This is a genomic window from Nostoc sp. (assembly GCF_036919895.1).
Lineage (GTDB): Bacteria > Cyanobacteriota > Cyanobacteriia > Cyanobacteriales > Nostocaceae > Nostoc.
On sequence record NZ_JBALBW010000066.1, the window covers coordinates 1 to 47,955 of the forward strand.

Here is a 47,955-nt window from a genome sequence, read left to right on the forward strand (position 1 = left end):
GAGTTGAATGACAGATTTTGGAGACATGAGTTCGGCTACAAAATAAAGTTACCTTTCTCTTATCATAGGATCAATCATTCTTTGGAGTTCTCTTACCAAAAGCACATCAGCAATTGAGCAAACACTTTACCCACATTGAAGCTGGCTATATGATGCTCTAGACTCGACCTTAACGCCCCTTTATCAGATCATGAAGAATGATTAAGAAAAACGAGTAGAGACAAACATGATAAAAATATTAGCTGAAAACTTGATGGGAATTGAGGCAGGGTTACAAACTAATTGGGTTTGGCTAAATATCAGCTTGCAGTTTGTTAGCTGGGGACTTTTTTCACTTTTGCTTGCTGAGGTCTTGAGAGACAGCTACCATGCTTTGTGTCACCAAGTCAATTGGCTTGCTAAATGGCACAACAAGCACCATGCAGCCTATCGCCGCGATTTATCGATAGTTTCCCTGAAAATTTACCAAGAATCCCAACTCTATCACGACATTTTAGAATCGAGTCTACTGCTGGTGATACTGGTAGTCATTGCCTTAATTGTCCAGCAGATGGGGTTATGGCTGGGAGTAGCTTATGGTTCCACCTTCTTGTATGGCGCGTCTGTGCGATATTTCCAGGGAAAAATTGATACAGATTTCAACCACCTCCCCGGCCCTTTAGAGACAATTCCATCCATTTGGTGGGTGAATCGGTCTTACCATTGGCGGCATCATTTTGATGATGTCAACGCTTACTACAGTGGTGTCTTTCCCCTAGTGGATAAAATTCTGGGTACAGGACTATCTCTTAAGGGGAAAACCATCGCTTTAACCGGAGCATCAGGAGCGTTAGGGCAAGCGCTGGCGGCTGAACTTGTCAAGAATAATGCTAAAGTCGTGGCATTAAGCACTAATCCCAAAAAATTAGTAGAGCAAGTTGGGGTGAAAGTGGTTCGCTGGCAGTTGGGTAATGAAGCCGAACTGAGGGATAGTTTAGAAAAAGTAGATATTTTAATTATCAACCACGGAATCAATGTTTACGCTAGCCGTACATCGGAGGCGATAAATTCCTCTTATGAGGTGAACACCTTTTCCGCATTGCGGTTGATGGATATATTTTTGACAACTATAACAGGGCCACAAGCAAAAGCAACGAAGGAAATTTGGGTAAACACTTCTGAAGCTGAGGTTTCTCCAGCCCTGAGTCCGCTTTATGAACTCAGCAAGCGATCGCTAGGAGATATTGTTACCCTCAAGCGTTTGGATGGGGATTGTGTAATTCGCAAGTTAATTCTTGGCCCGTTTAAGAGTCAACTGAATCCTTATGGAGTGATGTCTGCACAGCAAGTTGCTCGTGCTATCTTGTTTTTTGCTCGGCGAGACTTCCGAAATATTATTGTGGCAATAAATCCTCTTACCTATCTGCTGTTTCCCTTAAAAGAAACTAGTGCGTCGCTATACTATCGACTTTTTAGCCGGACAGCGAAAAGCGAACAGGAGTTACGCAAGCAATAGCTGAAACCCTGATTTTCAGGTGGGGGCAGTTTATGAATTGCCCTTGCGTAGGCGTAGCTTGCCACAGGCGATCGCTCTGAGTTAGTGTTGATTATTTAATGTTGAAAAAAGCATACTCTTATGCACTTTTAAAATGTAAAGGCTGTTCTATTCCAGATTTTTAATTATTACCTTAATATAAAACACTGACCGAGTAGGAACGAATTGCCGGGTCTACAGTTAAAATTGTTAATTTATGTTGTAAAGCTTGACAAATTAACATCCTATCAAAGGGATCGCGATGTAACAATGGTAAATTCAAGAGTTGAGCAACACTTTCTTCATCTAGGTTGAGACTACTGATTAAATGCTGCTGACGCTGCTTGGGAAGGTAGATTTCAGGTGATTCTGGTAATGGTAATTTACCTAACTGATATTTAACAGTTGCTTCCCAAACTGAAACACAACTTAAATATATGTCGTTATTTAAATCACGAATACTATTTTGTAAATGAATTGATAATTTTTGATCGCCACTAATAAACCATAAGAAAATATGGGTATCTAATAATAGTTTCATTTTCCTTCAAAACTATTTAAAATCTCTTCAGGTAAGGGACTATCAAAATCATCTGGAACAATGAATTCCCCAGCACATAAGCCATAAGGTCTAATTTGTTGGGAAGTGGGTGAAACTGGTTTAATTTCTGCAATAGGTTTACCTGCTTGCGTGATAATAATACTTTCTCCTGCTGCTACTTGGCGAAGATAGCTACTTATATTTTGTTGGATTTCATCAATTGTTACGGTTAACATGAGATTTGTATATAGGAATATTTTTAGTATATCAAGTTAACAGTTTGAAGTTATGACATTACTAAACAGATGCAAAACCAGTAAATTGCCGGACATAAGGCGATCTAAAACCTAAAACAATATCTGTTGTCAGTACACCTAATTCTACTAGTTGATTAGCTATTCCTTCTTCAGTAAAATCGCGCTGAATCCAAATTTTATCATCCTTGATACTAATATGAATGGGGCATCCATATACTCTTTCTTCATCATGCCATCCCACATATAATAATAAGTAGCGATCGCGTTCTGTATCAAAGACAATTTCAGTATTTTCTAAATCTTCTTTTGGTTGATCTTTTACATATTTATAAATAATTTTTTTCACTAATTCCTGATAATTTAATTTTTCCATAATACTATCTCCTGTTTTTGGACATGAAAAACTAATAACTTGATTTCATATCGTTCTAATACACTTTGAATAAAAGCATCCACAAAAAACTCTTGGTAGATATCTTTAGCTATTGCTAAGTATAATACTCGTTCAGAGTCCTTTTGCTCCAATGCTACTCTGTAGTTCAAAAATTGACCAACAGCTGTATGAAATTCTGAAATTGCTGACATCCCAATAAAACTTTTTACCTCTATTGCTATTTTTTGCTCATCTTTATCAGCCGCAATTAACTTTTGCGCTCCCATGTCTATTTTAATTCTAATTTGTTCAGTGAGTTGAAAGAACAAGGGATCGTGTGTAATTTTCCAGCCATCTTTTTCTAAGGCTACTTTCACAGTATTATGAAAAATATCTTTTGCTGACATATAAAAAATAATAATCTAAGTTCTAATATTACCTAATCTTTTAAGTAAGCTATTGCACTTGCGTCTAAGTAGGGCGGCGTGAATAATTCAAGGTTTGTAGTGAGGACTTTAGTCCTCAAATGAGGGCTGAAGCCCTCACTACGAACTAATCTCAATATTTTTTACACTACTTAATGTACTTTGTATTTATTCTTGCCGACTTACTTACTCTACGGGAATGCTTCAGCGAATGTGCGAACACAAAAAAAGGGATAAGCTCAAAAGCCTATCCCCAAAAAATCAATTAATCAATGTATCAAGTTCCCGATGTCCAAGAATTGATGTACTCAATTTGATCTGCTGTTAAGCTATCAATCGTGATACCAATAGCTTGCAACTTCAAACGAGCAATTTCTTGATCGACTTCAACCGGAATTGAGTGCAAACCAGGTTCCAACTTACCTTTGTTCTTCACCAGGTATTCACAAGCCAAAGCTTGGTTGGCAAAACTCATATCCATTACCGCGCTGGGGTGTCCTTCAGCCGCAGCTAGGTTAATCAAGCGTCCTTGTCCGAGAACGACAACTGATTTACCATTTTTCAACTTATATTCTTCAGTGAAAGGACGAACATCTTTGACTTCCTTAGCTTGTGCAGCCAAATATTTCAAATCAAGTTCTAAGTCAAAGTGACCAGAGTTACAAACGATCGCACCGTCTTTCATCACATCGAAGTGTTCACCGCGAATGACGTGCTTGTTACCAGTCACAGTGATGAAAATATCACCTTCAGATGCAGCTTTAGCCATTGGCAGGACGCGGAAGCCATCCATTACGGCTTCAATTGCCTTGATGGGGTCGATTTCGGTGACGATGACGTTAGCACCCATTCCACGGGCGCGAAGGGCTGTACCTTTACCACACCAGCCATAACCGACGACAACAATGTTTTTACCAGCCAACAAAATATTTGTGGCGCGGATAATGCCATCTAGGGTTGATTGCCCAGTACCATAGCGATTATCAAAGAAGTGCTTGGTATCAGCGTCGTTGACGTTGACTGCGGGGAAGGTGAGAACGCCATCTTTAAACATGGCGCGGAGGCGCACGATACCGGTTGTGGTTTCTTCGGTGCTACCAATCAAATCAGCAATTTGGTGTTGGCGGTGTTGGATTAAAGCCGCAACCACATCGCTACCGTCATCAACAATAATGTTGGGGCGATGATCTAAAGCTATTTGAACGTGGCGGTTATAGGTTTCGTTATCTTCGCCTTTTTGAGCAAAGACGGGAATTTGATGATCGGCGACGAGGCTAGCGGCTACGTCATCTTGAGTTGATAAGGGGTTACTAGCAATTAAAAGCGCGTCTGCACCACCGGCTTTCAGAGCGATCGCCAAGTGTGCTGTTTCTGTTGTAATGTGGGCGCAAGCTACAAGGCGTAAACCAGCGAAGGGCTTTTCGATAGCAAAGCGATCGCGGATTTGCTTCAAAACTGGCATTTCGCGTCCAGCCCATTCAATGCGCTGTCTTCCCAAGGCAGCTAGGCCGAGGTCTTTAACCTCGTGCTTTAATCGGGGAGAAGTTGCGGTCATCAAAAGTTACCTCAAAAAATTAAAAAAGTTACGTAAATTTTACGCACTCTACTAGGTTATTGTACAACTTGCGATTTTTGCTTGAAAGAAAGCAAATCACTAGTCAATAATCCTCAAAACTAGCTTGACGTTTGATTACCCTAATGTCAACTTCATCGCCAGGTTCTTTCTTTTTGTTTTATCTTTGGTAAGAGTAAGACTCTTCTCAGATTGGATTGCTGATTTTAAGTAAATTGTCATCTATCTAAAGATATATCAAAAACAAAACAACATCAAAATTTCATTATCTAAAGAAAAAACCTCAACTTTAGATAAGTACATTTACTCAAAGTAATTGCGGAGGATGGTTATAGAAGTAGTCAATATTCAATTGTTTTCAAGGAGGTGTTTGAGTGCGTTTTCAATTTTTGGCGTTGGCTTTGCCCGCCGTAGGCATCGCCAGTTCAGTAGCCATAGGCGTTGTATCTGTGCCAAAAGCCACAGCCCAGATTCCTTTTTTACCGCAACTGCAAGCTCCCAGCAGTGTGAGCAATTATTCAGATAACAGAGTTGTTTCGGGCTGGATTTATTTAGATGGTCGTCGGTTATTTCAAATAGCGGCATCAAGAACCAACTTTCCTGAACGTTCAGAAGATATTCAAAAGAAGTTAGATAAAATTGGTCAAAATTACTTTCAGTCACCACCAAAAACAGCAGTCAAGGTAGAAGTTCGGAAAGTCAACGAATTACCAGTAATTTATGTCAATGACCAATATCTGATGACCGTTACTTCTGAGGATGCTGGACTGCGACAAGTAGATATATCAACATCGGCAAATCAAGTCGCAGAATCATTACAAGAAGACTTGCAAGAAGCAAAGCAAGAAAGACAAACTCAATCTTTAATCAACCAAGGTAAAATTGCTGCGGGTACTGGAGTAGCAATGGTGATTATGAGTTTGGGGCTATATGGCTGGCAACGACGTTCCCAAAAGGATTCAGATTCAGTCAATCCTGTCGCCTCCCAACTCCCCAGAGGGCTGATAAACTCCCCAATTTCACCAGCAGCAAATCAACCAATTACAACACAACTGAATCAACAGCAAAAGAAGCATCTCCAAGAAGTAAAAAGACGATTATTTCAGCTAAGTCAAGCCGGAATTTGGGGAGGTGGAAGCTTTTTTATTTTGGGTCTATTTCCCTATACACGAGGGTTTCAGGTAGGAATTCTCAATGCTTTCCAATTTCCTTTGCGATTAGGCATCGTATGCCTGGGAATCTATGTAGCCATCCGTTTGACATACGCCCTAATTGACCGCTTCGCCTCCACTCTGATCAGCAGTGGTGCTTTCCTGACCCCAGAAAGTTCTGCACGGCTGCAACTGCGAGTTTCCACATTTTCTGGTGTGACTAAAAGTATCACTACTGCTATCTGGGTAGGAGTAGGTTTTTTGCTAGCGCTGGTATCCTTGGGAATAGATATTGTTCCCTTGCTAGCGGGTGCGAGTTTAGTTGGTGTTGCATTATCTTTGGCCTCGCAAAACTTAATTAAAGATGCAATTAACGGTTTCCTGATTATTCTAGAAGACCAGTATGCTTTAGGCGACGTGATTAGTGTGGGAGACGTGGGAGGTTTAGTAGAAAACCTGAATCTGCGGATGACCCAAGTGCGGGATTCCGAAGGGCGCTTGATCACCATTCCCAATAGTGAAATTAAAGTTGTTGCAAATCTTTCCAGTCGTTGGTCACGAGCCGATTTAACGGTTCCCATCGCCTACCAAGCCGATACAGAAGAAGCTTTGAAGTTGATTGCAACTGTTGCTTTCGAGATGAACCAAGAAATGCAATGGCAGCGTCAAATTTTGGAACCGCCGCAAGTTTTAGGAATAGATCAATTTGGCGATCGCGGTTTGATTATTCGTGTCTGGATTAAAACCCAGCCCCTCAAACAATGGGATGTAGCACGGGAGTTTCGCCGCCGCCTGAAAGTTGCCCTAGACCAAGCCGGAATTTCCATCTCTGTACCTCAACAAGCAATTTGGGTTAATGACGAGCAGTTGTTAAATTTTCAGGGTAATGGCAAATCTCATCAGGAATAGGACTTACGCACTTAAAACCTGAATGAAACCTCGATCCCCCCTTTTTATTTAGGGGGGATTATGCTCCAAACTAGGGAAACAGGGAGAATAACCCATACCCAATATCTAAAACTTTGTGCGATCGCTAACACTAAACCTTAATAAATTCTTATATTAATAACAAGCTACTCCATCCGTGACCAGTATTAAACTTTTCCTGGATTTATGTTTGTCAATACCTTCATAAAACGTCCAGTCTTGACGACGGTCTGTACGTTCATCATTTTGCTGCTGGGAAGCATCTGTATTCCAATCCTTCCCATTTCTCAGCTACCAGACCTCGCTCCGGTGCAAATCACTGTTAGCTCTAACAATACTGGTGCAGATGCTCAAACAACAGAAAATACTGTCACCAACATTATTGAGCGACAAATTAATGGTGTTAAAGATGTATCTTATATATCTTCTAATACGGGTAATGATGGTTCCAGCAATATAACCGTCTCCTTCCCAACTAATGTCAATAGTGATATTGCTCAAGTAAACGTTCAAAATAAACAAGCACTTGCTGAGCCTCAACTGCCAGACACTGTTCAACGAACAGGTGTCACCGTTGAAACGGCATCAAGCAGTCTGCTTCTGGTCTATGGGTTTTACTCAGATAATAATGAGTATGACAACATTTTTATCAGTAACTATGTCGATCTGTATATTTTCGATCAGATCAAACGTCTTCCTGGTGTAGGAAGTGCCAGGATTTTTGGGGAGCGCAAATATGCCATGCGTCTTTGGCTCGATCCCAACAAGCTTGCCCAACATCAACTAACTCCTCAAGATGTGACAGCCGCCCTGCAAGAACAAAATATTCAGGTGGGTGCAGGGGCCATCGGTAAGGAACCAGCACCAGATAATCAAAGCTTTGAATTTGCTTTACGGGCAACCAGTCGATTTAAAGATGCGGCTGAATTTGAAGATATGGTGCTGAAGGTGAGTCAAGGTGGCACTAATAACACCACTAATAGCACTCTAGTTAAGCTTAGAGATATCGGTAGAGTTGAACTAGGTGCAGAGAGCTATCTCGCTGATGCCAAATTCACCATCCCCGGAAATGCTCCCAAGGCAGCCGTGGGTTTGGGGATATATCAACTTCCCGGTAGTAATGCTCTAGACGTTGCCCATTCTGTTGAAGAGCAGATCAAAATACTAGAGAAGAGTTTTCCACCTGGACTAAAAGCACAGTTAGCATTTGATACCACTCCATTTGTAGAAATTTCTTTAGAAGAAGTTTTACATACCCTGGTTGAGGCGATTATCCTGGTGGTCTTGGTAATTTTCGTCTTTTTGCAAGACTGGCGGACTACGATCATTCCCACTGTTGCGATCCCAGTCTCTTTGGTTGGGACATGTGCGGCTCTTTTCGTTTTAGGATTTCAGATTAATACACTGACCTTATTTGGTTTCGTTCTGGCGATCGGTATTGTCGTTGATGATGCCATTATTGTAGTGGAGGCAGTTGCAGTCAAACTAGAGCAGGGCATGAGGCCCTTTGATGCTGCTGTCGAAGCCATGAAAGAGTTGACTGGGGCAATTATTGCCACTTCACTTGTACTCATGGCGGTATTTATTCCAGTTGCATTTATTCCAGGCACTACTGGGATTGTCTACAAACAATTTGCATTAACCGTTGCTTGCTCCATTGCCATTTCGACCTTCAATGCTTTAACATTCTCCCCAAGTATGGCAGCCATCCTCATGCGCCCGGCTCAGACTCCACGGGGCCCTTTGGGGTGGTTTTTTACGCAGTTTAATCGGGGATTTAGCTGGTTCACACGCCGATATGTCGGGTTTGTTAGCTACCTCACCCATATCAAACCGATTGTAATTGGGGTTTTTATTACTGGTTTAGTCGCAACGGTTTTGATGTACAGAGCAGTACCTACCGGATTTATTCCAGAGGAAGATCAAGGTTACTTCTTTGTCGTTGTCCAGGGGCCTGATGGGGTTTCTTTGAAATATACCGAATCTGTAATGAACAAGGTTGTCAAAGAAGTAACATCGGCTCCCGAAGTTAGAGCTAGTTTTATGATCAGTGGCTTTGGTTTCGATGGCAATGCTTCTAATTTAGGCATTGCCTTTGCAAACCTGAAACCCTGGAAAGAGAGAACTAAAGAATCTGAGTCTGTCTATGGAATACTTCAGAGGTTGAACCAAAAGCTCTCTACAATTACAGAAGCCAGAGCGATCGCTGTGAATGCTCCTCCGGTTAGAGGGTTAAGTAGTACGGGTGGTTTTGAGTTTATCATTCAAGACAAAACCGGCAGTGCGCCGATTCAAACCCTGGTTGATACTGCTAACAAATTCATTGGGGCGGCAAATAAAAAGCCTGTTCTACAAAGAGTCTTCACTCAGTTCACCGCCGACACTCCTCAGTTTGACATTCAAGTGAACCGTAACCAAGCTAAAGCTCTCAATGTCGAACTCAGCGACATCTTTGGGACATTGCAAAGTTACTTGGGGTCGCGATATGTGAATGACTTTGTGCAGGGACAGCGACAGTATCGGGTATATGTGCAAGCGGATGGAGTTTTCCGTTCTAATCCAGATGATATTGGCAAGCTGTATGTTCGCTCTGCAAGTGGGGCAATGATTCCATTAAGCAATTTGGTGACAGTTACTCCCTTTGTGGGGCCGAAAACCATTTCCCATTACAACTTGTATCGGTCAATCAAAGTCCAGGGCGCTCCCGCTCCCGGTTCGAGTTCGGGGGAAGCGATTAAAGCGATGGAGGAAGTAGCAGCAGAGGTCTTACCTCAAGGGTTTGGTTACGAGTGGACAGGGACTTATCTCCAGGAAAAGACATCAGGGGGATCTACGGGCTTGATTTTTGCCTTAGCGATCGTTATTGTCTTTCTGGTGCTATCGGCTCAGTATGAAAGCTACGTTGACCCGATCATTATTTTGCTGACAGTTCCCCTAGCCGTTTTGGGAGCGATGACCGCGATTTGGATACGTTCCAATATTTTCATGGCAGATAGCCTATTCCCCAAAGTGGTAGATGATATCTATTGCCAAGTAGGTTTAGTAACTTTGATTGGTTTAGCCGCAAAGAACGCGATTTTAGTCGTGGAATTTGCCAATCAATTGCATGAGCAGGGTATGAGCTACACGCGAGCGGCGGTAAAAGCCGGGGAAGAACGTCTGCGACCCATCTTAATGACTTCCTTTGCAGCGTTGTTAGGATTTTTGCCCTTGGTGATCTCTGAGGGGGCTGGAGCCAGCAGCCGTTGGTCTTTGGGAACAGCGCTTTTTGGGGGCCTGCTCCTTGCGACATTCTTGAGTTTGTTCCTAGTGCCAATTTTGTATATTTTGGTTAAGAGCTTGGCTCAAGCTATATTTTCTCGGAAGCGATCGGGTGGCTCAAAACCTCCAGATTCTTCAGATGGAACTTCGGCATCTGAACATAGGGCTTTACCTACTGGCTCAAGTCTGCCAGAGACACAACTCAGGTCTCAGCAAGATGGGATAACCTGAATTTTATCATTCACTCTTTCCCCGAAACCCACTAGAAAATGGCTTTGACAAAGAGTACTGGCTATAATCCAAGCGGATTGCATGATGGGTGAAGCCTTAATAAGACTTACGCAAACAATAGCCAAAAAGAAAAATTTTCTTCTTAGGGCAATTCATGAATTGCCCCTAGTGCGTTAATTTTTGCGTAAGTCCTACTTAAGTAGTGAGAGCGTGATGTTCATAACATCCTCCAACTTTGATACCATTTTCTGTAATTTCCTGCTTGCTAAAAAAGCTAGTCGAATAGAAATTAAGTACTTAGATAAGGAAAAGTGAAATGGGACTTAGCGAAGGATTTTCAAACCCGACCAAAAAGGCTATGGTCATAGATGAATGTTGCAACATGATAGAAGTACAGCTGGCATCCAAGTCAGGTATGAGCGGTATTGCTTTGAAAACTGCCTTCGCCGCCCTGAAGGGAGTCAAGCCTGGGTATATCCCCTACGTAGTTGAGCAGATCCTGCCGCAGTGCTTCACGGCACTCGACCCCATTTGGAGTGAAGGCGTAGAGAAAGGCGATCCGATTGGACACCTGAGTAAAAATCGCTCTCATACGGCAGATGCGCTACTGAGTGTCACTGATGCTAGAGTCAAGAACGCCAAACGCCAAATTGTGCGAGGAACCTATGAAAAATTTCGCGGTTCAGCTAAAAAGCACGTGGAAGAAGCAGTGCCAGATTTAGCCAAAGTAATCGACAATTACACTAAGGTTTAAGGCAGAAGGCAGGAGTAATATAACTTATAAAATTCGACACTTCGGCAAGTTCAGTGACCGCCCCTCCTGAAGTAAGAAGGAAGCTGACGCAACATTGGGAGTCTTTAACCCTTGTTCTCTAGCGATTGATAAACGTATGCTGCCATTCGGTGCGCCGATGGCTAGCATACGGGGCAAATATTGTACTTGTAGTACCAAGGTGTTTGGTGAGGATCTCGATTTTAAAGATGCTATATCTGCTAAACGTCCTGATATTTTCCGAGTCAGCTTGAAACAGCAAATAATCAGAAACTATCTGAATTATTGTTTTAATAAGCTTGCCATTTATGAAAAAAATTACTGTTTATCGATACCGCACTTATGGATTAATTGGGTTAATATCCTTAACCATCGGATTAAATACAACTACATCTGCCCTAACACAGTTAGCAAGTGATTCTCCAATACAGCATACTCCTATCCCTGCTTCTAATCTGATCTGGCCAACCCAAGGGTTTATTTCTCAAGGCTTTCGCAAATATCAACATGAAGGAATTGATATTGCAGGGGTATCTGGAACTCCGATTATTGCTGCTGCATCGGGTAGGGTTGTAAAAGCAGGTTGGGATAATTGGGGATTAGGCAATGCCATAACTATTAAACATCTTGATGGCAGTATTACTATTTATGGTCACAATCGCCGTTTGTTGGTGAGTAAGGGTCAGCAGGTCATTCAAGGTCAAATTATTGCTGAGATGGGATCTACGGGCAATAGTACAGCACCTCATCTCCACTTTGAAGTTCATCCAAATGGTCAAATAGCAGTTGATCCCCTTCGTCTGTTAACACCCTTAACTGCGAGTGTTTTTCCTGCTTCTAAAGTTCAACAAGTTGATAACCCTAACCACCCAGTCTCGACACCCCCAGTAGCAAAGCAAGTTTCACCTTCACAGCTAATTCCAATAGCTGTTGCACCTATTAATAATATTCAGTGTAATGGAGTTATCATCATTGAGGGTGAGACTGCAAATATTCGTGTAAAAGTCTGTGAAGAAAATGGTCAGTTCTTTTATATTGGGCAGTTGAAGCAAGACCCAAGCAAGCCGATAAAAATTGCAGCTTTAAATATTGGTCAAGGCAAATATCGAGCAGATAATGGTAGTTTCTATTATTTAGTCAGCCCTGAAAAAGTGGAAGTTTGGCGAAATGGCACTCAGATGCGTTCTGACAGATTTTATACTTTAACAAAATCGCCATAAAGTTATAGCGGTTCTCAGTTGAGTGAGGTACAAGAACCCCACCCCCAACCCCCTCCCCGCAAGCGATGAGGGGGCTATGATGTACCTGATGTGATTAGGAAACGCTATAGCATCTAATATTACTTGTTATTGTTTGTAGTAGTTTCAATCCCTAATAGGGATTTTAGTTGATTGCGATCGCTGGCATCTGAAAGCCTTCTGTTATTTTGTTTTCAAGGTTCAATAGCGCGAGTAGGAAAATCATAACATGAGGAGTGGCAATTGTGCCAGACGAAAATAGCTGAAAGCCAGTCCATATAAGGTGCGCGGATGGCTTTAAGATTCTACAGCCGTCAAGTTCTTACATCCACGGCAATTCAGCCATTTTTATAGTAACCTCTTCACCAACACCTACCCATTCGCGCACTTCACAAAAAAACTAGTCTGATTGCAAAGCGGTTTACGAGCTATTAGCTTACTACAGACTTTCTTTTATTTCTAGCGAAAACAATTGCCACCTCTCGAAATTCTGCATTTCACTTTGTAATTCTCAATTTGCTATAAAACTTAAAAATTTTCCTTAGCAGCTAACATTTGTAAAATCTTTTCTACATGATCCAACTCTCCAACGATTCGCCGAATTGGGTGAGGCCAAACCTTGACAAGGGTAGGCGTTGCAGAAACTTGATTGAGTTCTGCTTGTTCTGGATGACTTAAAACATCAATCACTTTCAAAGTATAAGGATGTCCCAGCGATCGCTCCAACAATTCGTGTAAATTTTGCAGAATACGTTCGGTTGTACTGCTATGTCCGGCTACAAACAAGCGGAGAACATAGCCTTGTGTAATTACTTCCTTTTTTTGTACTATTACTGGCTGGTGGTATTTTGGTACAGGTTCAGAAAGGTCAAGACGAACAATTAAATCGTGATCTTCCCAAAGCTGCGGGAATGAGGAACGATAAGTTGTTAACACCATGCGATCGCACAACCCATCTTGCCAAGGGGCAGCTTGCCATGCTAACTCCCCTGTACCAAAAATGGCATTAAGCAAAGCTTGATGTCTAACTACAGCCGGATAAGCTTCAGCAAAAGTTCGCACTTGTTGAGTGCGCGGATCTAACCAGTGGTCAATAGTCGCAGTATAACAAGGCACTAAAAAGTGCGGTGGCTCTGGTAAATCTAGGATTTCTTGCAAAGCTGAACATAAATGCAAGTGCCATCGACCTTGCTTGCTAGGATCGATGCAGTAAATTAAATCTCCTCCAGGTGTAAATAGGGCAATGCCTTTAAACAACTGGGGTGTAGATAGTTTGTTTGTTGTCAAGTTATTCACAAAGGCTAGCTAAAAGTAAAAACTCTCTCTTTTACCTTTTACCTTAGCTATAACTGCAACCAGGATCGGAAAGATATTTGGAATTGGGGACTGGGGACTAGGCAATATTTAGTAGCCAGTAATTATTCTCCCCTAATCCCTAATTCCTAATCCCCAGTACCCACTTAAACTCGACCTCGGAGAAACTGGGCCATTTCATTAGGAGTTGGCGACATTTCTAGAGCAGTTTCTTCAGTGATCCGACCGTCTTGATAGAGATTAAGCAATGACTGATTCATGGTAATCATCCCGTCAAAGCTAGCTTGTTTCATCAACTCGCCAATTTCATCATATTTACCGTCTTTAATCCATTCTTTAATTGCTTCAGTATTGATCAGCACATCGTGGAAAGCAGCCCGCTTGCCGTCAGTTGTGCGACACAAACCTTGAGCAATTACTGACACTAAAGACTCAGAAATTGCCACCCGCATTGCATCCTGTTCGTCACCAGAGTAGAGGTTAAGAATCCGCTCAATGGTTTTGACAGCGCTATTGGTGTGCAGGGTTCCCATAACTAAGTGACCTGTCTGAGCGGCTTTAAGGGCGGTGTTAACTGTTTCTTTGTCCCGCATTTCCCCTACCAGAATCAAATCTGGATCTTCCCGCAAAGCTGCTTTCAAAGCGTTGTCAAATTTCCGGGTATGCATTCCCACTTCTCGCTGTTTGACTAAAGACTTGCGGCTTTGATGGATAAATTCTATCGGGTCTTCAATGGTGATGATATGCTTGGCCATCTCCTTATTGATGTAGTCAACCATCGCGGCCATTGTGGTGGACTTACCAGAACCAGTAGGCCCAGTCACCAAAATCAAACCTTTGTGGTGATGACAAATATCCCGAAAAATTGGGGGTAAATTCAACTGTTCCATAGTTAAGATTTTCAGTGGAATCAACCGCAAGACCATTGCAGGCCCTCTAAGGGTGCCAAAAACATTAATCCGCACGCGAGCAAAGTCATATTGAGTTGCTCCATCAAATTCTAAGTGTTCTTCAAAGCGCTGAATTTCTGCCTCACTCATCACCTCCCGCAACCAACTCATGAAACCTTCTTTATCTGTTTCTGGATAATCCGTTGATTGAATTTCTCCTCGGCTGCGGAAGCGGGGTACTTCACCTACTCCCAAGTGAAGGTCAGAATATCCCTGATCGTAAGCTAGCCTGATCAACTTCTCTAAAGTGGGCCCCGCATTGCTGTTTTTAGGGGAAACTGAACTAGGTATTGGCGGAGGAGCAACCGGACGATGACCTGCAACAGGAGCGTTAGTACTCCTCTCCATTGACATATCCAATGTTTGTGTCATCTGCCTCTGTGTACTAAAGGCTGGCGGAGGTGGCGGCATTGGAGGCAGGTTACGTTCGGTAACAGAGTTAGAATTTGATGGAGACTGTGATTCTGTCATATATCTTCACATTTGGCGGTTAAAAAGTTGAATTAGCGAGAAGTCAAGTCACTTACTTTGATGACTTTTGGAGAATACTGGCGTGCAAGCTCTCATGGTGATGGGAGGCGATTGAAATTCTAGAACCACGGTCAATCCATTTCATCCACCTCGACTTGTATCTTTTTTTCCAGAAATTTTGCTAATCAGAAAATTTAGATAAATTATTTAACCTATCTAACCTGGTTTAACACACCCAAGGACTCAAAAGACCTCAGTTATAATACATAGGCGGATTTGTATTTTATAGAACATCTGACTAAACATAAATATTTTCAGTCCTTAGATGAGAAATTTATCCCAGACATGGACGCTAATTACCAGCAATTAACAACACAAATATTGATTGTTCATTTATTCAGCCCATTTAAAAATTATGAGAATAGCTATTGATTTTTATAAGAAATGTTAAGTTGAGTAGGAGCAATATCTGGGGATCAAAGTTAAAAGCTCATACCTTTGAGGTTATACATCTGAAGATAGATGCAGAAAACAAGTTCTTTTAATAGATGTAAGCTTGACCTTACATCCACAATTACAAAAAACTAACTGTAAACTTTAGTAAATAAATGCTCATTTTTCCGATTAGTTTTTATATACTGGATTTCACTGAGAAAGAAAATCAGTTGACTCGCGAAAAGCGAAATCTAACTGAAATTAAAAATTGTTGTGTATTTTTGGGAGGAAAAGTCAATGGTTTCTGCTGAAAGCTCTAATCTAGGAAAGACCTACTCCTTGTTGATGATTAAAAGCTTTTTAATATGGACTTTTACATTAGCAGTATGCTTGTTAGTTGTGGGTTTTCCACTAGTTGTCTTGATGGCTACGGTCGGATGTCTGTTGTCAATCGTTTTGCAATCTGTGATGCCTGTTAGTGCTGTTTTGCTTGTAGCAGGCGCTTTAATCATGTTTAATGTCATGGCAGTTGTATTGGCTGCGGGTGTGCTAACCCTTAAAGGAGTTCATCCTAATGAAGTCAAATGGTTAAGCTGGCTGCATGGAGAGGCAGACCAAATGCAGACTACTGTTTACGCTGCTTGCCCTTTAACTTGTGAGATTAAAATTTAGTCATTACAGGTAAATACGACAAACAGTGTGTCTGCCCGGTTAAGCCGGGTTTTTTCATGCTTTTTAGTTATGCGATCGCATTTTAATTCGATAAACAGTGCATCTACCCGATTAAGCCGGGTTTTTTCATGCTTTTTATATGATTTATCCTTTTATATTTATGATTTGTGTGATGATTGACTGCCAACTCTTGACTATTTAGCATAGACCATTGACTATAACCATTGGCAAACGACAGATGACTAATGACTAATGACTAATCAAAAACGGGTTTGCATTATCTTGGGTACTCGTCCCGAAGCGATTAAACTCGCTCCAGTGATTCAGGTTTTCCAGAAGTCTTCAGCTTTTGAGTCGCAAGTAATTTTAACTGGACAGCATCGGGAGATGGTTGAGCAAGTTATGCAACTGTTCAACATCAAGGCAGATAATGATTTGGAAATTATGCAGGTTCAGCAATCTCTAAATGATATTACCTGCCGCAGTTTACAAGGGTTAGAAGCGTTATTTAAAGAGAAAAAGCCAGATTTAGTAGTGGTGCAGGGAGACACTACAACGGCTTTTGCGGCAGCTTTGGCAGCATTTTATCAAAAAATTCCTATCGGTCATGTGGAAGCAGGTTTAAGAACTGATGATATCTTCAATCCTTATCCAGAAGAAGCTAATCGGCGGTTGATTTCTCAAATTACTCAGTTGCACTTTGCGCCAACTCCTTGGGCTGTGGAAAATTTGCACCGTTCTGGTGTTTTGGGTGAAATTCACATGACGGGTAACACGGTAATTGATGCGCTGTTGAATGTCGCTGCAACCCAATCTGTTTGTAATGTACCAGGCTTAGACTGGGATTCATATCGCGTTCTCTTAGCAACAGTTCATCGACGGGAGAATTGGGGAGAACCCCTCTTAGCGATCGCTCAAGGCTTTTTACAAATCTTAGACAAGTTTCCTGATACAGCAATGCTTTTACCATTACACCGCAATCCGACAGTACGAGTCCCATTACAAGAGCTTTTAGGAAATCATCCCCGAATTTTCTTGACAGAACCTCTCGATTATGGCGAACTGGTGGGAGCAATTGGGCGATCGCATCTTTTGCTCACTGACTCTGGTGGCTTGCAAGAAGAAGCCCCCAGTTTGGGAAAACCAGTATTGGTTTTGAGAGATACCACCGAAAGACCAGAGGCTGTTGCAGCCGGTACAGCTAAACTTGTAGGGACTACGAGTGAGAATATTTTTGCAACCGCTGCTGAGTTACTGAGCAATTCAGATGCTTATGAAGCAATGGCAAATGCAATTAATCCCTTTGGAGATGGTCATGCAGCAGAGCGCATTTTACAGATTGTCCAAAATTACTTGGGTCTTTCATCAGAAATATCAACTTAGGAACTTAGATTAAACCTCCTGCCAAATTTCTGTTTTTTAGGGTGCTTGAAGAAGAATTCAGGAGTCAGAATATTTGTTACTCTCTCAGAAGCCACTTTGCATCTACAAGACACGACACGCTGATTAAATCCCCTAAATTTATTTATGGGGATTATGTTTTTACTTATTAAAAACAGCATAGAAAAAGTAATTAGCTACAAAGCCACAAAACAAGGCGTATTTTTGTGTATGCTTTGTGGCCAAGTGCCTTAGCGATACCTTTCTGGGAGTAAATATGGAACGCGCCATCTCTGCATTGGGAATTTTAGTTTTTATCGGTATATCCTACGCCTTTTCGGTTAATCGTCAAGCGGTGCGTTGGCGGATAGTGGGGTGGGGTTTGGGATTAGAATTTGCATTGGCACTAGTGATTCTTAAAACTCCTTGGGGTTTGAATGTATTTAAATTTCTGGGAGATTTTGTCGGCAAATTTTTAGCATTTTCTGATGTTGGTGCCAAATTTGTCTTTGGAGAAAATTTTAAGGATCATTTCTTTGCCTTCCAAGTGCTACCAACAATTATCTTTTTCTCTGCCTTCATCAGCGTCTTGTATTACTACGGCATTTTACAGCGAGTGGTAAATGTGATGGCGTGGGTAATGATGAAAACAATGAAAACATCGGGTTCTGAATCTTTATCCTGTGCAGGTAACATCTTTTTAGGGCCAACAGAATCGGCGCTGATGGTTAAACCATACATAGCGAAGATGACGCAATCAGAACTTCATGCTGTGATGACGGGTGGTTTTGCCACAATTGCGGCTGGAGTACTAGGGGCATACCTTTCCTTTGGGATACCAGCAGAACACTTAATTGCTGCTTTTTTTATGACTGCTCCTACATCGTTGGTGGTATCAAAATTACTCTATCCAGAAACAGAAGTCTCAGAAACCGTTGGAAAAGCAAAAGCAAATGTAGAAACCAATTATGTAAATGTAATTGATGCTGCTACTACCGGAGCAATTGACGGCGTGAAGCTAGCAGTTAATGTTGGGGTGATGATTATCGCTTTTTTGGGATTATTGGCTGCTTTAAATGCACTGCTGGGATGGTTGGGGGCATTTGTAGGTTTACAACAACTGTCCTTACAGTGGATTTTATCTTTTGTTATGGCTCCAGTGGCATGGCTGATGGGCGTACCTTGGGCTGATTGTCGGCAAGTGGGGGCGTTATTGGGTACAAAGACAATTCTCAATGAGTTTATTGCTTTTCTGGATTTGAAGGCATTAATTGAAAGTGGTAAAATTTCTCAACGGGCAGTAATTATTGCGACTTACGCCTTATGTAACTTTGCAAATATAGGTTCAATTGGCATTACAATTGGCGGCATTACTGGGATAGCACCTAACCGCCAGCATGATTTAGCTCGGATGGGTGTAAGAGCAATGATTGGCGGATTGTTAGCGGGTTTTATCACCGCTTGTATTGCTGGGATATTGATTTGAAAAAGATCAAAATCTATAAAAATCAAAGTTGATGATTTTTATTTGATGAGAGTAATAAAAAGGGATAGACTGCCCACTTATCAAGAAATAAACCAGCGATCGCAGTAGCACCGGAAGTCTTCAGTCATAATACCCACTAGCTAGTAATATTTAGGCTAAAATTGACAGAAATTGCCCTAAAATCTATGTAAACACGATCTGCTAAATCCTACGTTAAATTTAAATTTATTTAACTTTATAGAATGCCAGACGCGGAAAAGTCCCAAAGTCAGATGGCTAATGAGAAGCTGCTGCACCGGCAAGTTAGTAACAAAGCAGATTATTCGCTGCAAGCCAGGAAAGAAGAGGGAATGATGCTTCTGTTGGCTGATGGCACTATTCAGGCTTGCAATACAGATGGTAATCGCATTCTGGGACTAACCGCAGAACAGCTTGTCGGGCAAAATTTGCTCAATCTCAAGTGGCAATTTATTCATGAAAATGGCTCTCCAATGCTGAGTGAGACTCACCCGGCGATCGCTGCTCAGAAAACAGGTAAACCTTGCTTGAATGTCGGATGTGGCTTTTATAAGCCCAATGGTGAGCTAATCTGGCTATTGTTGTCTTCACAACCTCTATTCCAAAGCGGAGGAACCACTCCCTACGCGATCGTCACAACTTTTTCGGATATTACAGGATCTCAGCCCGCACAATTTGAGGAAAACTGTAACTGTACTGAAGATACTCAACAAGTTGATGGGAATGAATTTCCGGCACTGTGGGATAGTCAACGTTTGTTTAAAGAAATTGCTGCCACTCTTCCAGGGATACTTTATATATATGACCTAATTGAGCAGCGAAATGCTTACGTTAATTACGAAATTACTCAAGGTTGGGGCTACACACCAGCAGAAATCCAGGTAATGGGAAAGGAGTTATTTACCCAACTTCTCCATCCTGAAGATTTGGCCCGACTCCCTAGCTATTTTGAGAAATTTAATTCTAATTGTCAGGGCGAAGTCTTCAGTTTTGAATATCGGATTCGACATGCTAATGGAGATTGGCGTTGGTTTTGTAGCTATGACACTGTGTATAGCAGAACTGCTGAAGGATTCCCACAATATCTTTTGGGAATCGCTTTTGATATTACAGAGCGACTACACACAGAAATTTCCCTGCGCCAAAGTAATGAAAGGTTTGAGCTAGCGGCGGCGGCGGTTAATTGCCTAATCTATGACTGGGAGATGCAAAGAAATACTGTGGAAAGAACTCAGGGTCTAACTGAGGTTTTTGGCTACCAGCAACAAGAAGCTAAACCAACCTTTGAATGGTGGCAAAAACTCATCCACCCTGATGACCAAGAAAGAGTTAACGACCAGTTTACGGCTAGTATGGCCAATGGCAACCGTTATAGCATCGAGTATCGAGTCCGTCACAGAGATGGCCGCTATTTGTGGGTGAAAGACCAGGGGTTTGCTGTCCGGGATGGAAATGGTCAGGTAGTCCGGGTAGTTGGTGCTAGTACTGATATTACCGAACAGCAAGCTGCGCTACGCGAACGCCAACAAATTGAAACAAACCTGCGCGAAAGTGAAGAACGGATTCGGTTAGCGACTACCGCCGCAGAAATGGGTATGTGGTTTTGGAATATCACTAGCAACGAGTTAATTTGGACAGAGAAATGTAAGCAGCTGTTTGGACTAAACCCAGAAGTCGAAATGGACTATGAGCTTTTCCTCAACTGTGTACACCCAGAAGACCATCAACGCATCAATCAAGCGATCGCTCGCTGTTTTAAAGAAAAGGTTGAGTATGACATTGAATACCGCAGCCTTTGGTCTGATGGTAGCATTCATTGGATTGCTGCTAAAGGTCGGATTTTTTGTGATGCTGAGGGTGAGCCAGTCAAAATGATGGGTACTGCTCAGGATATTACCCAGCGCAAACAGGTAGAAAATGATTTGCGCCAGCGGGAAACTCAGTTAAGGCGCTTAGTTGATTCCAATATTATTGGCATTATGTTCGCCAATCTTGACCACATTACTGAGGCGAACGAGGCTTTTTTGGAAATGGTGGGTTATACGCGAGAGGAACTATTAGCAGGTAAGGTACGCAGACAACAAATTACTCCACCGGAATATCACGCTCTCGATCGGCAAGGGCTAGAGCAACTTTTAACGGTTGGAGTATGCAATCCTTTTGAAAAAGAATACATCCGCAAAGATGGCTCGCGCATTCCGATCCTAATTGGTGGTGCTTTGGTGGAAGAAGATCCGGTATCTTGGATCTGTTTTATTCTTGACTTAACCCCAAGGAAGCAATTAGAAAAGGCACTTAGACAACAAGCAGAGGAACTCAAACAGGCAAATCGGAATAAAGATGAGTTTCTCGCTATTCTCTCCCACGAATTGCGATCGCCCCTCAACCCCATTCTTGGCTGGTCATCCCTCCTCAAAAGCCGCAAGTTTGATGAAGTTACCACAAATCGGGCTTTGGAAACCATCGAAAGAAATGCTCAATTGCAGATTCAATTAATTGATGAATTGCTGGATGTCTCCCGAATTATTCGCGGTAAATTGAACCTAACTTTTGCCACTGTTAATCTGGCATCTGTAATTAATTCTGCATTAGAAACAGTCCGGTTAATAGCAGAAAGCAAATCTATTCAGATAAAAATCCAGCTTGACTCCAATGTTGGTAAAGTATCAGGCGATCATTATCGCTTGCAGCAAGTTGTGGGGAATTTACTCTCCAATGCTGTCAAGTTCACTCCCCCCAATGGTTCAGTGGAAATCAACCTATCATTGAGTCGGGAATTGACTTCCCATTCAGCGCTGATTCAAGTTAAAGACACAGGTCAAGGTATTTCCCCCGAATTCCTACCCCACGTATTTGAACATTTTCGTCAAGCCGATAGCAGCACAACCAAAAAAGTTGGTGGGCTGGGACTGGGATTGGCAATAGTTCGCCACCTGGTAGAGTTGCATGGTGGTATTGTCACCGCAGATAGTCCAGGAATTGGACAGGGAGCAATTTTTACTGTTAAACTGCCCGTGATGCCAGAAAGTAGGGTGACAGAGCAAGCAGAGGAAACAGAGAAGAAATTTAACTCGTCAGCGATCGCCGGAATACGGATATTGATTGTCGATGATGATGCTGACACACGGGAGTTTTTGCATTTCTTGCTACAACAAAATGGGGCGCTGACAAAAGTAGCAGCATCGGCAAATGAGGCGATAGCTGTCATCGTCAAGACCGCACCTGATTTATTAATCAGCGATCTCGGAATGCCGGAGATAGATGGCTACAACCTAATTAAGCTACTTAGGGCTATGCCCAAGGAAAAAGGAGGGAAAATCCCGGCGATCGCTCTTACCGCTTACGCTGGAGAAAGCGATCGCGAACGAGTCTTAGCAGCTGGTTTCCAGAAACACATTGCTAAACCAGTAAAACCAACTGAATTACTAACCTTAATTGCAGATTTGCTAGAGCAAAGATAAGTAAAGCTTCTGACTTGCTCAAAACACGAAGAGACGTTGCACTTCTATGAAATTCAAAAATCCTAGTTTATCCTTGGGTTGATTTTTATAAAACTGGCTTTTGCAAAAGAATAATTCTTAGCCAAAAATCCCGGCGCAATCATGCCCCTAATTTCTGATTGCGATCGCTAATTTCCAGTTTATTATTTGAAATTCTACCATCAAGGACAACTATCTAAAGAGTGAAAGTTTTTCCTCAAAACCCAGCCATTAGTTAGTTGTATAATATTAATTAATGATTAATAATACAGCATATCGCCAAGATACATTTTATTTCTTAAATCCTGCTAAAGATCGTGGTACATTATACTTGACGGTACTAACCATCCTCGGCAATTATAAAGATCCGGCGATTAAAAGCCAATGACCTTACTGCTTGACTGCGATTTTATCAGTAATAAAATCGCCTACCTGCACTAGTTGTCTTTATTGTTGCAACACACTATTTTCCCACAGGAACGCTGCTTATCGTTATTAATGTGACCTGCGGTTCTTTAAAAATCAAATAGGAATCCTAATACTATGTGTGGTGAATATTTGGATAAATGTGGTGAGATGTCATAGCAGCTACTCATAATGTCCAACATTTAAATTTTCCAGAGTTAAGGGTTGTATTTGTGGTTCCCATATCAAGGTAAACCAAGCAACCATCTGGATACTTAATATTCACTTAACCTTACATCCAGTATTTTCCAACAGTCAATCCAAGAATTTCAAAAGAGGGTATTTCCATGTTTAGTTTTTTTCGTTGGCCATCAGCAAGGGTTGCTTTACTAGTTCTGGGAATGACAGCTGCTACAATAACTCCTATCGTAATTTCTACCCCAGCTTCATCTCAAAGTACTGTTCCATCGACTACTTCAACAGTTAACTTGTCTGATGTCTCCTCAGATTATTGGGCGCATCCCTTCATTCAAGCCCTAGCTGACAATAATGTGATTGCTGGCTTTCCTGATGGTAGCTTCAGACCAAATCAAGCTGTGACTCGTGCTGAATTTGCTGCCCTGATTCAAAAAGCTTTCCCTAACCAAAACCGAGTTCGACAACTAACCGCAGGCGGATTTAGTGATGTTCCTGCTGGCTATTGGGCGGTTTCTGCAATTCAGTTCGCCTACGAAACTGGATTTTTGGCAGGCTATCCTGGGAACGTATTTTCACCAAATCAACAAATACCCAAGGTACAGGCGATCGTTGCTTTGACAAGTGGTTTGGGTTTGACTGCTAGCAGCACTGGAAACAGTACTGACCTCAGCACTTACTACACTGATGCCTCAAGTATCCCGAACTATGCTGTTGCAAGTGTTACTGCTGCCACACAATCCAATATTGTTGTTAATTATCCAGATGTTAAACAACTCAATCCGCAACAGTCCCTGACTCGTGCTGAAGCTGCGGCACTCTTATATCAAGCTTTGGCTAAACAGGGACGGGTGCAACCCATTGCTAGCAATCTTCCAGCTAGTCAGTATATTGTCGCTGGAACTGAAACCGGTAGCGATATTGTGGCTCTTGCTTCATCCAGTAGTTCTCTTACAACTCTGACTTCTTTATTAAAGACAGCTGGTTTAACAGATATTCTTCAACAGGCAGGCCCTTATACAGTCTTCGCTCCCACCGATCAAGCATTTGCCGCTTTACCTGCTGCGACATTACAGCAGTTACAGCAACCAGAGAACAAACAGGCATTGATTAAGATTTTGACATACCACGTCGTTTCTGGTGCAGTAACTTCTAGTCAACTCACGCCTGGGGAACTGAATACTGCTGAAGAAAAACCGATAAATATTCAAATCGATCGCGCTAGCAATCAAATCTCGGTGAATAATGCCAGAGTTATCCAAGCAGACGTTAAAGCAAGCAATGGTGTTATCCACGCAATTAACCAAGTCCTTGTTCCGCCTGATGTTAACATCAGTCAATTAAATCAACCACCAACAGGAAATGCAGATGGCACAACGCCTAGTGTTAGACCAGGTAGAACTACTCTTGGTGGTCCTAGCTATATAGGGGTTGGTGGTAACATTGGTTTGAGCGGTAACGATTCAGCTTTAAGCGATAGTAACTTTGCAGTATTCAGCAAAGTTGGTCTGACACGCAATATCTCAGTGCGGCCATCAGTCATCTTTGGGGATGATACATTGTTTATGGTTCCCTTGACTTTGGATTTTACTCCTCGCGCAAGTGCCGAGGTGGGTCAACGAAGCTTTTTTATATCTCCTTATATCGGCGCTGGCGTAGCCATTGAAGTTAATAACAATACCGATATTGGATTACTCCTAACTGGTGGTGTAGACATTCCTCTCGGTTCTCGATTTACGTTAAATGGGGCTGTAAATGCTGCTTTTTTGGATGATACTGATGTCGGGCTACAATTAGGGCTTGGCTACAACTTCTAACTGAAGATACAACTAGGGGCAATTCATGAATTGCCCCTATGTGGAAATAATGGTTTTGGCTATTGTTTTGCTAAGTAATTTGGAATCAAGCTATATTAAGGTCGCTTGATAGCTAAAGTCAGCCCATCGGCGATCGGGACAAGGGAGATTGTAACCCGTTCATCATAATGTAACTTTTCGTTAAGCGCCCGAATAGCTTGGGTGCTTTCATCTTGGTTTTGCGGGTCAGCAACTTGTCCTGACCATAAAACATTATCAATAGCGATCAATCCGCCTGGACGAACTAATTGCAGCGATCGCTCATAATATCCATCATAATTTTCTTTATCAGCATCAATAAAGGCAAAATCAAATGTCTCGGCTTCGCCAGTTGCCAACAGTCGATCTAAAGTTTCCAAACCTGGTGCTAGTCGCAGATCGATTTTATCAGCAACTCCGGCTTGCTGCCAATATCGCCTAGCGATCGCAGTAAATTCTTCACTCACATCAGCAGCGATAATCTTGCCATCTTCAGGAAGTGCTAAGGCTACTGAGAGGGAACTATAACCTGTAAATACGCCAACTTCCAAGGTTTTCTTGGCTCCAATCAGCTGCACCAGTAGTCTCATAAATTGTCCTTGTTCTGGTGAAATCTGCATTGTGCTTCTGGGATGGCTAGCGGTTTCTTGGCGCAACTTCAAAAGAATCTCCGGTTCCCGCAGCGAAACCGATAAAAGGTAATTATAGAGTTGGTTATCAAGACCTAGAGACTGTTTTGGCATGATAGATAAGAGAATTTAAAGAATCTACAGTTATACTATCGCCTAAGAGCAGTTTAATAATATACTAACTAAATTTTAGAATTTATCTGCTAAACACACGTTCCTTAGAACAATTAATAAAGTTTTGTAATACTCATATTTGAGGCTTGGACAACAGCTAGTGTTACCGCTCCTGGTTGCCCTTTTAGCTGGAAAATTTGTTTAGGAACTAAGAATCTCACTCCCAATGCTTCTGTGCTGGTAAAAGGGGAAGCAGTTGGATTAGCTGCAAGAATAGCAGCCGCCTCTGCTACGCTAGGTGTACCTACTTTATGGTCAGTAATTGTCGCAGGGTTGGGGACACAGACAGAGCAAAGGTTTTCCGCAGAAAAGGTTTTTAGCGGTAGATTGCGTAGCTGGCAAAGTTCTACTAAGCCAACTTCTGAGGCTTTAGTGTCAATGGTAGCAATCCCTGCGATCGCACTTTGACAAAGTTGATTTTCTCGAAAGACTTCCTCAATTGCCCAATCAATCAACTGCCATGAGGTTCCCCGTTTACAACCGATTCCTACCCATAAAACCTGTTGCACTTAGTATATTTCCCTATTTTACAAGTTTTCCGGTAGGCGTAAAGCTCAGTCACTTCAGTGCTAAGATATAAGCGACTAGTGCGGTAATAAAGTGCATAGAATCTTTTTGCGATAAAATAGTGTTAGTGGAAAGGTAATCAACCACTTTAAAAACCTAGCCGTCGAAAGACAAAGCGCTGAACCTTGACAATTAAATCTATGCGGTTCTACTGCATTGTTCTAGCTTCCTCCTAGCAGTAGGTAAAAGATTTATAGGATCTAGACGACTCAGAATTTTGAAACAAATTGTTTCAATTAAACAGGACTTGCAGCAATGCAACTACCGAGGGGCACTCGGAAAGTTAACGCTTGGGGAGAATCCCACCTCTGATCTAGATAACGCAAGGACTCTAGGTTAAGTGGTTTCGTTGAGCCAAGAATCTCAGTGGCTTTAACCCTGAGAGTGTCAATCCAACAGCCAACCAAATAAATCTCCTACTGTCAGCCTCAACTCACTGGCAAAATCTGGCACAGGAATTAAAGCTTCTAATTCATCCAACATGATTGGCTGTTGATTGCGGATGTACACAAATACCGTTTGTTCTTCTGGATCGATCAGCCAACCCATTTGTGTTTCATAATTCAGGCAATGGAGAATATTTTTTGTAACTTTCGTTTGTCTTTGGTCAGGCGATAGAATCTCAATAGTCCAATCGGGAGATGCTGAAAATAAATTTGCTACCCTACCATTTTCTTTTCTAGGTATTCTGTCCCAAGTAAAAACCGCTACATCTGGGATAATTGATCTGCCACCAAATGTACACCGCAGTTCTGGATATGCTCGTGCAACTCTTTGGGGCTTTAATACACCATTAATAAAAATAATCAGTTCACCTTGAATAGTGCTGTGTTCTCCCTGTGCCATAGGTTTTTGAATAATTTGTCCATCGATGTATTCACTAGCTGGCTTCGTTTCTGGTAAAATCAGAAACTCTGCCAAAGTTATGTTTTTAGATGTTGTCCGTACCATAAGCGATCGCCTCCAGTTCAAAAATTATGATTAACGAACCACAAAGGACACAAAGAGAAAATTAGCTTAACTCTTACTCTGCATACCTTTGCGTTAAAAAAATATATTACATCCTCTCCAATACCTGAATTCCCAACAAAGATAATCCCAACTTCAAAGTTCTAGCAGTCAAATCACATAAAACCAACCTAGATGTCCGTTGTGGTTCTTCTGCCTCCAAAACCTGAACTCCCTGATTGCGATCGTAAAACTGATTAAACTTCTTACTCAGTTCGTACAAATACTCACATAAACGATTAGGCATCAAATCTTGCTCTACACTACTAATTACTTCATCCAGTTGAAGTAAATATTTTGCCAGCGCTAATTCTGTTTCATGCTGCAACAGAACGGCATTATTTCCTAACTCCTCAAAGTTAATCTCACCCTTGCGACTAATCCCCTGAATCCGCGCATAAGCATATAGCATATAAGGTGCAGTATTACCTTTAAAATCCAGCATTTTGTCATAGCTGAAAATGTAATTGCTGGTGCGGTTTTGGCTTAAATCTGCATACTTAACTGCACTGATTCCAACTACCCTAGCAACTTCATTAATAAATTCTTCAGTTTCTTGGCGTTCTTCTTCTTGTAATCTAGTTTTTAAGTCAGCATGGGCACGAGAAACAGCTTCATCTAATAAATCCCGCAGCCGCACACTGTCCCCAGAACGAGTTTTGATTCTTTTACCATCTTCTCCTAACACTAACCCAAAGGGAACATGCACTAATTCCACATCATCAGGAATCCAGCCAGCTTTGCGTGCTACCTGAAAAAATTGGGTAAAGTGGTTTGCTTGTCCAGCGTCAGTTACATAAATTATCCGCTTTGCTTCATCCTGCTGAATTCGGTAGCGGAGGGATGCTAAATCAGTTGTGGCGTAGTTATAACCACCATCTGATTTTTGCACAATTAAGGGTAAAGGTTCACCTTCTCTATTTGTAAACCCTTCCAGAAAAACGCATTTTGCGCCCTGATTTTCTACCAGTAAGCCAGATTTTTCTAAATCTTCCACAACGCCAGATAGTAGAGGGTTATAGAAAGATTCCCCACGTTCAATTAATTTGATATCCAGCAAATCATAAATTATTTGAAACTCCCGCCGCGACTGTTCACATAGCAATTTCCAAGCATGGAGTGTATCTTCTGCACCTGCTTGTAATCTGACAACTTCTTGCCTTGCTGTTTCTTGAAAAGCTGCATCTGCATCAAACCGCAATTTGGCTTTGCGGTAAAAAGAGACTAAATCACCAATATCTAAAGCATTAGCGGTGGTAAGCGCATCTGGGTAAACTTCCCGCAGATAGGCGATTAACATCCCAAACTGCGTACCCCAGTCACCTACATGATTTAACCGCAGCACATCATGTCCAAGAAATTCTAAAATTCGGGCGATGGAATCACCAATGATTGTAGAACGCAAGTGTCCGACATGCATTTCTTTGGCAATATTCGGACTGGAAAAATCCACAATTTCCCGCTTCGGCATTTTCGCGGCTGGAACTCCCAACCGGGGATCGGCTTGAATGTCGTTCAATTGTGCTTCTAAATATACCGTTTTTAATTTCAGATTGATAAATCCTGGCCCAGCGATTTCCGGTGGTTCGCAGATTTCCGATACATCTAGTTTATCAACGATCGCAGCTGCGATCGCTCTTGGTTGTTTTCCTAACTTTTTACTCAGCGATAAAGCCACATTCGCCTGATAATCACCAAATTTAGGATTACTAGCAGAAACCAATATTGGATCTACTCCAGCAAAGTCAGCGCCAAAAGCCGCGATTAAAGCCTGTTCAAGCTGAACTCTTAATTTTTCTTGTGTAGCGTTCATATATAAATTTTATCTGTGAGAGAGGGAATGTAGCTCTGGAAAAGCTTGATTCTTCCCTTTAGAAATCTGGAGATTCTAAAGAGAGATAAAAATCAACACGCTGTTTGCAAAAGTATCTTTTTTAACAAAATTGCGTCTAGCTGACCATATTTTGCACTTTCAAGTCTTCATGCGCTACGAGATCGCTAAACATAAATAACAACCTTGCTGTTTTTACAGTAAAGTGTTGACGAAATAGCGACTTACCTTGAAGCGTTTTCGAGCCAATTTCTCTCTAAATTATCACAGGCATTGCTAAAAACTCAACTTGACTTTTGACTTCTCAATAAGACACTCTATCTGTAATATAAATTTCACCTATACAGATAAGCGTTAGCATGAAAGTACGCGAAGTTATCAAACGACTAGAAACTGATGGTTGGTATCTTGCTAGAACTAAAGGTAGTCATCGACAGTTCAAACATCCAGATAAACCTAGTACTGTAACAGTGTCTGGTAAACCTAATGTGGATGTGCCAATTGGTACTCTTAAAAATATCTGGAGACAAGCTAAATTGGAGGAATACTAATGCGTTATACAGTTGTGATTGAAAAGGGAGAAACTAGCTACGGCGCTTATGTCCCTGATTTACCAGGTTGTGTAGCTGTGGGTGAAACTTTAGAAGAAGTCAAGCAGATGATAGCAGAAGCTATTGAATTTCATATAGAAGGAATGCTAGAAGATGGTTTAGCTATTCCTAAGCCTACAAGCATTGCTCATGAGGTTGAAGTTGCAAAAGAATTATTTTCCAGCAATACAAATATTGTTAATAATTTTACATAGTTCATTCACTGTGCAACTGCAAGCCACACAGTGAAGAAATTATAGGGAAGATGAAAGAATCAAGTTGTGTTGAAGCTTCCCTCCTGCCGCCCAAGCAAGGCACAACTCACGAAAGCGATCGCCCCGCACCTCAAAATTGGGGTACTGATCGAAACTCGCACAAGCCGGAGATAGTAAAACGACAGGCGCTTGATACTCCTTAGCTAATTCCGCTGCTCTCGGAACTGCCTTTTCCATAGTTTCCACAATGTGGTATGAATAATACCCCACTTCTTGGAGGCGTTGAGCAAATGCGGGTGCAGCAGAGCCAATCAATAATACAGCAGCCGCTTTGGTTTGAATTTGTGCTAGCCAGCCAGTATCATCACCTGCTTTAGCTTCGCCACCAGCAATTAAAATCGCTGGACTTTTCACAGATGCTAAACCAACTTCGGCAGCATCATAGTTAGTGGCTTTGCTGTCGTTGATGAAATCAATACCTTCCCAAGTGCAGATATGCTCCAAACGATGGGCAACACCGGGGAATTCACTAATTGCAAGTGCGATCGCATCACGATTAATTCCTGCTAATCTTGCCGTGGCTACTGCCATCAAAAGATTTTGCTGGTTATGTTCTCCCACCATTCGCAAAGTAGATACTTTCACAATCGGTTCTGGTGCAGAGGTTGCAGTCAATTTTTCCACAACCCAGCCATCCTCGATGTAAAAGCCCTTTTCGCTAATCAGGAAATCTTTTCCTTTGACACTCGTCCAATAGGCATTAGGCCAAACACTTAAACCTTGTTGCCTCAAGTAAGCATCATCGCCATTGAACACTTGCAACTCAGACTGATGCAATAACTTGGCTTTGATGTTGTAATAGTTCTCTAAAGTCTTATGGCGACTCAGATGATCTGGTGTAAAAGTCGTCCAAACTCCGATACGAGGTGCAAGAGAACTGGAAGATTCTATTTGATAGCTGCTAAGTTCCGCAATCACCCAATCGAGTGAAGAGACGCAATTAATCGTGTCTGTACAAGAATTATCAAATGTTTCTCCTACTCCCCCTGTCCCCTGTCCCCTGCAAGACAGGGCAACTTCACAAGCTGCGTAGCCAATGTTACCGCAAGCGGGCGCATCTAATTTTGCTGCTTGAAAAATGGCAGCAATTAAAGCTGTGGTAGTAGTTTTACCGTTTGTACCTGTAATTCCTACCCAAGGTAGAGATTGCAAATTTCGCCAAGCGAGTTCCATTTCGCCAATGGTTTCAATACCTAATTGGCGTGCCTTGATTAATATGGGAATATCCCAAGGCACGCCAGGACTAACAACTATTAATTGGGGTAAATTATCACCATTCAATTCTAGGGATTGGCCTAGTTTAACGGTTATTTGCTCGGCAGCGAGTTCTTGTTGTTGTTGGAGGAGGGTTTCGGAGGTGTTGCTATCACTTAGCTCTACCTCCCAACCTTCCCGTTTCAACAATCTCGCCGCAGCAACACCGGACTTTCCCAATCCAATAACAGTAGCTTTGGACATAGATTGCAGCAGAGTGTCCCTGGTTAAGCACTCCCTATCGTAGCGTTTCTTGGCAAAAATTACACAACTTTTTGTTAACCTACGCTACAGATTTTTGACGATCGCACCAAAGTCAGCTAAAACACGAGCATGATTCCGAACCAATCCCAGTAAGTGCAATCGATTCCGCTTAATTTCGGGATCGGAGTCCATAACTAAAACGCTGTCTGGGCCATCAAAGAAGTTACTAACTGTCGGTGCAATTTTTGCTAGTGCTGCTACTAACAGTTGATAATTCCGTGTCTGCTGTGCTGTTTGAGTTTGCGGTACTGATTCGATTAAAGCATTATACAAAGCTGTCTCAGAGGGCTTTTGGAATAGTTCTGGACGAACTACAGTTGTCGGTTCTAGCTGTTTTGTATCCAAATCACCTTGGGCGGCTAATCGTGTGGAACGGTTAACGGTTTCGTAGATGTTATCTAAGGTACTATCATTACGGATTTGTTGTAAGTATAAGGCGCGATCGCGGACATCCAATAAATCCTTTAATGTCCGTTCTGTATATTCTGGGTCATTCTCTCCCAAAACTGCATTTACCAAATCGTAATCAATCTGTTTTTCTTCCTGCAATAAGGTGCGGATGCGTTGTAAGAAAAACTCTTGTAATGCTGTGGTTAATGATGTCCGATCTTTTTGATATTTCTCCGCAAAATCTGTTGCTATTTGTGCCAATAAACTATCTAGATTTATCGCTAAATTGTAAAACCAAGTAATTTTAACTACAGCATTGGCAGCCCGACGCAAAGCGAAGGGATCGGAGGAACCAGAGGGAATTAAACCTAAACCAAAAATACTGACTAAGGTATCTAATCTATCTGCCAAACCGACAATTTGACCTGTGAGTGTTTCGGGTAAATTGTCACCGGCTCCCGTTGGCAAATAATGTTGATAAATTGCCTTTGCTACTTCGGCATCTTCACCACTTGCTAGGGCATATTTTTCTCCCATAATGCCTTGCAATTCAGGGAATTCATACACCATTTGAGTTACCAAATCTGCTTTACATAATAAAGCAGCACGTTGGATTTTTTGGCTTTGATTTTCAGATAATTCTAATTGGGTAGAAATTCGCTCGGCAATCTTAACTACTCTATCTATCTTGGTACGCACCGAACCCAATTCTTCTTGAAAAGTGACTTTTTCTAACTGGGGTAAAAAGCTCTCTAAAGGCTTAGTTAAATCAGCTTCGTAGAAAAATCTGCCATCAGCTAATCTAGCACGAATTACCCTTTCATTCCCGACGGCAACAATATCTGATTTCTTCGGATCTCCGTTAGAAATGGTAATGAAATTGGGTAATAATTCTTGCTCGGAACTACCTGGTTTGAATACAGGAAAATAACGTTGATGAGTTACCATAACTTCAGTAATTACCTCAGTTGGTAACTCTAAAAATTCTGGTTCAAATTTCCCAACAACTATAGAAGGATATTCTACAAGATTGGTTACTTCCGCTAATAAATCGGGGTAAACGACTGTATAACCGCTTAAACTCTCTGCTACTGCCTTTACTTGCTCTTTAATCAGATTTTCCCGTTCTTTTGGGTCAACGGTGACATAAGCAGACTTGAGGGCGGTAACATAATCAGTAGCTTGGGCAATTGTCACAGGTTCAGGATGTAAGACGCGATGACCTTGAGAAATGCGATCGCTCTGAATCGTTTTAGAACCATTCACCAATTCTAACGGTAGCACTGTCTTATCTAACAAAGCTACCAGCCAGCGAATTGGTCGAGAAAATCTCCCATCCCCATCTCCCCAACGCATCAACCGCTTACCTTCTAAACCCCAAATCCATTGGAAAACAAGTTCTGTCAAAATTTCCGCCACGGAACGCCCAGGAATTCTTTTCTGCACAAAGACAAATTCCCCTTTGTCAGTAGGGCGAAGGAACAGTGCATCTAGTTCCACACCTTGCTTTTTGGCAAAACCTAGTGCTGCTGCTGTCGGTTGACCATCTTTAAAAGCGGCTTGGGCGGGGGGCCCTTTAATTTCTTCTTCTCGGTCTGCTTGCTGTGATGGTAGACCAGTAATCAATACCGCTAAACGCCGAGGAGTACCGTACACCTGGACACTTTCACTCTGAAGGCTGTTTGCTTCCAAACTTTGGGGAATGCGTTCTCGCCACTGTATTAAGGCATCACTGAGAAAGCTTGCAGGTAATTCTTCTGTACCAACTTCTAATAGAAACGCTAAATTTCCTGATATATCAACACTCTTAACCTTTGCCATCATAATACTACACAAAAGATATACGATATTAGACTAGTTAAATGTGTAGCGCTACTCATTAAGTATAATAGAATACTTAATTGCGACACAAGTTTTTGTACCACCAAAATTATATATCTGTTGGATATTGAAAGTTTGTTGGCTATATATATTAATCTCGGACTTGAATTATTACACTTAAGTCCGTAGTTTTATGCATTATTTACTTATACGTATTGATAGCTACTCAAGACTTAGTGTTGAGTAGTTAGTGTCTTTGAACTACTGAAAAACTTAGATGCTCATCAATCAACGCAATACCGATGACTTAGTTAAAAATACTTCATGTGCCAGTTGAAAAGGCGGAATATCGGTTCTATACATGAAATTAAATATAATGCTACAATCCCCTAAGTGTAAAATTAACGATTAGATTCACTTTAAAACAAGTGAATAGTTATCACATAATATATGGTGAGAAACTTAAATCAGTAAAGAACCAACATTTATCAGCGATCGCTGATAAATGGAAACCTATGTAGAGAAATCTTACTCAAGTAACAAAACTAATACCTTGATTAAATTGATTTCAGTTGTGATTTACAAAATCATAATCTAATTACAACCAAAATTTAAATAATCCAAATATTCAGATCCTACTGAAATCAGCAATAAATTTGCCGATCTCAGGTTGTGTTCACCAAATTCACAAATAGCTCATGCACATTCTGATCTATTCCTACAACTATTATCCAGAGCCAATTGGAATTGCTCCGTTAATGACTGAATTGGCAGAAGGACTAGTAAAGCGAGGTCATGAAGTGCGAGTGATTACCGGAATGCCTAACTATCCTCAGCGCGAAATTTACGATGGATATCGGGATCAATGGTACGTTACTGAACACAAAAACGGCGTGACCATTCAGCGAAGCTACCTGAGAATTAAGTCTAAACCTAACCTTGTAGATCGGCTGTTACTGGAGTTGAGCTTTATTTTCACAAGCTTACCCCAAGCTTTTAAAGGTAAACGTCCAGATGTGATTATCTTAACCGTTCCACCTTTATTAGGTATTTTGCCAGCAACAATATTAAGTTGGTTCTATAACTGTCCACTAGTTCTGAATGTGCAAGATATTTTACCAGAAGCTGCTGTGCGGATTGGGCTACTGAAAAATAAGTGGATGATCCGAACTCTTGCAGTTTTAGAAAAATTTGCATATCGGACTGCACACACTATTAGCGTCATCGCCGATGGGTTTCGTGAGAATTTAGTCAAGAAGGGAGTACCTGTTAATAAAATTGTTTGTATTCCTAATTGGGTGAATGTAAATTTCATCCGCCCTTTACCAAAACAGAACAACTCTTGGATATCTAGTCATCAACTAGATGGGAAATTTATAGTCCTTTATTCGGGCAATATTGCTCTAACCCAAGGTTTAGAAACAGTAATAGAAGCAGCCGTTTGCTTACGTCATATCAGAGATATTGTCTTTGTCATTGTTGGTGAATCAAAAGCATTGCAAAGGTTACAGGAATATTGTCTATTACATAGAGCAGATAATGTTTTGCTGCTACCGTTGCAATCACGAGAAAAACTACCAGAAATGCTAGCAGCATCTGATGTGGGATTAATTGTGCAAAAGCGCAATGTGATTTCGTTCAATATGCCCTCAAAAATACCACTGCTTCTAGCAAGTGGTCGTCCGATTGTAGGTTCAGTTCCCATTAATGGTACTGCTGCTAGAGCGATCGAACTTAGTGGTGGTGGAATAATTGTGGAGCCAGAATCGCCTGATGCAATGGCTGCTGCGGTGCATGATTTATATACCGATCCGATTGTAGGTGCGAGGCTAGGTCATGCAGGAAGACAGTTTGCTGAAGAAAACTATTCTTTAGAACAAGCACTCGATCGGTATGAGTGGCTCTTTTCTCATATTGTTGCTAATCGAAAATCAACTATTGGTATTTTGCCAAAATTCAATTCCAAGGAATCAGTTGTTGATGGGTGAACTACCTACACCGATCTGTCGGTACAGTAGCTTCTATCATCACGGGTGAGTGTTACAACTGGGCTTTCGGCTATATATACAAAACCCTGATTAGGATAATTTAAATCACCCGATCGGGTGATTTAAAAATCATCCGATCGGGCGACCTAAGTGTAGGAAGATGAGACTGCTCAAAAATAGGATTCTAGAGGACATTAATTGATTGTACGTTGTTCTTTGTGAGGATAACTTGATGCAACTCCAAACCTTGCTTAATAAAGCTAAATTAATCAGCGTAGCCCGCATTGCGCGTAGCATCTCATAGAGAAGACATCACTCCATACCTTTTTCTGGGCTAAGTTTACTATTCAATCCGACTCAAGAGGGATAAACTCATCTATAATTTATACCGATATTGTCTGCTATGTAGTTATAATGCAAGCAAGTACTTACATTTGCAAGCAAGTGCTTGCAAACGCTCATGGAAAACTTAGCATCAAGGAGGGCGCAAACTCGCGCCCGCTTGATAAAGGCAGCAACTAAAGTGTTTGCAACGGCGGGTTTAACTGGAGCGACAACGCGAGAAATTGCTCGTGTTGCTGCGGTTAATGAGGTAACATTATTTCGTCATTTCCAGAACAAAGAGCAATTACTAGCTGCTGTAATTACCGAAGCGATCGCTTTACAGTCCCAAGCCTTGGCTCATGATGACAACTGGACTCAAAACCTACATGTTGACCTCAATAATTATGCAAGGCTTTGCAACCAGATGATAGAGGAGCATGAAGACCTAATTCGGACATTTATTGGGGAAGCAAAACGACATCCCCAAGCCGCCCGTCTGATCTTATATGAAACTGACAAATCGCTGCGCCAACAGCTGGTTGTGTACTTGCAGAAAAGTCAAGATCGGGGCGCAGTATCTTCAGATATAGATTTAAAAGCATCTGTGGATAGTTTCATGGGGATGTTGCTTCACGGTATCCTGCGTTTTAGCGATATTCCTACCACACTAGACTACAGTCGCCAATGCTACATGGAAACTTGCGTCAATTTATTTGTTCGCGGTATTAGTACTTTGCCATTGCAACAGATAGGAAGTTTTGTTAATTCACCGACAACATGAACTGTGTTTTCTCTCTAACTTAAAGACTGAGCTTTTACTGACTAAGACAGTTTTATAAATTACACTTTCAAAAAACCATCGGAGTTAAGCAATATACAAATTAACCAGAATACGCTGAATCATATTTATGCATTTTAGGTGCTAGACATCGTGAGCGATCGCCCAAAGACCCAAACCTATATTTGTCACCAACATCAAGAAAAAAGGGCTAAAAAACTATTCAAAATAATGCTTTTTTAGCGAAGAGTAGATTGCCCAAGTCTAAATCCACAAGCCGAGTAACCGAAGATGTCCCATTCTGAGTTCCCTGATTCTCCCCGTCCAATTGAAATAGAACAGCCTACTGTTACTGATTCTAGTCAAGAGTTGCAACCATTAACAGAGCGATCGCCTAAGCCACCTCAAAAGCGGCGTTGGCCTCTAATTTTGGGAATTATCCTCTTAATTGGAGGCATTGGTTTTGGTTGGCGCTGGTGGCAAACTAGTCATGCTAGCAATTCACCACCAGGAGGGGCAGCGGCGGGTCAACCGATGGCAATTCCTGTCCAGCTAGCAACGGTGGAAACTGAAACTGTGCAGGATAGTTCGGGGTTTATTGGCTCCTTAGAGGCTCCACAGTCTGTACCAATCAAACCACAGATTGGAGGGCGAATTAGCCAGATTTTCATCAAAGAGGGCAATCGCGTTCAACAAGGGCAAGTAATTATTAGCCTAGAAATTGATGATGCCCAAGCCGTGCTAAGAGAAAAACAAGCAGCACTTCAACAAGCACAGGCAAATCTTGCCGAACTCAAAGCCGGGACTCGAACAGAAGTAGTTTCCCAAGCCAAAGCCCAGCTAGATCAGGCCCAAGCAAAATATCAAGATGCTGTATCTGGATCGCTACCACAGCAAGTTCAGCAGGCTGAAGCTCAAGTTAATTCTGCCAAATCCGATCTAGTACTAGCGCAAGCACGAGCAACGCGATACGCACAATTAACAAAAGAAGGGGCGACTTCTCAAGATAGCCTAGATGAATACATCAAAAACAAAGATAGCGCCCAAGCAGCGCTAGTTGCAGCCCAGAAAAACCTAGAGCAACTCCGCAAAAGCAGAACTGCTAGTATCCAGCAACTAGGTGCTGCATTAGAACAACAGAAACAATTCTATAGGCAACAGGTGAACGGCAACCGCCCAGAAGATATTGCCCAAGGGCGATCGCAAGTAAGCCAAGCAGCCGCTCAAGTCCAGTCGGCTCAAGTCCAACTGCAATACACAAAAGTCTTAGCTCCTTTCACAGGTATTGTTGGTGATATCCCAGTCAAGGTAGGACAATATGTTGCACAAGGGGATCAACTCACCACATTGACCAAAAATGACTCTTTAGAACTGAATATATCCATTCCGCTAAATCAAGCCAGAAAGTTGCGTTTGGGATTACCTGTGCAAATGCTAGATGCCCAAGGCAAACCCACAACAACGGGTAAAATCAGTTTTATCTCCCCAAATGCCAGTTCCGATTCGCAGACAGTTTTAGTAAAAGCCAACTTTGGCAATTTGAGAAATCGATTGCTTAATCTTCAGTCAGTGCAAACTAAAGTGATCTGGGATGAACATCCAGGAATCTTAATTCCAGTTACAGCTGTATCTCGCCTGGGTGGAGAGACTTTTGTGTTTGTGGCTGAAGCGCCAGCAGCAGAGAACTCTAAACCTGGAGCGCCAGCAGCAGAGAACTCTAAACCTGGAGCGCCAGCAGCAGAAAACTCTAAACCTGGAGCGCCATCTTTAGTGGCTAAACAAAAGCCTGTGAAATTGGGAGTTATTGAGGGGAATAATTATCAAGTTCTCGAAGGACTAAAAGCTGGAGAGAAAATTGTTGTTTCCGGCATTCTCAACATCAGGAATGGCGCTCCCATTACTCCTGCACCAGCAGAAGCGGGTACTCCAAAGCCTTAATTGAAGAGGAGAGACGAGGGGGACAAAACAAAGAAAATAACCAATACCCAATTTCCCTGTCTCCTAATAAACATCGTAGTATGAGGAGATAGGGAAGACTAATTTTAAGGGGGAATGCATGAAAATCGCTATTGGCAGTGATGAACGCACCAACCTTACCGATCGCATACTAGAAGAACTTCTGCAACGTGGGCATGAAGTTATACCCTTCGGTTCCTTAGCCGAGAATGATTTAGAAGTTGATTGGCCCCTCAGTTGTAGTAAAGTTGCTTTGGCAGTAGCAACCCAAAAAGCAGATGAGGGAATTGTCTTTTGTTGGACTGGTACTGGTGCATCTATTGCCGCCAATAAAGTTTCAGGGATACGTGCAGCTTTGTGCCATGATGCTGAAACTGCACGCGGGGCGCGGATTTGGAATCATGCAAATGTCCTTGTATTGAGTTTACGTGCGACTACAGAAGCGATCGCCAAAGAAATATTAGATGCCTGGTTCACCACACCCTATTCTGAAGATGAGTGGAACATCCTGCAAATGGAACGGATTAGACAGTTAGAGAAGAATGCTTTATTTCAGCAATCTTAGACCACTGAGGGTAACTAATACTGTAGAGCCTTCATGGCCAATCACACCAATGGGTAAGTTAATACTTCCGAGAAAGTTGCCCACCAAAAGCAACATAATGAAACCCAACGCTACGACTATATTCTGTTTGACTATGGATTGCGATCGCCTTCCCAAATGCATCGCTACGGCAATTTTTTCTAACTTGTCTGCCATCAGCACTATATCTGCGGTTTCCAATGCTACATCACTACCAGATATCCCCATCGCTATACCTATAGATGCTTGGGCTAAGGCTGGTGCATCATTAATTCCATCGCCCACCATTGCCACAGTTTGATACTTTTGCTGTAAAAGGCGAATAACATCTAGCTTATCTTCTGGCAGAAGTTGAGCATATACCCGCTCAATTCCTACTGCTTTGGCGACACTTTGAGCAGTTTCTTCATTATCCCCAGTTAACATGACAATTTGTTCAACTCCCAGTTTCTTTAACCGGGTAATAGTTGCGGCTGCTTGCGATCTTACTTCATCTGCGATCGCAATTACACCCATTACCTCTGCTCCCCTCCTCGCTTGCGGGGAGGGGTTGGGGGTGGGGTTCTTCGCTACCCAAACCACAGTTTTACCTTCTTGCTCCAAAGATTGAGCCATTTCTCGCAATTCTTCAGGTAAATTTGTGACATACTGCTGCACAAAAATGGCATTCCCTACAATTATCTCTTGTTCTTGAGCAATTCCGACAATTCCCTGTCCAGGTATGGCTTGTACTTGAATTGCACCAACCAAATCTAAATCACAAGCCGCTTGAACTATTGCCTTACCGATGGGATGTTCTGAATAGGATTCCACACTAGCGGCGGCTTTTAGTACATCTGCTTGAGTGTATTCACTAACTGAAATTACTTGGAATACCTGCAACTGTCCTGTTGTTAGAGTACCAGTTTTATCAAATGCGATCGCTCGGACTTGGCCAATCTTCTCCAACTGCGCCCCATTTTTAAACAAAATCCCCTGTCTAGCACCATTGGCGATTCCCGAAAGCAGGGTGGGCATAATTGCAGCCATCAGCGCACAGGGAGAAGCCACCACAAGGAAAGTAAGAGCGCGATAAATTGTTGTTTCCCAATCCCAACCCCAAAGAAATGGCGGTAAAGTTGCCAGCAATATCCCAGCTAATACAATGACTTTGGCATATCCCTTCTCAAAGCGATCGATAAACTCTTGCGAAGGTGGTGCTTCTGTTTGCGCCTGTTCTACCAAGCGAATCACACGCTGAATCAAGCTGCTTTGGGCTGGTTTGTGTACCTTAATCTGCAATGCACCATAGCCATTAAGTGTACCAGCAAATACTTCTTCGCCCACTGTTTTCTCTACAGGTAAAGACTCACCTGTAATTGCAGCTTGATTGAGGGTGCTGTAACCAGATAAAATTATCCCATCAGTGGGAATTAGCTCCCCAGGTTTGACGACAATCTCATCACCCACCTTTAACTGACTGATAGGAATTTCCTCTTCTCTTCCCTGAAGCAAAACTCTGGCTGTATCTGGTGTTAGGCTCATCAAACTCCTGATACTCCGCTCAGTTCGCTGCATGGCATAGCCTTCTAATGCGCCACTGATGGCAAAGATCAGAATTAAAATTGCCCCATCAATAATGAGATGATATTCTCGTCGCCATAAGCCGAGGCTAGCAGCACCAATCGCCGCCACAATCATCAGCAAATCTACATCGAGTTCTTTTTCTTTGAAAAGGGTAGTCAATCCTTCCCGCGCACTTTCGTAACCACCAATTACATAAGCAGCAGGTAGCAGCAGGAACGCTAATCCCAACCAGCCGAGATGTAAGGCGAACCATCCGAGAAATAGCAGTAAGCCACACAAAAGGGCTGCTAATGTATCTGCGTGTTCTCTGGTGAATTGGCTGAAACGTTGGGGGTAGAGCATGAGAGGTGAATTAATAGGGATTCTCTTAGGCTAAACCTTGACATTAATGTTAATGTCAAGGTTTATAATGATTTTGAAACGCAGAGGGGCGCTTCGCCTTCCCGCAGGGTAGATACGCAGAGTTAAATCTTTAGTAAGCAAATTATGCCTACAATCGGTTATTGGATTAAAAGCCTTGATGACGATCAATTTTTGGCACCGCAAGAGGTTACGGGAAAACTGACACCAGATATTGCCGAACAGGTGGTTGCTTACCTTCGCCAAGGAAAGCTATACACGCAATATCGTGGACTATCGTGGTGTAGATTTAGGCATAGATGTGCTGAAGCATTTATGGGAAGTTCAGAATTCACTGATGGTTACTGGATATGGCCTGAAGGCTTGGTTCACTATGTGGAAGTGCATAGAGTTGCGCTTCCTGAAGAGTTTTTAGCAGATGCTTTAAACAAGTTAGTAACAAGAAATAAAAGTATTGAGCTAGATCCAGATATTGGTTTTTGGGTCAATTGGTGTTCACAAAACCAAGATCCAGTTTTTAGAAAACAGCTTATTGGTGCACGTCAGACTCCTAGGCAAGAAGCACAAGATACTTTAATAGCAGAGATTAACGCTTTACAGCTTAAATATGGTTTCTCTGAACAGCTTTGTCTCTCTGAAGGATGCAGGGAAAGAGCCTTACAAAGCCAGGTAGTCTGTGTCAAACACTTTCTAGGTGATGAGCGTTGGGAAAGAGGTTGGAGATCGGTTTTTGACTCACTTTTGTACGACTTTGGACAAGAAATACCGCAAAAAACTTAATGAGAATTGAAAATGCACCGCCATCCCTTCAGGCTGCTTGTGAAGAATTACAAAGACTTTTACCGTTATTAGATAAATTATGAATGCTAGTAGCTTAACTATTAAAGAACTCACAGATGCAGTAGGTGGCGGGTTAACTCCGCGCATGGTACGGCACTACCATCAATTGGGACTGTTACCGCAACCAGTGCGATCGCGCAGCAATTACCGTCTCTACACCAAAACAGATGTTCTGCGGTTGCAAAGGATTGTCGCACTCAAGCAGCAAGGGTTTCAGCTAAACCACATCCGCAATATTTTGGAGGTGGAACCAGAAGCTGACACAACTGTTAACCTCATGGGACAGCTTCAGCAGCAATATCGGGCGGTGATGCAACAAATTTCGCAACTGCGACAAACTGCATCAGCATTAGAAGGATTATTGGGGCGCGATCGCCATTGTCAAATTATCCAGGCGGAAGTTTTGGCACAACTCAAGTTACTGGATGTCGAAACTCAAGCCGGATTGGGAGGATTGGAAAATCTCTGGAGTGGTTTGGATGCCGAAATTCATACCCACTCGGAAGCTTTTTCAGAATCGTTACAACGCCTACTACCAGATTTGTCTCAGCGTTCGGAAATTGAACAACACTTAATTTCTCAATTGGTTTTGGCTTGTGGCGATGTCAGTTTAGTATCTTTTGTGAAATTGAGCCGAGATGCGATCGCAGCTAGTCGAAAAGCTTTATCTTCAAGTTGTCAAATTGTTGTCGATACCCAAACTGTTGCTGCTGCTTTGGATCAAACCCGATTACTTCACTTGGGATGCTGCACTGAAACCTTAATTGATAATCCCCATATTACCACCGCCACAGAAGCAGAAGTTGCTTTTTGGCAACATCGACAATGGCGAGAAAAATTGCTGCAAGTAGATCGGGGTTGCGTGTTGGTAATTGGTTATGCTCCCTCAGTCCTTGTAGAAGTTTGTGAAGCGATCGTCAACCAAAAAATTCAGCCAGCATTAGTAATTGGAATGCCCATTGGCTTTAGCCATGCTCCCGCAGCCAAGCGACAACTGATGCAACAAGGGATACCTTTTATTACAGTTGAAGGAACTTTAGGAGGTGGCGCTTTAGCTGCTACTGCTTTAAATGCTTTGGTGGAGTCACTGATTGATAAGCCCGATTGCCATTGTTATCTCAAAAATATAGTAGATTCCTCTGAGTGCTGAACAATTACCCCTTCGCAACGCCCTGGCTTCTCTGTGCCTCTGCGGGTTTAAAAGTAATTTATATAACCGCAGAGGCGCAGAGAACACAGAGCCAAGAGTTTAAAGAGGAATTTCTTGTCCAAAATTTTTATCGACCTTAAAAAATTAAGTACTCGGTTAAGATATTAGGATACTCAGTACCTAGCACTACTGAAAATAATATTGTTAAATAATATTGAATTTGCTAGATTTTACCAGTTTTAGTAATTCAATAATTCATAATTGTGGCCATAAGCTAGCAAACTTGGTATAAGTTGCAATATAAATTAGAACATTTTATAGTAAACAGACTCTGGCAATTAGAGTATAAATTATCATGTTATCCAATCTCAGACAAAGTATAAATCAATACAAATGCGCTGAAGGAACTTAGAAGTAAAGATAACTCAGATGTATAATTAGCGCGTCTCCTCCATAATCCCTAACAAGATTGTGATTTAAGACTGGTAGGCTTTCTATTTTTTACTTTAATTAAGGGGCTTATGTGGCAACAAGAAAAAAAAGATACTTCGATAATCAGGCTGGTACTATGGATTTCCTTAGTTACCACTCCAATGGCAGCAAGTTTACTGGTATTACAACCCATACTGGCGCAATCTAAACCTGATTCTCCTGCTTTTACACTGCCGCAAACAGTGCAGAATGGGACAACAGTTCGGATTGATGGTTCAAGTAGCTTGGCTGCAATCAACCAAAGCCTGAAAGATAATTTTGAAAAACAGTTTTCGGGTACTAAGGTCGAAGTTGCTGCTAATGGCACTGATACGGCACTGAAAGAGTTACTAAATGGCAAAATCGACATAGTAGCAATGGGGCGTGGGTTGACACCAGCAGAAAAAACCCAAGGACTAGAGCAAGTCCGCTTGCGCCGTGAGAAAATTGCGATCGTGGTTGGTGCTGATAATCCTTTCAAAGGCCGCTTGACTAGTAGGCAATTCGCCCGGATTTTCCGGGGACAAATTACAAATTGGTCACAACTGGGTGGGACTCCAGGGAAGATTCGCTTAATCGATCGCCCGAATACAAGCGAGACTCGCAATACTTTTCGCACTTATCCAGCCTTTAAGACTGCTGAATTTGCTACAGGGTCTAATGCTACCCAGCTAACAGAGGATAATACCGCAGAAATCATCAAACAACTGGGCAAAGACGGCATCAGCTATGTGTTAGCTAATCAGGTGTCAAAATTGAAAGATGTGCGAGTTCTGCAATTAGATAAAGCCTCCCCTGATGATGCAAAATATCCCTTCTCGCAACCTTTAGTTTACGTTTACAAAAAAAATCCCGGCTTAAGCATAGTAGATTTTCTCGGCTTTACCCTTGCAGCGCCAGGACAGCAGGCTATAGAACAAGGTATAACGGCAGAAGCAGTTGCGATCGCAGCCAATGAATCGCAACCTGCTGTCACCCCTTCCCCCATTGTCCAGACAACACCTGCTGCTACAGCTTCCCCTAGTGCTACTGCTTCTGCATTTGGCGATCAGCCTTTTGTCACTCCTGAACCTGCACAAAACAGTCCAATTGTAAATAAGGAAACACCATATTGGTTGCTCCTACCTTTATTTTTTATAACTGTAGGTGGATCTTTACTATGGTGGATTCTGGGAAAACGCTCATCGCCCTCCGATGGAACAGACAACTTACCAGAATCAAATCCTCATCCACCGAAGACAGAGGATGAAGAAATGGCGGTACTCAACGCCAGCACTGTTTCTTCTCTTAACGGAGCGATGCTTGAGGAACAGCCAATAGCACACTTCCAAGATCAAGAAACCCCCGATCGCACTCCCTTCAATATCTATGCTCAAACACAATCTGACCTGAATGAGAATAGTCCTCAAGGGACATCAAATTTAGTCCAAGAGGCAACTAATGGCACCTCTAACTATGAAGGTACAGCTAATGGATCGGGAGCCGCAGCTTTAACCGGTGGTGCAGCTATAGCAACGGGCATCGGGGCAACTACCTGGTCTACCTTTGCTAACAAAGAAACAGAAACAGACGCAATTGATGAGACAGTTGAGCTAAATAATTATACGGAGACAAATACCCCTGATTCTGATGAGTTTGCATGGGACATAGAAGCCCCAGCAGCTGTAGTAAATACTTCCTATCCTCACCTGGGTAATATTCCAGAAGAAATATCTGATGTAGAACTACCTTATTCTGAGGTGACAGCCTCACTGCCAGAATTACCAGATGTGCCAGAAGTCACATCTGATTTGGAATATTGGGACACAGGAATTAGTGAAGATGAGATAGATGACGAACTTCAGGCAGAATTGAATTGGCTAGAGAGTATAACCTCAACTGAAGATACAGCCCCAGTAGATGAATTGCCCTTTCCAGAGTCTGGTGAAGCAGAACCATCACCGTTACCAACATCTTCACAGGTCGATTTACCAGAATTATCAGAAGAAGATGTATTCAATGTGGTAGCGGATGCAGCAGAACCTCCAATCGATGTGGTAGACGAAAAATCTCAACCAGAGCCAACCGTTGGAGAAGGTGTTGCTGAAAATGACTCCATAGATTTTGCAGACGTTGCGGCTTTAGCAGCAGGCGCAGGGATTGGAGCCTGGGCTACCAATCTTGCATCAGATACCCAAGGAGAAACTAATACTCCGGCTGACAATGTACCGATCGCAGCCGAAACAGCTATTGACGATGATGAGAGCAGTATTTTGCTCACAGCGCATACCTTTACATTGGCTCATGTCTCTTGGGAAATTTCCGAAACCAAGAAAGCAGCACTGCGTCAACAGGGCGGCTCTCAATTGGTAGTGCGGCTCTATGATACAACTGGCATTGACTTGAGTTATCAAACTCCTCAGCTTGTAAAGCAGTATGAATCTGAAGAGACAGCACACGATCGCTTGCTAGAGATTCCCCTCAGCGATCGCGATTACATCGCTGAAATTGGTTATATCGCTGATGGCGAGCGCTGGTTATTTATTGCCCGTTCAGGAATTGTTCGTTTCTTCAGTCCTGTGCATCCAGATCCAATCGGCGATCGTCTAACGACTACGGATGAAACAGATATTCACTTGGAAGAAGAGAGCAGTATTGCGCTCACACCTTATACTGATACATCGGCTCATGTCTCTTGGGAAATCTCTGAAACCAAGAAGGCAGCACTGCGTCAACAGGGCGGCTCTCAATTCCAATTGATAGTACAGCTGTATGATGTCACAGGTATTGACTTGAGCTATCAAAGTCCCCAGCTTGTCAAGCAGTATGAATCTGAGGAGACAGCAGACGACGGACTCGTAGATATTCCCCTCAGCGATCGCGATTATATCGCTGAAATTGGCTATCTCGTTGATGGCGATCGCTGGTTATTCATCGCCCGTTCAGCAGTTGTTCGTTTCTTCAGTCCAGTGCATCCAGATCCCATAGTTGATGTGGCGATTGCGGATGAAACAGATATTGACTTGGTAGAGCTAGAAGAACACAGCAGTATTATTCTTACACCTCGCACTTCTCAATGGGCTGATGTCTCCTGGGAGATATCCGAAACCAAGAAAGCAGCACTGCGTCAACAGGGCGGCTATCAATTGGTAGTGCGGCTGTATGATACAACTGGCATTGACTTGAGTTATCAAAGTCCTCAGCTTGTCCAGCAGTATGAATGTGACGAGACAGCACACGATCGCTTCGTGGAAATTCCCATCAGCGATCGCGATTACATAGCTGAAATTGGCTATGTCGCTGATGGCGAACGCTGGTTATTTATTGCCCATTCTGCGATCGCTCGTGTCTTCAGTCCCGTTCATACAGATTCACCCGTTGAAGATGTAGCGATCGCAAGCGAACCAGCAATTGGCTTCGTAAATGTAGAAGAAGAAACCACTGAAGAAGAGAGCAAAATACTGCTCACACCCCGCACTCCCAAATGGGCTTATGTTTCTTGGCACATTTCCCCGACTCAGAATGAAGCACTGCATCAACAAGGTGGTTCTCAATTAGTAGTGCGGCTTTACGATGTGACTGGGATTGACTTGAGTTATCAAAGTCCTCAACTTATCCAGCAGTATGAATGTGAAGAAGTAGCCCGCGATCGCTTTGTGGCCATTCCCGTGAGCGATCGCGACTATATGGTTGAAATTGGTTATGTTGCTGATAGCGATCGTTGGTTACTCATCGCCCGTTCACCTAACATCCGCGTTTTCAATCGTTCCCATGAAGATTTTTGGTTTGTAGCAGATGCTGAGTTAATTATTCACGGAGCAACCCAACCAAATACAAACGTCAACATTAGTGGACATCCCGTCAAAGTCAAACCCGATGGTACTTTCCACCTCCGTCTCCCCTTTTCAGATGGTTTAATGGACTATCTCATCACAGTCGCGGCTGATGGAGAATCCACTAAAACCATCCATAAAAAGTTCTCTCAGGAAACTTCAGAGAACTAGTAATTACGCTAAATTATCCCTTTTAACCCTATTCTCCCTTTTTAGGGGGAAATAGGGAAAGGGTTAATTTGCTCAAAGTCTTGCATGATAGAAATTATTCGTCCTGGCTTTTGCTTGCGGAAAACACCAAAATGAGAAAGCAAACTAGGGTTTGAATAAGTCAAAGGTCATTTTACTTGCGGAAAACACCAAAATGAGAAAGCAAACTGGGGTTTGAGTAAGTCAAAGGTCATTTTACTTGCGGAAAACAC

At 42.3% G+C, this 47,955-nt stretch carries 33 protein-coding genes; 19 read left to right on the plus strand and 14 right to left on the minus strand.

Annotation, left to right across the window (positions count from 1 at the left end; genetic code table 11):
• Positions 1 to 226: 226 nt before the first annotated feature.
• Positions 227 to 1,495, plus strand: coding sequence for a bifunctional sterol desaturase/short chain dehydrogenase (locus V7K55_RS12035; RefSeq protein ID WP_334831476.1), 1,269 nt, complete (start codon positions 227 to 229; stop codon positions 1,493 to 1,495).
• Positions 1,496 to 1,667: 172 nt separating this feature from the next.
• On the opposite strand, the gene V7K55_RS12040 is transcribed toward V7K55_RS12035, so the two are convergent.
• The 5 genes from V7K55_RS12040 to ahcY form a co-directional block, all read right to left on the minus strand.
• Entirely contained in the window at positions 1,668 to 2,054 is a 387-nt protein-coding gene (locus V7K55_RS12040; protein ID WP_334831478.1) for a type II toxin-antitoxin system VapC family toxin, read from the minus strand.
• Entirely contained in the window at positions 2,051 to 2,290 is a 240-nt protein-coding gene (locus V7K55_RS12045) for a type II toxin-antitoxin system Phd/YefM family antitoxin (RefSeq protein WP_334831480.1), read from the minus strand. The genes V7K55_RS12040 and V7K55_RS12045 overlap by 4 nt, the downstream gene beginning before the upstream one ends.
• Before the next feature lie 61 nt (positions 2,291 to 2,351).
• On the minus strand, positions 2,352 to 2,684 hold the full coding sequence (locus V7K55_RS12050) for a XisI protein (protein ID WP_334831482.1): 333 nt from the start codon (positions 2,682 to 2,684) through the stop codon (positions 2,352 to 2,354).
• The gene (locus V7K55_RS12055; RefSeq protein ID WP_334831484.1) at positions 2,672 to 3,091 is read right to left on the minus strand and encodes a XisH family protein; all 420 of its coding nucleotides are present in this window, start codon (positions 3,089 to 3,091) and stop codon (positions 2,672 to 2,674) included. The genes V7K55_RS12050 and V7K55_RS12055 overlap by 13 nt, the downstream gene beginning before the upstream one ends.
• Before the next feature lie 295 nt (positions 3,092 to 3,386).
• Positions 3,387 to 4,664 (minus strand): adenosylhomocysteinase, encoded by a 1,278-nt coding sequence (gene ahcY, locus V7K55_RS12060; RefSeq protein WP_334831486.1) that lies wholly within the window; start codon positions 4,662 to 4,664, stop codon positions 3,387 to 3,389.
• Positions 4,665 to 5,056: 392 nt separating this feature from the next.
• Here ahcY and V7K55_RS12065 point away from each other — a divergent pair, with 392 nt between their 5' ends.
• The 4 genes from V7K55_RS12065 (at position 5,057) to V7K55_RS12080 (ending at position 12,244) form a co-directional block, all read left to right on the plus strand.
• Positions 5,057 to 6,742: a mechanosensitive ion channel family protein gene (locus tag V7K55_RS12065; protein WP_334831488.1), complete on the plus strand. Its 1,686-nt coding sequence runs from the start codon at positions 5,057 to 5,059 to the stop codon at positions 6,740 to 6,742.
• Positions 6,743 to 6,946: 204 nt separating this feature from the next.
• Positions 6,947 to 10,252, plus strand: coding sequence for an efflux RND transporter permease subunit (locus V7K55_RS12070; protein ID WP_334831490.1), 3,306 nt, complete (start codon positions 6,947 to 6,949; stop codon positions 10,250 to 10,252).
• A gap of 316 nt (positions 10,253 to 10,568) precedes the next feature.
• Positions 10,569 to 11,006 (plus strand): DUF6918 family protein, encoded by a 438-nt coding sequence (locus V7K55_RS12075; protein WP_334831492.1) that lies wholly within the window; start codon positions 10,569 to 10,571, stop codon positions 11,004 to 11,006.
• Positions 11,007 to 11,332: 326 nt separating this feature from the next.
• On the plus strand, positions 11,333 to 12,244 hold the full coding sequence (locus V7K55_RS12080) for a M23 family metallopeptidase (RefSeq protein WP_334831494.1): 912 nt from the start codon (positions 11,333 to 11,335) through the stop codon (positions 12,242 to 12,244).
• Positions 12,245 to 12,790: 546 nt separating this feature from the next.
• Here the strand turns inward: V7K55_RS12080 and V7K55_RS12085 are convergent.
• Positions 12,791 to 13,558, minus strand: coding sequence for a circadian clock KaiB family protein (locus V7K55_RS12085; protein WP_334831496.1), 768 nt, complete (start codon positions 13,556 to 13,558; stop codon positions 12,791 to 12,793).
• Between the two features lie 164 nt (positions 13,559 to 13,722).
• Positions 13,723 to 14,997 carry a type IV pilus twitching motility protein PilT gene (locus V7K55_RS12090; protein ID WP_334831498.1) on the minus strand — a complete coding sequence of 425 codons (1,275 nt, stop codon included), beginning with the start codon at positions 14,995 to 14,997 and terminating at the stop codon, positions 13,723 to 13,725.
• A gap of 732 nt (positions 14,998 to 15,729) precedes the next feature.
• Between V7K55_RS12090 and V7K55_RS12095 the strand changes: the two genes are divergently transcribed.
• From V7K55_RS12095 to V7K55_RS12115, 5 genes are all read left to right on the plus strand, one after another.
• Positions 15,730 to 16,104, plus strand: coding sequence for a hypothetical protein (locus V7K55_RS12095; protein ID WP_334831500.1), 375 nt, complete (start codon positions 15,730 to 15,732; stop codon positions 16,102 to 16,104).
• Positions 16,105 to 16,356: 252 nt separating this feature from the next.
• Positions 16,357 to 17,487 (plus strand): non-hydrolyzing UDP-N-acetylglucosamine 2-epimerase, encoded by a 1,131-nt coding sequence (gene wecB, locus V7K55_RS12100; RefSeq protein WP_334831502.1) that lies wholly within the window; start codon positions 16,357 to 16,359, stop codon positions 17,485 to 17,487.
• Between the two features lie 274 nt (positions 17,488 to 17,761).
• Positions 17,762 to 18,970, plus strand: coding sequence for a NupC/NupG family nucleoside CNT transporter (locus tag V7K55_RS12105; RefSeq protein WP_334831541.1), 1,209 nt, complete (start codon positions 17,762 to 17,764; stop codon positions 18,968 to 18,970).
• 242 nt (positions 18,971 to 19,212) lie between these two features.
• Positions 19,213 to 22,449 carry a PAS domain-containing protein gene (locus V7K55_RS12110; protein WP_334831504.1) on the plus strand — a complete coding sequence of 1,079 codons (3,237 nt, stop codon included), beginning with the start codon at positions 19,213 to 19,215 and terminating at the stop codon, positions 22,447 to 22,449.
• 770 nt (positions 22,450 to 23,219) lie between these two features.
• On the plus strand, positions 23,220 to 24,884 hold the full coding sequence (locus tag V7K55_RS12115) for a fasciclin domain-containing protein (RefSeq protein WP_334831507.1): 1,665 nt from the start codon (positions 23,220 to 23,222) through the stop codon (positions 24,882 to 24,884).
• A 95-nt stretch (positions 24,885 to 24,979) separates the two neighbouring features.
• Here V7K55_RS12115 and V7K55_RS12120 read toward each other — a convergent pair whose 3' ends face one another.
• The 4 genes from V7K55_RS12120 to argS all read right to left on the minus strand — a co-directional run bounded on the left by V7K55_RS12120 (position 24,980) and on the right by argS (position 29,093).
• Positions 24,980 to 25,645, minus strand: a complete 666-nt coding sequence (locus tag V7K55_RS12120) for a class I SAM-dependent methyltransferase (RefSeq protein WP_334831509.1) — start codon at positions 25,643 to 25,645, stop codon at positions 24,980 to 24,982.
• 113 nt (positions 25,646 to 25,758) lie between these two features.
• On the minus strand, positions 25,759 to 26,214 hold the full coding sequence (locus tag V7K55_RS12125) for a cobalamin biosynthesis protein (protein ID WP_334831511.1): 456 nt from the start codon (positions 26,212 to 26,214) through the stop codon (positions 25,759 to 25,761).
• Between the two features lie 445 nt (positions 26,215 to 26,659).
• Positions 26,660 to 27,223 (minus strand): Uma2 family endonuclease, encoded by a 564-nt coding sequence (locus V7K55_RS12130; protein ID WP_334831513.1) that lies wholly within the window; start codon positions 27,221 to 27,223, stop codon positions 26,660 to 26,662.
• Positions 27,224 to 27,329: 106 nt separating this feature from the next.
• Positions 27,330 to 29,093, minus strand: a complete 1,764-nt coding sequence (gene argS / locus V7K55_RS12135; RefSeq protein WP_334831515.1) for an arginine--tRNA ligase — start codon at positions 29,091 to 29,093, stop codon at positions 27,330 to 27,332.
• Positions 29,094 to 29,470: 377 nt separating this feature from the next.
• Here argS and V7K55_RS12140 point away from each other — a divergent pair, with 377 nt between their 5' ends.
• Both V7K55_RS12140 and V7K55_RS12145 read left to right on the plus strand, forming a co-directional pair.
• Positions 29,471 to 29,662, plus strand: a complete 192-nt coding sequence (locus V7K55_RS12140; RefSeq protein ID WP_334831517.1) for a type II toxin-antitoxin system HicA family toxin — start codon at positions 29,471 to 29,473, stop codon at positions 29,660 to 29,662.
• Entirely contained in the window at positions 29,662 to 29,916 is a 255-nt protein-coding gene (locus V7K55_RS12145; RefSeq protein ID WP_334831519.1) for a type II toxin-antitoxin system HicB family antitoxin, read from the plus strand. The genes V7K55_RS12140 and V7K55_RS12145 overlap by 1 nt, the downstream gene beginning before the upstream one ends.
• 39 nt (positions 29,917 to 29,955) lie before the next feature.
• Here V7K55_RS12145 and murD read toward each other — a convergent pair whose 3' ends face one another.
• Both murD and glyS read right to left on the minus strand, forming a co-directional pair.
• Positions 29,956 to 31,434, minus strand: coding sequence for a UDP-N-acetylmuramoyl-L-alanine--D-glutamate ligase (gene murD, locus V7K55_RS12150; protein WP_334831522.1), 1,479 nt, complete (start codon positions 31,432 to 31,434; stop codon positions 29,956 to 29,958).
• 84 nt (positions 31,435 to 31,518) lie between these two features.
• Entirely contained in the window at positions 31,519 to 33,708 is a 2,190-nt protein-coding gene (gene glyS / locus V7K55_RS12155) for a glycine--tRNA ligase subunit beta (RefSeq protein ID WP_334831523.1), read from the minus strand.
• Between the two features lie 695 nt (positions 33,709 to 34,403).
• Here glyS and V7K55_RS12160 point away from each other — a divergent pair.
• From V7K55_RS12160 to V7K55_RS12175, 4 genes are all read left to right on the plus strand, one after another.
• Complete coding sequence (locus tag V7K55_RS12160) at positions 34,404 to 35,693, plus strand: glycosyltransferase family 4 protein (RefSeq protein ID WP_334831525.1); 1,290 nt, start codon at positions 34,404 to 34,406, stop codon at positions 35,691 to 35,693.
• A gap of 460 nt (positions 35,694 to 36,153) precedes the next feature.
• Positions 36,154 to 36,798 carry a TetR/AcrR family transcriptional regulator gene (locus V7K55_RS12165; RefSeq protein WP_334831527.1) on the plus strand — a complete coding sequence of 215 codons (645 nt, stop codon included), beginning with the start codon at positions 36,154 to 36,156 and terminating at the stop codon, positions 36,796 to 36,798.
• Positions 36,799 to 37,086: 288 nt separating this feature from the next.
• Positions 37,087 to 38,733, plus strand: coding sequence for an efflux RND transporter periplasmic adaptor subunit (locus V7K55_RS12170; protein ID WP_334831529.1), 1,647 nt, complete (start codon positions 37,087 to 37,089; stop codon positions 38,731 to 38,733).
• A 118-nt stretch (positions 38,734 to 38,851) separates the two neighbouring features.
• Complete coding sequence (locus V7K55_RS12175; protein WP_334831531.1) at positions 38,852 to 39,316, plus strand: RpiB/LacA/LacB family sugar-phosphate isomerase; 465 nt, start codon at positions 38,852 to 38,854, stop codon at positions 39,314 to 39,316.
• Here V7K55_RS12175 and V7K55_RS12180 read toward each other — a convergent pair.
• A complete protein-coding gene (locus tag V7K55_RS12180; RefSeq protein ID WP_334831533.1) occupies positions 39,299 to 41,242 on the minus strand; it encodes a heavy metal translocating P-type ATPase in 1,944 nt (647 codons plus the stop codon). The two genes, V7K55_RS12175 and V7K55_RS12180, sit on opposite strands and share 18 nt — an antisense overlap.
• Before the next feature lie 144 nt (positions 41,243 to 41,386).
• On the opposite strand from V7K55_RS12180, the gene V7K55_RS12185 reads away from it, so the two are divergent.
• The 3 genes from V7K55_RS12185 (at position 41,387) to V7K55_RS12195 (ending at position 47,704) form a co-directional block, all read left to right on the plus strand.
• Positions 41,387 to 42,040 carry a hypothetical protein gene (locus V7K55_RS12185; protein WP_334831535.1) on the plus strand — a complete coding sequence of 218 codons (654 nt, stop codon included), beginning with the start codon at positions 41,387 to 41,389 and terminating at the stop codon, positions 42,038 to 42,040.
• Positions 42,041 to 42,119: 79 nt separating this feature from the next.
• Positions 42,120 to 43,250, plus strand: coding sequence for a precorrin-8X methylmutase (locus V7K55_RS12190; RefSeq protein ID WP_334831537.1), 1,131 nt, complete (start codon positions 42,120 to 42,122; stop codon positions 43,248 to 43,250).
• Between the two features lie 521 nt (positions 43,251 to 43,771).
• Positions 43,772 to 47,704, plus strand: coding sequence for a DUF4912 domain-containing protein (locus V7K55_RS12195; protein WP_334831539.1), 3,933 nt, complete (start codon positions 43,772 to 43,774; stop codon positions 47,702 to 47,704).
• Positions 47,705 to 47,955 lie beyond the last annotated feature (251 nt).

Coding starts and splice junctions, on each gene's coding strand:
- wecB (WP_334831502.1), top strand. CDS start 16,357: ATGACTAATCAAAAACGGGTTTGCATTATCTTGGGTACTCGTCCCGAA.
- V7K55_RS12145 (WP_334831519.1), top strand. CDS start 29,662: ATGCGTTATACAGTTGTGATTGAAAAGGGAGAAACTAGCTACGGCGCT.
- V7K55_RS12170 (WP_334831529.1), top strand. CDS start 37,087: ATGTCCCATTCTGAGTTCCCTGATTCTCCCCGTCCAATTGAAATAGAA.
- V7K55_RS12105 (WP_334831541.1), top strand. CDS start 17,762: ATGGAACGCGCCATCTCTGCATTGGGAATTTTAGTTTTTATCGGTATA.
- argS (WP_334831515.1), bottom strand. CDS start 29,093: ATGAACGCTACACAAGAAAAATTAAGAGTTCAGCTTGAACAGGCTTTA.
- V7K55_RS12055 (WP_334831484.1), bottom strand. CDS start 3,091: ATGTCAGCAAAAGATATTTTTCATAATACTGTGAAAGTAGCCTTAGAA.
- V7K55_RS12080 (WP_334831494.1), top strand. CDS start 11,333: ATGAAAAAAATTACTGTTTATCGATACCGCACTTATGGATTAATTGGG.
- V7K55_RS12165 (WP_334831527.1), top strand. CDS start 36,154: ATGGAAAACTTAGCATCAAGGAGGGCGCAAACTCGCGCCCGCTTGATA.
- murD (WP_334831522.1), bottom strand. CDS start 31,434: ATGTCCAAAGCTACTGTTATTGGATTGGGAAAGTCCGGTGTTGCTGCG.
- V7K55_RS12190 (WP_334831537.1), top strand. CDS start 42,120: ATGAATGCTAGTAGCTTAACTATTAAAGAACTCACAGATGCAGTAGGT.
- V7K55_RS12180 (WP_334831533.1), bottom strand. CDS start 41,242: ATGCTCTACCCCCAACGTTTCAGCCAATTCACCAGAGAACACGCAGAT.
- V7K55_RS12035 (WP_334831476.1), top strand. CDS start 227: ATGATAAAAATATTAGCTGAAAACTTGATGGGAATTGAGGCAGGGTTA.
- V7K55_RS12195 (WP_334831539.1), top strand. CDS start 43,772: ATGTGGCAACAAGAAAAAAAAGATACTTCGATAATCAGGCTGGTACTA.
- V7K55_RS12160 (WP_334831525.1), top strand. CDS start 34,404: ATGCACATTCTGATCTATTCCTACAACTATTATCCAGAGCCAATTGGA.
- V7K55_RS12095 (WP_334831500.1), top strand. CDS start 15,730: ATGGTTTCTGCTGAAAGCTCTAATCTAGGAAAGACCTACTCCTTGTTG.
- V7K55_RS12070 (WP_334831490.1), top strand. CDS start 6,947: ATGTTTGTCAATACCTTCATAAAACGTCCAGTCTTGACGACGGTCTGT.
- V7K55_RS12090 (WP_334831498.1), bottom strand. CDS start 14,997: ATGACAGAATCACAGTCTCCATCAAATTCTAACTCTGTTACCGAACGT.
- ahcY (WP_334831486.1), bottom strand. CDS start 4,664: ATGACCGCAACTTCTCCCCGATTAAAGCACGAGGTTAAAGACCTCGGC.
- V7K55_RS12175 (WP_334831531.1), top strand. CDS start 38,852: ATGAAAATCGCTATTGGCAGTGATGAACGCACCAACCTTACCGATCGC.
- V7K55_RS12140 (WP_334831517.1), top strand. CDS start 29,471: ATGAAAGTACGCGAAGTTATCAAACGACTAGAAACTGATGGTTGGTAT.
- glyS (WP_334831523.1), bottom strand. CDS start 33,708: ATGATGGCAAAGGTTAAGAGTGTTGATATATCAGGAAATTTAGCGTTT.
- V7K55_RS12185 (WP_334831535.1), top strand. CDS start 41,387: ATGCCTACAATCGGTTATTGGATTAAAAGCCTTGATGACGATCAATTT.
- V7K55_RS12110 (WP_334831504.1), top strand. CDS start 19,213: ATGCCAGACGCGGAAAAGTCCCAAAGTCAGATGGCTAATGAGAAGCTG.
- V7K55_RS12040 (WP_334831478.1), bottom strand. CDS start 2,054: ATGAAACTATTATTAGATACCCATATTTTCTTATGGTTTATTAGTGGC.
- V7K55_RS12050 (WP_334831482.1), bottom strand. CDS start 2,684: ATGGAAAAATTAAATTATCAGGAATTAGTGAAAAAAATTATTTATAAA.
- V7K55_RS12115 (WP_334831507.1), top strand. CDS start 23,220: ATGTTTAGTTTTTTTCGTTGGCCATCAGCAAGGGTTGCTTTACTAGTT.
- V7K55_RS12120 (WP_334831509.1), bottom strand. CDS start 25,645: ATGCCAAAACAGTCTCTAGGTCTTGATAACCAACTCTATAATTACCTT.
- V7K55_RS12130 (WP_334831513.1), bottom strand. CDS start 27,223: ATGGTACGGACAACATCTAAAAACATAACTTTGGCAGAGTTTCTGATT.
- V7K55_RS12045 (WP_334831480.1), bottom strand. CDS start 2,290: ATGTTAACCGTAACAATTGATGAAATCCAACAAAATATAAGTAGCTAT.
- V7K55_RS12075 (WP_334831492.1), top strand. CDS start 10,569: ATGGGACTTAGCGAAGGATTTTCAAACCCGACCAAAAAGGCTATGGTC.